Genomic DNA, 53,066 nt, shown 5'->3' on the forward strand with positions numbered 1-53,066 from the left:
AGAGCATTCTGCCGCAATCTGATACCACTCGGCGAAACATCGGCCAGATCCTGCTCGACCAGCCATTGGCGCCGCTGATCCAGACCTGCACGAACTTCCCGGCCGAAACCCGCATCGCGCATGGCCAGTCCAGAGGGTGATGCAAGTTCGCGATCGAGCCAGGTCGCCCCTTCCATCACGGCCATCCGCTCCAACGATCCCGCCCCCAGGACCTCGATAGCGACGGGCCGGGAAGTGACATCGCGCTGCTCGAAGCGTTCTGCTACTTCGAGATGTTCGGACGAAATACGCCAGCTTCCATCGGCCTTGCGAGGCCCAGCCGCCCGCGATGACTGCGCCCCACAGGATCCGCACGTTTATGCCTGAATACCCGCGCCGGGTCAGGGAATTGACTGCAAGCCCCGTCACCGGTCCCCCAAAACTCCCGCCAGCGGTTTCGCCGCTCCAAGGCTGCACCCACGGCACTCGACCCTGTTCGAGCTCGGCAATGATCCGGGCCGTAACCTCGTCATAAAGCGAGGCCCGATTCGTCCCCCGACCTGTGGCTCGTGATCCCACGGCACCAGAGCCCGCGCCCTTCGATAGCGCGCCTCCCGATTGCGACCCCGCGCATGACGGAGCCTTGCGATTGCTGCGCATGTCTCACCTCCATACCTCGCCCCAAAACCACCATGGCCTCCCCCGACGGAGCGGGGGTGGGCGGCACGGGTGACCGCAAGGCCCGCTGCAGGGCAGCGCCTGCCCCCCTTGGGGCCGGAGCGAAGTCGGAGGAGCCGCACGCATGTGCGGCTTGCAGGCGGTGCCGGCGGGCCTAGACGGGCGCCAAGCCCACCCGCGCTCCGAGAGGGAGGCTCACCAAAAGACGCCGCGCGCGAAAGCGCGCGTCTACGTCACCGGTCCATCACGATGGACCGGCATCCTGCGCCAGCGATCCTCACCGAATGGCCGAGACCGAAAGGGCTCGGTGCCCTGCACGCTGGCATTGTCCCGTCCGCGTGCGGCATGGAGCGCGGTCGCGCCTCAGGCGCGAGGCGCCCGATGGCTTCGGGTCATCAGGAAGCGTCTCAGCACCCAGAGATCAGGCCCAAAACGCTCGGACCCAAAGAGCCCGGGTCCCAGAGAGTTCAGGTCTTGGGAGGAGCAGGATCCGGCAAGCGCGGCGCGCGCGCATAAGGCGGGGTCAACTTCAGCAGCTCTACAACGGCGGCCTTGTCGAGACGCACACCCCCGGCAAATTGCCCGCCGACAAGCCCCATCAACCGGTCGTCGGTCTTCATTCTCTGAAGCTCTTTCAAGGTCGCTTCGAACGAGCCCGGCAATTGCGCGGTAGTGCAGGCCTTGACGGTAGCGGAGGGATCCTCTTGCGCAAGCATGTCGGCAAGCTCGGGACAGGATGCGAGCAAACGCCACGTCGTGGGCCACTCGACCATGAGCACGACCCAGGTCGCCAGCCGGAACCAGCCGTCCCCCGTTGTCGAGTAAGTCGGATGCTGGAGGGCAGCGGCATGGTGAATGGCGAAGGAGTTGATGATCCGCTTGATCTGACGCGGATTGGCAGGAAGCCAGGGGGCGAGCGCAACGAGGCGCCTCGCAGTCACCTTATCGACATCCGGCGTGGCCGCAACAGCGATAGCCAGTTCATCGTTGATGATCCGTCCGACCGCCTGGTTTGCGGCATCTTCTGCGCTGACTGCTGATGTCGCTGCAGAAGCGCCCGCTCCAGCACCAGTCACGACACCCGCTTCCGCTCGCTGGCGAACCTGATCCATAACCGTCGAGGCTTCAAGCCATTCGGATTTGATACGATCGCGCAGTGTCTCGGCTTCGAAGACGATAGTGGGATCCTTTTCTGTTTCCTCCCGAACTTTCACACGCAACGCGATCTCGGCATCACGCGCAGCGGCCTTCAGGGCTTGAGCGGCCGGCCCAATTCCTTGCGCGCCATCGAGAAGGCCGCCGACATAAGTCACCTGCACCTGAGGGTCGAGACCGGGCAGGAGGTAGCTCAGTTGGATGGCCTTTTCTACGAAACGCGCGCCTATGCTCTGTTCCGCACTGCCGGACACCTCCAGCATCTCACCGTGCTTCGCCTCGAAAGCGCGCTCCAGCCACTCGCGATCGCCAAGGATCAGGAAGACGACGCGCGGACTGCGAAGGATAGTGCGCATGCCGCGAACGAGATCGACGATGACGTCTGGCTTGCAGCGGTCGAGATCGTCGACGACGACCAGGATTGGTCGCCCCATACGGACCATCGTCTTGTGAAAGTGGCGTCTGAAGCGCTCGAGCGGATCGCTTTGGCCAAGGCTCAGTCTTTCGGCCAGCGGGTCCACGCCGGGCGCCAGCGAGCCCACGAGCAGCGATAGCGCTCCGCCCAGAGCCGTCAGGCCGCCCGAGGCGAGCAGGAGCCATCCTGCAAAATTATCAGGCACTGGGCCAATAATCTTCTCGGACGATTTCGCCCCGACACCGGCAGCACCCCACCATTGCAGCCCCAGGTTCAACGCCAGAACAAGGAGGAAGGTCGTTAGCGGGAGTATCAGCTTGGGCGTCCACAGACGCCAACCAAGCTCCCGGATCCAGAGCCAAAGCCACTCGCAAGTCAACCCGCCCCATCTCTTCAATGCAGCCCAACGCCTCGATTGCCCGCCAGCTTTTTCTGGACTGGCATCGCCCTTGCGCACTGCATCGAAACAAGTGTGGCGAATGACCTGGTAGAAGGCCCACCAGGGCGGGGAAATATGCTCGCTTTGCCATGCGTTGTATTCGACGATTATCCAGGGGCGCTTCTCCGCCGCCGTCAAAGCGATCTTCTCGTAAAACATGCGCCCGATTGCAGCCTCGTCGGCAGAGCGGGCGCGCAGGAAGCCGGCCGGCGTACCGCCGTATCCGTAGGGATTGAGGACGCGCGCGATGAAGTTCGCGAAGGTAGTCTTGCCCCCGCCCCACGGCGCATCGAGATGGAGCACGAACGAGGCCCGGGTCTTCGAGCGCGCACAATCCCGATTGAGCTTGCACCAGATCATGTGCAGGCGCCGTGCAAGGACAATGGCGATACCGCCGCGACCCAATGCATCGTCATCGACTTCCGCATCGTCGTCCAGGAAATCAAGGTCCGGTGGCGGCGTGCCAACCGGTCCTGCCGTGTCCTGCGCGGAAGACTGCGGCGAAGCCGGCGCAGGCACAGGCGGCGAGCCCGCCGAGGACTCGGGCAAGATTGATGGTTCCTGATTTACCTCAGGCCCAGTCACTGGAGACACCGTTGGGGGCACCGACGACGCCCCAACCGACGAAGGCGCCGGTTCGGATGCCGGCGAGGAGACAGGCGAAACGAACGAATCCTCTGTCTGTATTGTGGGGTCTGGTTCGTGCGCAACGGACGCGACTGATCCGCTCGCCGGTTGCATGGGCGCCTCGTTCGGCAAGGTATCAATGACCGGTGCGATGAACGGGAAATTGCCGCGCATGTCGATCTTCGGTAACTGCTTGACCTTCATCTGCGCTGCAAGGATGCCCGTTCGCTCGACGACACCTTGCGCGATTGCCTGACTGTCCAGCCCGTGATCGGCGGTTCTCATCTGATCGAGAAATGCCTGAACGAGAAAAGACGGCCGTGCACCTGCAGGCGCATAAGTGAACTCGCCCGGTTCCGCACCGTAGATGAGGAGCCTCGGTGACAGTGCCCGTTCCCGCCAGACCTGCAAGCGAGGCCCCGCACGCAAACCGGAATAGTCCAGTCTACCTGGCATGTCCCGGCAGCCGTCGACGATAACGAGCTGCCCGCGGCATTTAGCGCCGTCCAAAGCCTCAAGCAAATTGTTAAGCGACAAGGCTGCACTGGTGCTCTCAGACTGAAACGATGGCGCCGAAGTTTCATCAGGATAGTCGCCGTCCCGCCTGCCAAGCGAGACGTCATCCGCGAGCAGCAAGGTGTCACCATTGACGTCGGGCGTATGTCCGCCAAAGTAGAGAAAGGCTATGTTGCCGGGATGGCTGCGAACGCTGTAGACCCATTTCTCGACGCTGCGGCGGATGTTCTTGATCGTTGGCGCCGGCCATTCGCTGTCTAGCAGGCCATCCTGGGAAGCAAGTGTTTCGATCGACCCGAGCGGCGCCGTGACATTGCGAAATTGCTTCTGGAACCAGTCGGACAATGCGCTTGCAGATGCGCCGGCAGATTGCAGTTGCAAACCGGGTAGCGAACGATAGCCGCCTACGCTGATGATCAGCGCATGGGTTGCTGCTTGCCGTTCATCCGTCCTTTCGACTTCCATAGTGAGAATCCAGCAATAAGAGCCTATCCACGCTTCCTACTCTGTCGATCCGCGTGGCCCGGTTCGGGGCCCGCAATGCCCGGCACCGTGCAGCCGGCGTCCGATCATCCGAGCCGAACCAGGCCGTTGTCGGCGATATTCTGCAGATAGCTGTCACTGAAATCGGTAGCGATCTCGATCCACAAGGGATGGTGATCCGACATCTGCCACGTACGCCACTTGGCATAGATCTTCTCGGGCGTCTTGGCTTCGAATTCGCCTTCCTCGGGGTCCTTCGCCGGAAGAAACTGCCTATAGTAATCAAAGTCCTCGTCGCGGAAAACGTCCTCGTACATGTGCAGCATGCCGCCGGTAATCACCTTGAAGCGCGGATCCTTCACGCGCACGGCGATCTGGTCGTAGAAATGGTCCCCCGCCTTGCGCACGACATCGCCATCGATTTGCGGAGGGACAACGAAACCATTGGATTTGAGGGCCTCCATGGTCCTGTGCTTGGGACTGACGACGTTGAAGTCCCCGAGCACGATATAGTTCTCGACCGCGCCGTGCCGGTCCTGTTCCTGCTTGCTCTCGCTATTCTGCCGATCGGCCAGAAACTTCACCATCTTCCCGATCTCGTCGATCCTGCGCTCGAGCGCCGGACCAGAGGCGGCGCCGTAATACAGATGCGCGGTGCACAGGCTGAAGCGAAACCAGCCCGACTGAAAGGCCACGAGGAACGGACTGCGGGCGAACTGAAGCTGCTCGCTCTCCTCCGTTTGCTCGTCGCCCCCGGTTTTCTCGACCTTCTTGGGCGCTACGACCTGCTGCCCCTTGGGCAGCACAATCTCACCCGCGATCTTGCGGAACCAGACCTTCTCGGTGTTGTAGACGAACACCATGCGCTCGTCGTTCCCGCCCGAACCTTCGGTCGTGTCGGTCGCAATGAAATCCCATTCGCGGCCGAGGATCGCCATGACCTTCTGCCACGCGGTCAGATCCCGATTGACTTCCTGCACGGCAACCAGATCGAAGCAGGAGATCATTTCCGCGATGTAGTAGAGGCTTTCCTCCCGCCGCGGGCCGTAACCGAACTTGTTCGAATCGAAATCGCGGATGTTCCAAGTCGCAAGCAGCAGCGAGGAATCGCGCTTGCGTTCGCGTAGCTGCGCTTGTCGCGCCCGAATCGCAAGCAGGCGTTCAGCACAATGCTTCGCCCCGGCCTCGTCGTTGTAGAAGTTACGCCTTATCGATGCGTACATGTTCGTCATGTCACCCCCCGAATCGCCCCACGTTATTATGAATTAATACGAGACAATTATGAATAGCGATTTTGAACGCCACAGACACAAACCACAAACCGGATACAATCGATTGATCTCATCGCGCCATGAGAATTAATATGCGTGCCAAGTCCACTCAAACCGAATGCCGATACTCTTCGATAGCCGTCATGGAACGAGGTGTGAGCAGCCGCAGGTGGTATCGAATGCAGTCGGGCCAGCGGCCCGAAGTGTGGGCCCGCCATGCTATCCATCTGATTTAATGAGCGAACAGTCCCAGGTCTCGCCACCTAGCTGTCTGGTTGCGACACATCATTGGGACATGGTAAATGGGGCCATCGCAGATCACGCGTGGCGCTTTTCCGCTCTTGCTGATGAGGTTTCGTGATGGTGCAAATACATCCCCAAGCCCGGACCACACCTGCTGTACGCGCGGAAATTGCTCGTTCGGTTGAGCCTGCCAGCGTCGTGGCCAAGCGCTATGGCATCAGCGACGAAACCGTGCGCAAGTGGCGCAAACGTGGAGACCAGGCGGTCCAGGATCGCTCGAGCCGGCTCAAACGACTGGCGTGGCGCATGAGCGGGGAAGAACGCGCGATTATCTGCGCGGTACGTCGGGCCACTGGTTTCCCCCTGGATGATCTCACCTTCGTGCTTCGCCACTTTCTGCCGCACCTCAATCGCGACAGCATCTATCGAGTACTCAAGGCTGAGGGGCTCAACCGCCGCCCGCCCAAGCCTGCAGTGCAGCCGCGTAAAGGGCAAGGCAGTTTCAAAGACTATGATCTGGGTTTCGTGCACATCGATGTAAAACATCTGCCCAAGCTGCGCACCGCGGACGGCGAGATCCGCAAGCGCTTCCTGTATGTGGCCATCGATCGCTGCTCACGGTTCGTCTATCTCGGCGTCTACGACGCCGAAAATGCCGCAAATGCCATCACCTTCTTCAAGGCTGCCAGAAAGGCCTTCCCGTTCCGCATCACCCACGTCCTGACGGACCGGGGATCCTGCTTCACAGCTGATGATTTTGAACGCGCCTGCGCGCAGCTCAAAGTCATTCATCGCACGACAAAGCCTTATACGCCGCAAACCAACGGTATGGTCGAACGCTTCAATGGCCGTATTGCCAGCGAGGTATTGGGAATCAATGTTGCCCGCCACGCCGATCTCGAAATCCTGCTGACCGGCTTCAACCGCGCTTACAATCGACGACGACAACGCGTGCTCCAAGGCAGCTCACCGCGCCAGAGGGTAGGAGAACGGATCGGGCTGAGACCCGCGCTCGCCAATCCTCTTTACAAGCCATCGGCACCCGACGATCTTATGGTGCAAGTCGACGATATCTTATTTTATGCCAATGATGTGTCGCAACCAGACACCTAGCAGGCCGCAGCCAGGAGGTGACCAGTAATGCATCCGGATTGACCGTATGCCGCGGGCCAAACAAGGGCCGCACGCATCGATCGCCGGACCGTATCGGTCATGCTCTCCCGTCCCGGTTGCTCGCCAGTTGCCTTGCCCTTTCCGAAGCGTGCCGCCAGCGCCCAGGCGTCATTCCTACTCGCTTCGCGAACGCTTTCGTCAGATGACTTTGGTCGCCAAAGCCGCACTCCAATGCAATTTGCGCGAGTGGCAGCGTGGTCTCCTGCATGAGCGTACACGATTTCTCGATGCGCCGTTCGAGCAGCCACGCATAGGGCGATGTCCCTATCGTCTCGGTGAAAGCCCTTATGAAATAGCATAGCGAAAGGCGGCATACGTCGGCGACGGCGACAATGGATACCGGCTGCGAGAGTCCGGATCTAAGAAGACAGAGCGAAGCATTCACTTGCCAGCAGGCCAGCCTTGGACCGCGGCTTTCCTTTTGCGTGACGTGCTGGCCCTGGCACAGCGCCGCCAGCGGGGCGCTTGCCGCCTCGGCCGATGAATATGCGTCTTTCGGGTATACGGATGAGCCAGCACGAGAAGAGCGAACGCCATCGACCGTGCTCCTTGCGAGCAAACTATCCGAAGCCAAGCCGTGGGATGACGGGCGAACTGCTGGCGGACCATTTGCTCTTACGCCGCGCACCGGTGAGTTTGGTCCGGAACTGGCATGAGCCAAAGCGTCAGGCGCACCGCCTTTTCGGCGCGCTTTCACACGTTCTCAGTCGCCACGGCGACCTCCCGAGGGTTGCAAGCGTCAATCTTCCCACCGTGAGACGATGTCACGCTTCGCGACCACCACCGGCCGGATGCGGCTAGTGCCGCGCCCCACAACGGAGGAAGTCCAGTAATACCCGATTAGAGACAACTGCAGGTCGCGGATTGCGGCCTTCGTGGCGAAAAAATTTCCAGACAGGAATTAGCCTTTCATCGGCTTTGGCGGTTTTCTGCGGGAAAGTGGCGAACCGAACGGAAAACTGCGGCGAATTGCGCCCAGCAGTTAGGCCTGCTGGTTCAAACCGCGTTTCCCGCTCAGCCGTGTTCGCGATCGATGTTTCGGAGGCGGCGGTATGAGCCGTTGGCCAGAAATCGAGTATGACGAATGCTACCCAGTGGACGAGGATTTCGTCGAGTGGGGCGCAGTCACTTCACCAAAGCTGGACATGGCCAAGGCGGGGGAATGGCTGCTCCGGGAACTGCCCCGCGCGGCCGAGCACATGTGCTGCTCCTGCCGCGTCCGGAAGGGCAAGAACAGCTTTGGTGAAGCTGTCCTGCTGATCGAGTTCAGCACGTCGGGATGGTCGGGGGGCGAAAGCATCATCCGGCTTATCGAGCGGCGCGTGGATCTAAGGCAGCACATGCTGAGCTGGCGCCGAGGTGGGCACTATGTTTTCGAGGTCAAGGCGCCGCCTCCCCGGCCGATATCCGAGGTCCGCGCCCAAGCATGGGCTACTCGTCGCGCCAAGTATGGTGAGCGCGGCCACCATGGGAGTTATTCGCGATGACCATGCCTGAGACCACCCAGAGCGATCTTGTCGAGCGGCTGCGGGACTATGCGCCGAGCGATGGCATGTTCATTCGCTGCCATAACCCTGGCAGCATCTGCTGTCAGAAGCCGCCGAGTGAGACAGGTGCCTTCATGACGGATATCCAGAAAAGCACGCCCGAAGATCTTCGCCGAGAAATCACCCGCCTGCTGGACGGCAAGGGGCATTTTGCCGGCGCCGATTACCGCGCGTTCACCCCGGCCCCGCCCGACCCGCGCCTGCGTGAAAGCGGCAGGACGCTGCCACCGGCCGAGCGCGGCGCCTTCGGCCGATGGCTCGTCCGCCAGACCGAGGCTACGGGTTTGCTGGCGAACCTCGTGAAGGCCGCCCGGGCGGATCGCCAGTTCCCCCTCGATGGCGATCCCGAAGCGGTTCGAAAGCGGCTTAGCAACTGCGGCGCCGATGGCGATATATTCGAGGCCGTCGAGGAAACTGAACTCGACTGGCTGAGCTACTGACCAGCGAGCCAAGGCGTTACCGGCCATGCGCTACAACAAGGACGGATACCACGAGCCGTCATCGATCAAGGAAGCCGCCCTGTTCTGCTGTGCGGTGGTTCCCGTGTGCAAATGCGGGTACCGCTGTTCCTTCGATCCGTGGGGCCTCTGGTATCATTTCGAGCGTTACCGATGGGACGGCGCGTTCTCGGCCGCCAAGGCTCGCTTCTGGTGCAGGGTATGTGCATCCAGGGAAAAATCGAGCGCCGCAAAGAAGCGAGTTCGGCCGATCCGCTTCGATCTAGAACGGCCGCAGAAACCCGATGTCTGCCTGCCCACGCCACCCGATCATGAATGGCGGCGGGTAGTCAGTCGCACACGCTGCTAATGGAGCAGTAAGGCCGCCCTGCATGCTGCAGGACGGCCTTTGGTACCAAGGGACCTATCGGGGGAGGACAGGCCCTTGGGGGAATCGCCGCATCTGTGTGCGTTCAAAGTGATAATCTGCTGGCGATAACAGGTCCCGTTCATTTGGAATACATGGGTTAACGCGTTTTAATGGGGCTTCTCCTTATGAGAAACCCGGGGGGGCGTATTATGACGTTAGTGCCGCAGCCGCTTCGCTGCCTGTTCAACAGGCACGCCGTTGCCAAAGATCAAGTTCAATGGGATGGCACCCACTATCACAGCCATTGCTTGCAATGCAGGCGAGCGGTCCGACGTGAAAAGCGGGGCATTTGGAAAAGAGATTGGCTGAGGCCGAAAAGCTAGGCTGCCTGGTCCGCCCTCGCGAGCATCGCTCTCCCTCGAAATAGCCTGAGAGTGACAGGCGCTCCCAATTGAGATGCATTCCGCCACAGTTGGCTATCAGCTGACCTTTTTGAAGTGGTTGGGGGCCGGCGGCTTCTCCCCAGCGCCGTCCGCTTTTTTTAGGTCGATGCCGACGATCGCCGCATGAAGGATGGTCCAGGCAATATGGAGACCTTCGATCAGCGGGCGCGCCGGGAAGGTGTATGCATCGACGAGATTGCGCGCTCCGTTGGGCCCGATTTCAATTTCAGCCCCGTCGATGAAGCCGGAGTTTCCGCCGATGAGCCCGAGCCGAATCGTTTCGCGGATCTCGGTCACCATTGCGGTGCCGACGCCCAAATATACGGGATCGTCGCCGGCCGTGCCGAGCCCGGCGCCCATCGCATCGTACATGGCGAACACCGACTTCCCGCCGCATTTCCGCTCCAGCTCGATCACATGAGGCAGGGCAAGCCAGAACGAGTAACGGCCATCAGCAAAATCGAGTTCGACCCGAGTGTCCGGCATTACGGCGCGACGGTCCAGGTCAACAGGCCTTCGCCTTCAAGGGTAACCTCGGTCGTGCCGCTGTCGCCGTCTTGCGCATAAGCCTGGTTGCGGGTCGTCAGGATCGCGGTGCCGCCATAGGTGCCCATCAGCTCGCCACCGTCGGTGCCGTCGTCCTTGTACAGTTCGACCTCGTAGACCTTGCGCACGCCGAAAGCGTCGGTCCATTCGGTTTCGAGGTCGATGTTGTCATTGCCGGAACCGGTAACCTGCCACGAGGAGCCGGTGACCCGCAGCTTTCGGGTGCCGGGGCGGTTAGGTTTGGCGCAGTCGCGGCGATAGCGCTCGCTGGTCTGGGCGGTGCGGTTGATATTCACACCCTCGATGCCGCACAGCAGCGTCATCACCACCGGCGGGCCGTCAGCAGTCTTGATCTTGATGAGGGCGAAGTCGGCGCTATTCGGCTCGGACACGGGCAATCTCCAGCATGGCTTGCCGGAGGGTAGAACGCTTCAGTCTTCGGCCTTACCGCCGTCAATGGCGTGGATCCGAGCGCGGGCGCGGTCGGCGTTCCAATCAGAAAGTTCCGGCGCCGAGGCTTGGACGATAAGGCAGCGCAGCGCATGCGCCGCTTCCTCATCACCCTCGCGGTCGAGGCGGTCGGCCGCTTCCGAAATGTCTTCGGGGTCCACCGCCTCTGTGCGGATCATCTGCGTGAGGAAGGCGCGCAGCATGCACTCGGCGAGAGGGGCGTCCATCGCCAATCATCATACCAGCAGAAAGGGGTGCCGCAAGGCACCTGCCCATAAAGTCCTTAGTTGCCGCGGTATGTTGAGTACCCAAACGGGCTTACCACCACCGGTACGTGGTAGTGTCCTTGGGCATCGGTAACCCGGAAGACGAGGTCTATCTCAGGGAAGAACGGTTCTGCGCCGACGCCTGGGTATTTGGACATATCAAACTGGAGCTTGTAGACACCCGGGGCGTGATCGGCAGAGGCACCAAAGCTGCGCACTCGACCGTTTTCATCGGTCTGCGCGCGCCCGGCCTCTGACCATTTGCCACCGCCCTCGGACTTGTAGAGTACAACAGGCACCCCGGCGCCCCCGACGCCCCGCGCTAGATCGAGGACATGGGTCGAGATCTCCGAAGCGTGCGCTATGTTTGGCGACAAAGCGGCGAACGTGAAGGCAGCTGCGTACTTTAGTTTCGTCATGAAGGGGCCTTGGTCATTTGGTTAAGGACAGGAACGAGCATCTAGACGATGTAATGGTTCCTCCTCTTGAGCGGGAGCCGTTAACCTAGGTATGCCTTCGCCACGATGAATGCGATCCTGTGCCAAGCGTCTGCTTCCGCCCCGTCGCGCATCAGGCGGGACGAGCGGACAGTGAAGCGATAGCGCCGAGAGCTGACGGTGACGGCGTGGTTGTGGATTGCCTCTACGACTGCGCTATTCAGCCGCGCGGCGTGGTCTTTTGCCGTCTCGATCATTGCGCCGGCCGGGTTGGCATCGACGAATCGGGGCTTGGCGAAGCTGTGAAGCATGAAGCTGACCTCGGCGCGGGCAGTGCAGCCGCGCCCAGCCGGGATCGACTGCGTTCCGTCTAGGCGGACAAACGGCCATTCCGGCGCTTCGGCGACGGGATCGATCGATGTCTTTGCCACTATGTCCAGCAGCGCGGCATTTGCCTTCAGGCTGATGACGGCGGCGCGCTCAGCCGGTCGCAGCAGGTCGCTTGGCACGCGGTTTTTCCTCCTTCTTCAATGCGCCGGCCTTCCTGGCGGCGGTGACAACGGCATCCGTCACCTCGATCTCGACGTTGGGCGGATAGCGCGCCTCGCGGTTGTTCCCCAGCGGGTGCCGGAACTCACGAGCGAAGGTCACCGTCTGCATTAAGAATCTCCTGACTTGCTCTGGCGCACGACCTTATCGACGGCGCGGCGAACGAGCTGTTCGACCTCTTTCCTTTTAGCGTCACGGGCAGGGGCCATGTACGGCCGGGCGGCCATTTTCGATGTGCCGAACTCCAGATCATCCGCGTAGGGCGCGTGGCTGCTGACTTCGACGACAAGCGGGGCCGTCTGGTTTTTCTCGATGCTCCCGGCCAGCGTCCCGGTGTCGTTGTTCGGTGCCTGACCGGGCGCCGAAGGTACGTGCTTCTTGCCGCTGACCGCTCCGGCGGTGATGCTGATTTGCGCCTCGACCTGGATCATTTCACCGGCGGCAAACAGGGCCTTTCCGACCTCGCGGACCATCTTCTCCCCTGATAGCTTCTTGAGGCGGTTTGCGTGGGCCTTGGCGCCTATGAGCCGAGACTTAGGCACGGCGGCCGCGTCCGACCCATCCGGCAGCGGCAGTGTCCCGCTCGATCAGTTCGACCGACCAGATGCCAGCATGAGGGCCTTCAGTGATCTGGATCCGCGCCTCGGTGTTCAAGGTGCCCTCCAGCGTGTCGGTGAGGACGATGAAAGCGGCGTCTGTTTCCACGTAACCCTCGGCCTCGCGCATGCGCTGGGTGGCCGTGTCGATCTGCGCTTGGCAGGCTCGATAGGAGACACCGCCCGGCATAACGATCGAACCGCCGTCACCGTAGACCGGGGCAATCTGCTCGATCACGCGCGCAGGCCAGTATGGCCCACCGATCAGCGACGAGAAGCCAAGGCCGATCTCTGCGAAGGCTGCGGGCAGGTTCATCAGCAGGGCAACCCGGTGAAGCCGACCAAGCGCGGGCCACCGAACAGGCGACGCTGGATCTCGGCGAACTGCTGGCCGTATGGGGTCGCCTGATATCCACCCTTGGCGTGCTGAGCGACGACGCTGTCAGACAGGGTCGCGCTGAAAGTGCCGCTCTTGAAGCTGGTCGCGCCGGTCGCAGCGAGCGTCCCTGTTCCAGGGGCCAGGCCCACGCCGTTGAGCGCGAGCAGGTGGGCGGTCAGTAGCTCGGTCGCATCCTGCTGCTCGTAGCCGTAGTTCTCGCCGACGCGCGCCTCGGCCTTGGTTGCCCAGGCGGCGTAAGGCTCTGCGGTCAGCGTGGAGAACGCCGGGTAGGTTGCTTGGAATTGGGCGAGCGGGAGGCGAGCGTAAGCCATACTGCAAAACGCCGGGAAGGATCGGGGAAATTACCGCAATCAGCATGGAGCAAGCGCCGGTGGTGCCCAGACACTCACCGGCGCCCCCTTGGTGCGACCCGACGGGGTATGCGTCCAATATAGAACCGATGATAACGATTTTATACGAAAACATTGTAACAGGCGTGTATTTGTGCACACTTCTGGCAGATTGCGATATACCAAAAAAATACCCGGCCTAAAAAATAGGCCGGGTAGTTTTTTTTGAGATTTCGCTTTCGCTCATCCCTTCGGGTCGCCATGTATTGCTGCGCTAAACAGCAGTGGATGACAAGCGGTTTCATCGTCCCATCCTCGAACAATCATTCCCGGTCGATTCTCGGGAACTTTCTGGAGGGGCAATCGTTTAGGCGACCCTCAATCCTGCGTTTCAAGGAAAAGGGCCGCCGCGACAATGCGAGGCGGCCCCATCGTTTGACGAAAGCAATAGGATCAGAGCTTAGGCTCGTTCGCCAATTCGATGGCGGCGAGGATGTCGTCCTTCTTGGTCGCCTCGCCCAAGTCGATGCCGTTCGTTTCAGCGAAGACCTTGAGTTCCGCCATCGTCATCTTCGAAATGTCCGGCGCGTCCACATCCTCGTAGCCCTCGTCGTCGAGCAATTTGGCCTTCAGCCCCTCGACTTCGCCGATGGGCTGGGAAACGTGGATCGTGGCTGTATCGCCAGGCTCCAGCAGCTTAACCCCATCGGGAGTTTGGAAGGCATTCGCGCGGAAGTCGTTGTTGGTCACTTTGTACTTCATGCCTCAGGTCCTCGTGCCACGGGCGATGAGATCGGGCCGCTGGTTGAAGGACAGCGGGTAGCTGTAGAGTTCGCCGCGCGACCATGCTGCGCGCTGGAGGTCCGGGATGTTCAGGGCGTAGATGTCCTGACCAGGCGTGTTGACGTAGGGTCCGAACTCGGCGGGGGCCATCGCCTTCTTGAACACGTCGTGCGCGCCGACGGGGAAGAAGATAGCATTGTCCACGCCGACAGCGATGGTCGAATTGTCGTCGGTGCCCTGGTAGTTGTGGCAGGTGATGCCGCCGTACTCGAAGTCGCCGAAGCTGATGTTGCCGCGGAGGTCAGCGGCGGCCGACCAGTTCAGGTAGGTTTCGCGCACCTGCGGGTGGTTGATCAGCGCGTCGTAGAACGCATCGCCGACCAGAGCATGCACCTTGTCGCCGGGGTGAAGGCGCCCTTCGATGCCCGCTTCATCAAGCGGATAAGCTGCGCGCACTTGCCGCGCACGTCGGTCGTGTCGACGTTCAGTGCGAAGCTGATTGCAGCAGGCTGGGCCACACCGAAGGCCGTGTAATAGTTATAGATGACGGTGGTGCCGTCAGCGTCAAGCAGCAGGCCTTGCAGCGCGCCGAGGCGGTGGAACTCGTGGGTCAGTTCCATATCATTGCGGACGCGGGACATCCGGCGCAGGTACTCGCCCTGAACCGACTGAAGTTCCGTCTGCGATCCGAAGGCGCGGATGCCCTGAACCTCTTCCGCGTAGATCGTGAACCCCTTGGCGAGGCGCGTGGTCTTGAGCGGCACGGCATCGCGATTGTCGCGTACCAGTTCGGCGGGCGGCGCGCCGACCGGCGACGAGGGGATGAGTGCGAGAGTCGCGCCCCGGCGATCAACCCAGATGTCGCGGGTGTTGACAGGCATTGCGTCAAACAGGCCAAGCTGCCCGAGAAGCTGCGGGTTGAAGTCCATCTTGTCGAATGATGCCGAGCGCGTCGAGGGCCGCGTTGGCGATTGCGATGGCTGCGGCGTCAGCGCCCGCTGAATAGGTGAGGTGAGCCCCCACCACCTGCGCATCGCGCGAGACGATGGTGCGCTTGGCCGTGCCGACGACGCCCTCGAAAAGGATGCCCGCCACAGTCTGCGAGCCATCCGATGCACCGGGTGCATGGCGGACGAAATTCCCGCCGGCGGTCAGCTTGCCGAGCAGCGTGCCAGCGAAGAGGCCGGGGGCTGCGCCGCCCGCGACCGTAACCTGGTCGCGCGAGCGATACATGCCCTGCGCCTCCGAAATCAGGAATCCAGCGGTGTGGATGCCCTCGGCCCAGCGACTGAACACCGTTGTCCTCGACCTTCGCGTCCTTCGTCAGGACCGCGAACGAGGCGGCGATCTGGTCGGCGGTCCAGCCCTTGGCGGCATCGCCCATCTGCTTCGAGACGGTGGACGACATGATCGCGGCTTCATCCATATCGTCGGAGACGGTGACGCCCAGGGCCTTGGCCTTGCCAGCGGTGATGAGCAGCGCCTTGCCCGCGTCGCGCAGCTGGGCGGGGGTCGGCTTCGCGTCCTTCACCTCCTGCTCAAGCGTGGTGATCTTCGCGTCCTTGGTCTGGCCCTCGGCGGTGAGGGTGGCGACCTGGGTTTCGAGACTCGCGACCTTGCCGTTGGCAGTGTCACGGGCGGTCATGAGGGTGGTGATGGTCGTAGCGGCGATGTCCGCGTTCGACACGTCGACGGAAAGCCCGTCGATGAGAACGATCTTCGGCACAGGGCTCTCCTGAGTGAGTGAATCGAGAAGGTTGGTGGGAAGGGTGTCGCAGATGGCGAACACGTCCTTGATGGCGCATTCGGAACCGGCGCGGCCGCGATCGACGAGCGCAACGTGATTGCCGGTAATGGACTTCTGCCGGGCTTGGCACTTAGTGCCGTCCGCTGCAGTGAAGTCGCCGAATTCGAGGTCGCTGCTGTAGCCGTTGCTCAGCTCGCGCTTGCCGCTCTCGACCTTGGCAATGGCCTCGGCGTCTGTCAGCAGCAGGTCGAAAGCGAGGTAATCGCCGTCGCGGATCGCGCCCATGATCGTGCCGCGCGCGTGATCGCGCCAGTTCTCGGTCGTGACGGGGGCGGCGGGGTGATCGTCGGTGACCGGCTTGCCGATGAAGCTGCGGACGGACTTCTCGTCGAAGACGGTGCCGTCGTTGCGGAGCACGTTGACTAGCGCGGTGTCGCGCAGGCCGTGCTTGTTGTCCGGATCTACCTCGGAGCGGCCGTACTGATACACGCCAGTGCGCGCCGCGCGTGCGCGAACGCGCCATGGCGCCGCCTTCGATCCGGCGGGGTGCGTCAAGGGTGAGGCTGTCCTGAAATTGCATAGCCGGGACGGTAGGATGAGCCTTAGGTCGACTTTACCGCGCTCGAAGTGTGCCAGTATGAAGCGGTGACGATCTGGAACGCGACTCCACAAGTGTTATTATTCAGAATGAAAACGTATCGGAGGATTTATTATGGCACATCTATTTCGGTGGGACGGTACTTATGATGGATACACCAGCGGCGTGAACATATTCGACGAGCGAGGGAATTACCGCGGCTACCTCGAAGGCAATGATGCCTGGGGAAGCGACGGACATTATCTCGGGCAATTGGTCAATGACGCTTACATCCAGCGCCAGACCTCGGCCATGCCACGTCTTCCCCGCCTCCCCCGCCTCCCCCGAATTCCGCCTATTCCGCCACTGCCGCCCCTACAGCCCCTGCCAAAGTTGCCGCAGATGCCGCGGATTGGTTATCAAGACGCTTGGTGAGCTAATCGAACTTCACGACAGCCTGCGACCGGCACGCGCAGCAGGGCAGCCGCCCCGGCAGATTCTGCGGTGCCCTCGCATCGGCGCGTGCCTGGTCGCGACTTACTGCTGCGTCCGACGGACCAGCGACCAGTCGTATCCCAGTGCCTTCACCCGCGACTCTAGGCTCGAAAGCAGTTCAGCACTGGGGCGGGCGTCACGAGTGAGCACCCAGAGGTACCGGCCCGATGGTTCTCCGACGATCGACCATTCGTAATCATCGCCATGATCCAGGACCCAGTAATTGCCGAAGAATGGTCCGAAGAACGACACCTTCAGCTTTGCGTTTGTCGCAGCGTCCACAATCTTGGCCTTACCTATGGATTCCTTCCATTTCCCCTTGCGAAGGCCGCGGTTGACGACCTTCAAAGTGCCGTCGTCATTGAGCGAGTAATTCGCATTGACGCCTTCCATATCCTTCTGGAACGAGGCTTCGTAGCGGTACTGCTCGTACCAGCGGCCTATGTAGCGGCTCACATCAACCGGCTTGGCTGGTGGGGGAACTGCATTGTTCCCTACTGGTCCCGGCCGAGGGATGGCAGCGCAGGCCCCGAGCAAGAGTGTGGTCCCTGCTACCGCGATGGCGATCGTTGTCTTTCGCATGAAAGCTCCTGTGTTCTCACGCCTGATAAGCGACAGGAGCGGAATCGGTTTCAATAATCGCAAGACGGACACCATTGTCTAAGCGAACTTGATGACCGCCTGGGATCTGCAGCCGCAATAAGGAAGCCTTCCCGGCAAATCCTGCGGCGCTGTGTCATCGGTGTATTCCTTCCCATCCCGCGCCTGGTGATCCGCGCGCGGGTGGGCCTTTCGACTATGCCGCCAGATCCACGTATCAATGCCCGCTTCCCGGCGGCGCTCGTCGGCCATCGATGACGTGAGCTTGTTCAGCTAGTCCGAGGCAATGCGAATCGACCGGCCCCGGCCAAGCGCCGTGGCCTCGCTGATCGACTTGGCCACATCGCGCGCGGGCGTCCGGCTCAGCGGGCCATCGAACACGGCGCTGCTGATGCGCTAGCGTGTCTGGTCGGACACATTGCGCACCAGGTCCGTGTTCCACCCGATCGTGGTTTCGAGCGTGGCGCGCATGTCGCCAGCACCGATAATCGTCTCAAGATCGACGCCGGTGGCCGACAGGACCGCGCCGCGCCATTTGCCACGTTGCCAGCGCTCCACCTTCAGTGCCCAGCCGCGCAGTTCCGGCGTCAGCAGCAGGAGCAGCCGGTTCACCTGCTCTGCAGCGCCATCGATCTCGGCCTTCACGTCTGCCGGGGCGTCAGTGGTCATCTCCGCGACGGTGCGCGCGTAAGCATCGCGATGCGATCTGCACTGGCTGTCCACGCATCCGCCACAGGTTTATACACAGACCTATGCAAGTTCGTTGCCAGCACGGCCGGGGGCGCAATATCTCGCAGGACGATGCTCTTGCGGCGGATGCCGGGGTTTGCACGGCGAATGATGGTGGCGAGGTCGTATTTTATTGAACCGGCGCACCTCCTGGGCTATACCGAGGACAGGATCGCTCCACGTTCAGGCGCAGTGGCTGGGGCTTTGCATCAGCCGGGGCGGTCCTAGACATTTTCCCACATCGTAACCAACGCCAGCTTCCCGGATCGTTCGCCTACGCGCTCGATCAGCGTGTAATCGCGGCTACCAATCGAGAAGTCCGAGCGGATGCGCAGGCCGGCGCCGTGGCCTCGCTGGCCCTGTGAACGGATTAAGTGCGCGTTTGCGGCGTGCGTCGCGTAGCTCTTCAGCACCGACTTGCTTGGCGGAGTGCGGCCGCCCTTCGAGAACTTGGAAGCGTGGTTCAGGCCGTCGGGACTGGCCTCTCGCAGCAAATGGCCCACTTCCATCCCAGTCTGCTGCTTGATGAGGGCTGCATTGAGGATCGGGACAGTAGGAAGCGCAGAGGTGAAACCGCCGATGTTTTTGGGGGCGAACTGCCCACCCCGGCGAGATCCCGCCGGATATCGGTTCGAATTTGAGTCTTCAAAAGGGAGCCCGCCGGTCGGCACACCCCCATCTGCGGTAGCACGGCGGGAGGGCGCGGAACCCCCGCCGCCGGCTAGATTGGGATCACCTCCTTCGGCCTGAATGGCAGACGGGTCAGTCCCGTCGTCGTCCGGGGTCAACCCGAACCTCTCGTTTTCGGGGATCTCGGCGAGCGCCTGATCGAGACCGGGGATATACTCTCGCTCGGTCATCAAGTTCTGGAGGCCCTTCGCGAATGCCTCGTCGGGAATCGCGCCGGTGGCCTGTAGCTTGGTCACCGCGTCCATGGTGACGTTGAAGGTGTCCGCCTCTTCCTTCTCGGTCGGGACCGAGAGCGGGGCGAACTTCCATGTCACCTTGGCCGGATCTGCGCCTGCCGAGCGCATCAGGAACGGGTCCAGCTGCTCAAGACAAGGCCGGGTCTCCAGCTTTTGACCAGAGACGACCGCCTTGTTCCAGTTGTCCATGTCGTGCTGGCCGGTGGCGTTCATGCCAGCGGGGGAGCGGCCTATAAGGCGCGTGAAAGGGATGTCGGACACGGCGGAGACGCGCTGGTCGAAGGCATCCATCATCGCCGGGATGCCTGTCCAGGTTACCTGATAGTCGGTGATCGTCTCGCCCGCGTCGTCTTGGCCTCCCGAACAGCGATAGACCGTGGCGTTGAGGCTGCTCTCGCCCAGCGCTATGACCTCGATGCGCTTGTTCAGTTGCTCCGGGTCTCGGCTGTCGAGGTCGGGGATACCGATGCGCAGGAGCTTGGCCTTGCGGGCCAGGGCGGCGAACCACGCCTGCGTCTCGTCGGAACGGGTATCCGACGGCCTTGCCCTCTGCGTAAACGTCCTTCACGTCATCGCCGACGCCCTTCTTTTCTTCCTCAAGGCGCTCGATCCGCTCAATCAGGAGGCGGAGGCGATCATCGGTGGTTTCGGCCATGGTAGATGGTCCTTTCAAAGCATCAGGGGTTCGTCGCGGGCGCGATCAGCAATCCAGGCAGACCGGCCGGCGGCGGCGGAATCGAGAGAGAGAGAGAGAGAGAGAGTTGTGCGGCGGCCAGCTCAGCCTGTTCGGCGGCGATCTTCGCCTTCGCGCGGTGGACGCGTTTTTCAGCTAAGCGCACGAGGGTTTCGTGATCGTCGAGGCTGGCAGGGCCGGACATCAAGCCGCCGGGCGCAGCTTCGCGAGCTGAGCCTCGATCGCGTCGCGGGCGAGTTCAAGGGTGCTGCGGTTGGCGCGCACTTCCTCGTGGTCGACAACGCCGTCTTCCAGGGCAACCGACAGCGCGAGAGCGGCTTTCAGGATGGCGGACTGGCCAGCGTAATCGCAGTGGGCGCCCGGGCGGCTGCCCTCGACGAGATCGCGGATCGGACCGATGGAGCGGCCATTCCACTCCCGCCATGCAGCGAGCAGCGAAAAACCCGACATGTCGGAGAAGTCGCCGTTGCAGTAGGCCTCGGCTCGGTCACCGCTCTTGCCGATAACCCGGCCCATGTCGGCATAGGTCAGGCCGTCCTCTTCCTTGATGGAAGCAAGAGTCTCGGAAATCTTGTCCCGAACAGACGACGCGGAAAAGACAGGGCGGGTGGGGGTGGATGTGCGGTTCACGGTCAGATTACCTCACGCTCATGAGCGAAGTGGTTCAAATCGATGGGAAGACTCGCCCGGCCTTGGAGGGGGGTGTGGGCTTCAGACCGGGCGGGCAGGATAGTCGCCGGGCGGGCGACGGTTGGGACGGGTACGAGCCCAGCAAACACCAAATCGGTACGTCGGGCACGCCGCTTTGACGCATCGGCTGCTCGACACGGACCCGGAGTGGTTCTGAGAGCCGGTTGCGTTCGGGCAGGATGGCCTCCCGGCGCTGGACCGCAACGGTGGCCTCTGGATCAGGCTGACCGTGCTGGGTGTGACCCGCCTGTGCTACGGCGACGCCGACGGCAAGCAGGGCGGCAACGCGATCAAGGAAGCCATCGGCGATGCGCTCCGCAATGCCGCCATGCGCTTCGGCGCCGCCCTGGACCTTTGGCACAAGGGCGACCTTCACGGTGACGACGGCGATCATGCTGAGGAAACCGGCAAGCCGCAGACGGACGCCCGGCAGAGCGCTCCCGATCGGATGCCTGCTGACGCGCTGGAAAAGCTGAACAGCTTGCTCCGCGCCACGAAGACCGCCGTCGACACCCTGACCGATCATTATCGGGTCAAGGATCTGCGCGACCTCAACAGCTGCCAGTACAACGAGGTGATCGACCGCCTCGAACAGCGCCTTGCCGAAGCGGCGAAGGCCGAAGCCAACCGCACAGCCACCGGCAACGACATTGCCGACGACGAAATCCCTTACTGAGAGGCGACCGAACCATGATGTACAAGTCGAGCAAGGGCGACAAAGAGATCGCCTCGATGCCGCTCTCCTACGCGAAGAACGCGCTTAACAAGCTGATCCGCAGCGAGCCGGAGCGGAAAGTTGAGATCGATGCACTCCAGGAGCATGTCGACCGCCTGACGGCCTAGGCCGAGGCGAAGGTTCTGGCCGGTGGCGATGACGCCAATCCGCGCGCGGTGATCGGCGGAAACCATCCGCCCGAAGAAACCCCGGCGCCGAAGGTAGACGGTCGCGTCGCGATCGACACACATGTCGCCGACCTGCTGCACGCCATGCTGTCCGACATCAGCCGGGCAAAGCCGATGGGCCGCAACCTCAAGCCTGAAATATGGAAGTGCCTGTTCCTCGACGCGATGGGCCACCAGGCGAACTGGGTCCCCTCGCTCGACGGCGATGGTGTCGTGAACACCGGCTTCCGTTCCTCCCGCCTCACCGTCGCTGAGATGAGCGACATGATCGAAAGTCTGTACGCCTTCGGCGCCGAGCACGGTGTCGAATGGAGCGAACCCGCTGAAAGGCACGCCGCATGAAACCCCACCACCTAGAACTGCGCGTTGACCCGACAGACGGCGGCGTGGGACGCGCTCATGCCATGGAGGTAACGGCATGAGCCACTTCAATGCATCTGGGGCGCTCGCCCTTTCAGCTAACTGCCCGAAGCGAGGGCGGCGTCACCTTTCTCACAGAATTGGCAGCGACCTTCATTGCTTCCAGTTCGTCAAGGTAGCCGGTCAGCCTGTGTTCGCCCAGTTCCAGAGCATGTGCACGTCCCATGTCCTGCAGTTCGCGCAGACAGTCCTCCGCCTCGTGCCGATCAAGTCGCGAAAGCAGGTTGGCCAAGATGTGGCTGATGGCGAACTGTGCGCCCTCAAATTCAAGCGCAGCTCGTTCCAAATTTTCTATCCGAGGCGTCATTTCCGTAACCATAGTCATTGTCTCTCCGAATGTGGGAACATTTGTGCACATTGGCGACCGCGGCTATTTTTCGTTAGGATAGGCGGGATAGAGTTAAGCGATTATTATCATCGATTAATAGCGTTGACCGATTACAAAATTGTCATAGCTTCACGCGGCTGTGTTTTCGGCAGCCTCGTCGAACATGGCGATCTGTCGCCGGTGACCCAGCCGGGCATGCAGCGCGCATCGGAGGTATCAAGCGCCGCCCCCTCTCAGATCGAGGAGGGGTGAGCATGGGCGACATGATCGACGGCTTCCGCGACATGAAGGCAATCAAGCAAGCCGAGCGAAAGGTATTCGGCCTGCCATGCCCTGTGTGCGTGGAGAAGCTCCCACGCGCTCAGCCCAAGCGCTTGCAGCCGGGCCAGAGCTGCCAAGCCCACAAGCCCCATTATCGTGATCATCGGGAAGAGCCGACCGTCGCCGAATACAACGAGCGCATGGCTGCTGCTGGCATCGACATCCGCAAGCTGGAGGTATCCAATGCCTAACACCCGCACTGAGCATACGCCGGAAGCCGTGGAGCTCGTCGCGCTCCGTCAGGCGCTGAAAAACCTCCTCGACGCTTGCTATCAGGCAGACGGCATGGAAGAGTTGCCCTGCTGCATCGACGGCTCGCTGCTCGACGAGGCTGATGCTGCGCTGGAAATGCAGTATCCGGTTATCTGGACGGAAGAGCAGGTTGCAGCGCTGGTAGCCCGTCAGGAAGACGGGACCTTGCACCCGTATACCTGCGGCGGTGAACGCTCGGATTACGCGCACACCTTCCATGCAGAGGAAGCTGGCGAGGAGCCGGGCCAGCTTTACCCGACGACGCGAGGTTGGCGCTGCCCAGCCTGCGATTACCGGCAGTTCTGGTCTCATGAAACTGGCAGCCCGGCAGATCAGAATATCCCCGGAGACCCGGCATGAAGACCCTCGCCACACAGGTCACCCAGATCGTGCAGCCCTACACCCTGCACCCTGTCAAAGACGATTCCACCTTCGAAAAACTCCACCTCACCGACGTAGAGCGCGACTCCATTGCTCTCGATATCGAGAACACCCTCGGAATCCATGTGTGCGACAAGACCGCACGCGGATGGCAGTCGGTGGGGGGATGTGGTGCGCTGTGTTCAGGGGCGGATGATTGGGGAGGTGGCATGCCCCCCCATAGCATCGCCCGCTGGCCTGCAATGATGGGCCGAAAGACCGCGATGGAATACCTCGATGTGGGCGAGACCGCATTCGAGGGCGAAATCGCTGCCGGTCGCATCCCTGAGGGGATCATGTTCGGCGGGAAGCCCCACTGGCGCCGTGACGCGCTCGATAAGGCTTTGGCCATCATTTCCGGCGAACTGGTCACCGACCACATCGCTCGTTTCGAGGAGCGCAGGCGTGGTAAGGCTGCCTAAACTGAAATACGTGAAATTCACCCGGTCGAAGGGGAAGATCTACGCCTACTTCGACACGGGGAGAAAGAAATCCAACGGTGAGCCAATTCGATTGCCGCTCCCGCCGTATGGCACGGTCGGATTCTACGATAGCTATTCGTCATTCCTCGGCGCGCGAACCAAGCGCATGGCCAATGTCCCCACGATCGCCAGCGTGGCGGAACTCTACCAGAACAGCGACGACTTCAAGGATCGGTCAGAGGGCACCAAGAAGGTGTACCGAATCACCCTGAAGAAGGTCCTGGCAGAATTTGGGGAGTTCCCCCTGGAGGACGTGACCCGCAAGAGAGTCTACGACGTGCTTGATGAAATTCCAGGGCCAGCCTCCAGAAACCTGTTCGTGGCCATGCTGGGTGTTCTTTTCCGCTACGCCCGCTCGCGCGACATGACCGAAGCGAACCCGATCAAGGATATCCGGCAGGCGAAGACAGGCGAGCACGAGCCATGGCCCGACGATCTACTCACCGCTGCATTGGCGGCGGACGAAGCTATGATCCGTCTGTCTGTCCATCTGCTCAATTTCACCGGCCAGCGCCTAGGCGACGTTCTCAAGCTGCGCTGGTCAGACATCCGCGGCGGCAATGTCGTGATGACCCAGCAGAAGACGGCCAAACCTATGATCATCCGCATGCACCGCGATCTGATTGCTGAACTCGATCAGGCGCCGCGCCTTGGAATGACGATCATCAGCCATGCAACCGGCAAGCCGGTGGGCGCTGACTTCCTGCGGAACCTCCTGAAGGGGTTCGCTGCAAAGCTTGGGCATTCTGTTGTGCCGCACGGTCTCCGCAAGAACGCGGTCAACAGCCTCTTGCGCGCCGGATGCACCATCCCTGAGGTACAGGCCATCACGGGGCAGAGCGTCGAAATGGTAATGCACTATGCCAAGCAGGTCGATCAGGGCGTTTTGTCGGAGGCGGCCATCATCAAATTGGAGCGAGGAAACAGATCGTGAATCCGCAAACCACTCGGAAAACACCCAAAAAAACCCGGAATTCCGCCATTTTCATTTAACCCTCCTATTCATGGAGCCGAAGGGTTACGTCATCCTGCCCACCCTGAGGCGAAGATGATCGGTGGCGCGCTTCAGTTCCTTCTCGACAGTCCGACGATGCAAACCCCGCAGTTTTGCGATCTCGCCAAGCGCGAGGCCGTCTCTCCACTTGTCGAAAAAGATCGCGCGCTGCCGGCCAGGCAATTCCGCAAGCGCGTCCAGGACAATCGCAAGATCCTGACGAGCGGCCGCTCTCATTTCGGGATCGGGAGCAGGATCGACGATGCCCTCCAGCCAGGCTTGCTGAACAGACAGGAAACGGGCTCCCGCCTTGCGTCGATTGCGTCCAAAGTTGAGCGCCATTCTGCGAAGGTAGGACCGCGGATCGCGAACTGTATCGATCGCCGGCCGACGTGCCAGTTTTTCCGAGGTATCCTGCAGCGCGTCCAGCGCTGCGTCACTCGAGCCGAGCGCATTTTCGAGATAGGGAAGCAATTCGCGATACATGGTAAGGAATGTGCGCTCGAGAACCTCGTTGGGTTCTTCATCGGGAGACGCATCATGCTTGCGCGCAGCGTTGGAATTATTCGGATCGGGGGGATCCTCGATCATCTCGCGCCAGCCCCATGGACAGAGCATCCGGCGGGCTCATCACGGCATTGGGAATGCCCCATGCCTGAGGGCCGCCGATGCATATTTGAAGATAACGAGTCCGACCATCACCAGACTCCCGAATAACCGGCCCTTAAGCCAAACCGAACAGAGCACTCCTTCATGATTAAAATACTGCCACCCGCCGGCATCGACCTACGGAAATCGGGATTCGGAGTAGATGTTAACCCATTGATTGATATTTTAAAATAAGTCTATTTCAGAATAGGGCGTTCCTCGAAGCAATCCGCATCGCCGGCAATAACAGTAGAGATGCAGATACGGATCAGATCCCGATCCACGGACCTATGCGAGCGGTCAGCGCGCACATTCCCGAAGGATTATCGCCGCATTCGCACAGACCACTTCCACTGCGAGCGGTCAATCGATTGCGCTTCGCCCGCAGCCGTTATCTCACGCATTCGCCGGTTTCCTGAAACGCAAGCAAAACAGGCAACCGAGATTGCAAATTGCTTGATTGTCTAATGGGACCTGTCGCCACATATGGCGGGTGCCTTTCAGGCATCCTCTCCCAAATACTTTCCCAGCCGGCCTTTTTTGGCCCCTGCACCCATGCTGGCACGTCTGTCTCGCGGGCGCGATGCTCGGCCCATCGCCAACTGCGCGGGTGCGAGGTTGTGGTCGCCGCTACCGAAGATAGCGCCCCCGGATAGTCACCGGCCTCTACTCTAAACCAGCAGCAGCCCGGCTCATCGCGAGCGCAGCCTTGCCCTCAACCTTGTTTTTAAGCAGCGCTTCCGGCGTGCAGCCACTCAAGGCCATGAAAACCGAGTGCACGCCGGAATAGACGAATTCGCTAAACCTCGCTTGCCGCGCCGGCAGGGCAAGATGGCAGGAACAGGCATTGCCATCCCCCCTTGAACAAGTCATCCAGATTCCCGTCAAATTGGCATCCTTGTTCACCCCCGTCGGCCGAACAGTAAGCCCACCCGCGGTGACGCCATACCGACCATTCCCGCTGCGGCACGCCAGATCAAGGTCGGGACGCGCCCAGTGATGGGCACTAGCCGGGCTTGTTGCGCTGTGCATTCCATCTCTCCCCTAGGGTCAGGTCGTGCGCCGCTATGGGCGATCCCTGTTACGAGCGGGAAACAAGCGTAACCGATCTGCTGATGAGTCTGCGCTGCAAGACTGGTGCAAGCCAAGTGAGCCAAGACATACTCGACTGACCGCTGCGCGGAGCCCCCTCCCCGCATCCGCTTTCGGAAAGATTATCGGCCATGAAGACCAGGTTTCTACTCTCCGCCGTCACGACGGCCATCCTTAGCGTGCACGCAATGGCAGTGGCAGCAGCTCCATCTGCGCCCCCGTCCCCAACGCTGACACCGGCCTCCGCAATCGCCCCGCTGCACGCCCTGATCGCGCCGCTCGACATTCCGTTCGAAACCTTCACGCTGAACAACGGCCTGCGCGTCGTCGTCCATACCGACCGGCGCACTCCGGTGGTCGCGGTCGGCGTGTGGTACGATGTCGGATCGACCAGCGAACCGGCGGGCAAGACCGGTTTCGCCCACCTCTTCGAACACCTGATGTTCAACGGCACGGAAAACGTGCCGGGAGACTTCTTCGCCCCGCTCAAAGCGATGGGCGCCACCGATTACAACGGCACCACCTATTTCGACCGAACCAACTATTACGAAACGGTACCGACTGACGCGCTGGAGCGCACGCTCTACCTTGAGAGCGACCGCATGGGCTGGCTGCTCGGCGCCGTCACACAGCACGTGCTCGATGTGCAGCGCGGCGTGGTCCAGAACGAGAAGCGCCAGCGCGACAACCAGCCCTATGGGCTTGTCTCGTACAGTCAGGTGGCGGCTCTGTACCCTCAAGGTCATCCTTATGCCCACGATCCCATCGGATCGATGAAGGATCTCGACCGCGCCAGCCTCGCCGACGTCAAGGCGTGGTTCCACGATCATTATGGCCCCAACAATGCCGTGCTCGTGCTGTCCGGCGATATGGATGCCGCTGCCGCCCGCCCACTGGTGGACAAGTACTTCGGCGCGATTGCACGCGGGCCTCAGGCAAAGGCCACGACCGCGCCCGTCACGCCGCTGGCCAAAGCCGTCACCGAGACCATGACCGACCGCGTGGCGACCGTGATGATCGATCGCAGTTGGCCGGTTCCGGGCATGGACAGTGAACCGCGCCGGGATTGCCGGAGGCCAGTTTTCTTAAATTAGGCAGCCAGCGGGACGTCGTCCAGCATAGCGTAGTAACGTTGCTCGGCTTCGACGGGCGGAATGTTTCCGATCGGCTCCAGCAGGCGCCTGTTGTTGAACCAATCGACCCATTCCAAGGTAGCGTATTCGACGGCTTCGAACGAGCGCCAAGGGCCTCGACGATGGATCACCTCGGCCTTGTAAAGACCGTTGATCATCTCGGCTAAAGCGTTGTCGTAGCTGTCGCCGACGCTGCCGACGGATGGCTCGATGCCGGCTTCAGCGAGACGTTCGGTGTACTTGATGGACACGTATTGCGATCCGCGGTCGCTGTGATGGACTAGGCCGCCGCGATGAACGGGCTGTCGGTCGTGGATAGCCTGCTCCAGCGCATCCAGCACGAAGCTGGCGTGCGCTGTCCGGCTGACACGCCAGCCCACGATATAGCGAGCGTAGACGTCGATCACGAAGGCGACGTAGACGAACCCCGCCCAGGTCGCGACATAGGTGAAGTCGGAGACCCATAGCATGTTTGGTGCCGGAGCATGGAACTGGCGGTTGACCTGATCGAGCGGGCATGGCGCCGCCTTGTCCGCGATCGTGGTGCGAACCGGCTTGCCGCGGATCACCCCTTGCAGACCAAGATCTCGCATCAACCGCTGCACAGTGCAGCGCGCGACATCGAAGCCCTCGCGCTTCATCTGCCGCCATACCTTGCGCACACCGTAAACACCGAAGTTCTCGGCAAAGACCCGCAGGACTTCGGGCTTCAGCTCTTCATCCCTCCGGGCACGAGCAGATTGCAAAGCCGGGTCTCGCCGCTTGGTAAGGCGCTCGTGGTAGGTGGATGGGGCGATCGGCAGAACCCGGCAGATCGGCTCGACCCCATAGGCATCGCGATGATCGTCGATAAAGGCGATCATCGTTTGAACGGGCGGTCGAGCTCCGCCTGGGCAAAATATGCCGACGCCTTGCGCAGTATCTCGTTGGCCTGCCGCAGTTCGCGGACTTCACGCTCCAATGCTTTGAGTTTCTCGGCGGTCTCCGTCGGCACGCCTCCGCGCTTGCCGCTGTCCACCTCGGATTTCTTCACCCATTCCAGCAGCGTGTGCCCGGAACACCCAATCTTCTCGGCAACCGATGTGATCGCAGCCCAGCGAGAGGAGTAATCGCCCTCGTGATCCAGTACCATCCGGATCGCCCGCTGCCGAACCTCAGGGGCAAACTTGTTCGTCGTCTTGCTCATCGTAGACCCTTCCTCTCAGGAGTTAGGGCCTCCGGCAATCCCGGCGCGGTTCACAGCCCCGATTCCCCGGCTCTGGACATTGCCGCAGGCGTCCTCGGCAACCTTGCCAGTTCGCGCCTTGCCAAAGCGCTGGTGCGGCAGGAAAAGCTGGCGGCCAGCGTCACCGCCGGCAATGCCCATGCGGGTATGTTCGACATTCGCGTGATGGTCCGCCCCGGTGTGAACCCGGCGGCAGTAACCGCCCGCCTCGATGCGATCATGGCCGAATTCCTCGCCCACGGCCCAAGGCCCGACGAAGTGCGCCGCGCGGCGACAGACCTGATCGTCAGCATCAGGCTGCCATGTGCATGGTCGAGCCGATATCAACGGCGGCTGCGCCCGGATTGACCATGGACAGGGCGTCCATGCTCCCCGATTTTGGTCCAGTCATTCCACATTCTCCTCCAGGTCCGGAGGGTATGGGCGATGCAAACCGTCATTTTCCTAACCGGGGTCACCGCGACGCGGCGCCACCACTCTCAAGTGCGCAAATGCCCACGGGCCACGTTTTTTTAACGGGGTATCATGCTACCAATAAGCTATCGGCCGCGACCCTCCAGTCGGCACCATAACACAACCCGTTTCTACCGCGCGCAGGCGGGCCAGACCCGGGACGGTTTTTTAGGATGTCGCGCTCCTCGGTCACCCTGGCGAGCTCGCGTTTCAGCTGGCGGATCTCAGCATCCTTGCCGGCATCGCCAGACACCACCTCCGCCAGTTGCCGCTTCCAGGCATACAGCGAATGCTGACTGACGCCGAGCCGCTCGGATACCTCCGCTACCGGATACCCACGTTCGGTGATCTGGGCCACCCCATCGCGCTTGAACTCATCGCTGAAGTTCGGCTTCCCCATCGTCGTCTCTTGTCGTCAGAATTAGGATAGAAGGCATCCAAAAATCTAGGGGCTACTCAATGAGCCGCAGACGTAGCGTTGCGAACTCGGCGGTGACGAGCGCGGCGGCCTCGGGTAGCCTCGCCGGCGCCTCGCAGAAATGCCGGCTGCCGAGTGATCGGCGTTCAAGCGCTTCAAGCATCAAAGCCGCGTTGCAGAAAACGTCCCTTCGCGGCCTTTGGCGCTGACAGTGCCGCGCATATGCGAGCCATCAAGCTTGCCGGCAAAGTTGATATCCACCGACATGATCATGACTTTTGTCGGGTAGGTCCAGCTGACGGTCTGGCCCTGCACCATGCCCTTGGTCAGGACGTGAGACTTGCCCGGCTTGGTTTTACCTTCCTCGGACGATACATCGATGCACGCTCCGGCGAGCCGGACGCCCTGTTCACCGAACTGGCAGTCCACAGTGAAAGCCTTGCCGTTGATCTCGCCAGTCACTCGCCATTTACCGGCAGCCTGGGCATTAGCCGACGTTGGGAGAAGGACAGCCGAAGCCAAGAAGGTCGAGGCCGTGATGATCGACAAACGCATGGGTGATATCCTCATTCAAAGCACGTTTTGAAGTATTGTGGTTGTGCATACCCAGACACGATGGAGGTTGTGTGGAGGCAGGATGCCATTCTTCTTCGGAGGGCTACGAGGATCGTCACCTTAAATTTTCAGAGTGAGGCTGGATCCGACGCCGTAGGCCGGTGCTCCTTTGCTCAATCCGCCACTGCCATAGACGGTCAACGTCAGGCGGTGCGACACAGGCGCGCTAAATGCGCCAAAGATTTCATGCGAACCGCTAGCCAACTCGCTGCTTGCCTGACGGTAGTCGTAGGATCCAATCAGCACCGATTTGCCGATCATCAGGCTACTGCCCGCCGAAGCTGACCAAGAGTTTCGCAGATCTGAGCCCTTGGGCTGGCCGGGGAGACGGTAACCCGCGCTAATGAAAGGCGTGGATTTGCCAAGCGTCTTGCTGACTTCGGCGGACAATGCAAAATCCACTTTACCGGTGCCGAGCGCCTTGGCCCGCGAACCGGTCGGCAGCTTCACCCTAGCGCCCATCTCCAACCTTAGACCAAGAGCTTCTTCCGGAATGGAATAGGCGCCCGCAATGCTCATGTCGCCGACACCGCTGCGCGATGAACCCGGCGCATGCGGATCAATGATGACGCCGCCGTCGCCGTCGGACACCACGGCAGACGAGCCGGCGATATGCAGCCACGGAAGAGCGACCGTAACGCGCAAATTCCCGGCGCGGTAACGCAACGCCAACGGCACCACGAGAATATCGGTCCTTGTGTCGCCATACGTCCCGCTGGAGAAGTCACCGCCGACGCTCGCGGCAATGCCGTCGCCGCTATTTGCCTTGGCCTGAGCTGCGCCGATCAGCCCCAGCATCGCGCCGGTAACCGCCAGCGCTTTGTACTTTGTCATGTTCGCTCCCATTAAACTAAGTGGAGCGCGCGGAAGCGCGCTCCACTTCCTGGATTACAGGCTGCCGATGACTGTCAGCCGCGAGCTGCCGCTATGGCGGCGCGGGCGTCTTGCGCCGCCTGCTTGGCAGCGGCGCGGGCCTCATCGGAGGCCTGGCGCGCGGCTGATCGGGCGTCCTGCGAAGCCTGCTTTGCGCTGGCGCGCGCTTCCTCCACTGACTGCCGGGCTGCGACACGAGCTTCCTGCGCCGACTGGGCGAACTCGGCGCCCTTCGTACGCGCCTCTGCAGCCGCCTGCTTGGCGGCGGCGCGGATTTCTGCCGACGATTCGGTTGCCAAAGCTCGCGCGTCGGCTGCTGTCTTCACGGCCGCCGCGCGTGTTACCTGGGTCGCGACGATGGCGGCTTGGCGGGCCTCCTGCGCAGTCTGCGCCGAAGCGTTACCAGCGAAGCCCGAGATGGCGACGAGGGCGGCGACGGGAACAATAGAAAAGACTGACTTCTTCATGATGGTTCTCCGGTGCGTTGCGCATCGCCCGGCTGCCGCGTTGCAGACAGTTCGCGATGCGCCGCCTCGTCAGCACCGCGTCGTGGAGAGCCGGTGGAGGTCTTGTTGCGACGTACCCGCATAGGGGCGAACCGTGGTTTTGCGGCGCTCAGGCGTTGCTTTTGATTTGCAAGGAGCTGGAAACTCGCGATTTCTCATCGAAGCCCGAAAATCTGCCGATATCCATCGACTCTCCATCGAACATACGAACCGGCTACACGGCTCGCGCCCATTTGCTGACAAACGCCGTTCGCAGTTGAACGTCGTGCAAACAGGAAGACAAGCAAATGCGTAATTGGACGATGTTGAGCGTGGCGGGTGCCCTGATGCTGCCGGCAATGGCAACGGCGGCGCATGCCGAGGACGACAAAGGCATTTACGCCGTCGCACGTGTCGGCATGGCGGTGAAGCCTGATCAGAGGTTCGACGACAGCGACCTTCCGGCCTCGGCAACCTTCGACGACAAGACGAAATACAAATCCGGCTTCACTGGCGAACTTGGCGGCGGTTACGACTTCGGCCCTGTCCGTGTCGAGCAGACTGGCGGCTACATGAGCCTGAAGGCCAAGGGCCTTGGCGACGATGACTATTCTGGCAGCGGCCGCAACAAGGCGATGTTCGCTTCGATCGGTGCATTTGTCGACATCCCGACCGGATCGATCGTCGAACCCTACATCGGCGGCGGCGTCGGCGCCGCTCGCGTCGATGCGAGCCTGGGCCGTACGGATGAACTCCTGGGCGACACCAGCAGCTATTCGGGCAAGGATTGGGGCCTGCTATGGCATGTCGACGCCGGCGTCGGCATCAAGGTCGCGCCCAAGGTCACGGTCGAATTGGGCGGCCGTTACACGCAGATCAGCGGGCTCAAGTTCGACGGCGTCAACAACGGCGTTCCGGCCGTCTACGAGCCAACCATGCGCACGTTGTCGGGCACGCTCGGCGTTCGCTACAAGTTCTGATCGCCTCGCCCTTTCGGAGCTTTCGAAATAAGCCATCGGGTCGCTCCGAAGGAATGCCACGTCGCCCTCGGGGCGGCGTGGCATCACCCTGCCCATTCGTGGAAGACGCGTGATGCGCAAACCTATCTCGTACGCTCTTGCCGGGATGACGATCCTGATGGCGGCCAGCGGCAAGCCCGCACATGCAGCTACGATCGCGAACTGCAAGGGTCCTGCCCTCGAGATCGAGGTAGAAGGTCTCAAGGATCGCATCGGCATGCTGGTGGCAGAACTCTATCCCGCCAACGAGACCGACTTCCTGGACGACGCCGAAGACCTGGTCAAAAGCGGCAAGACCTTCCGGCGCGTCACCATCCCGATCAGCCCCACCGACCCGCCAAGGCTGTGCGTCATCGCTCCGGCAGCTGGGACTTACGCTCTCATCATCATCCACAACCGGGACGGAAAGGACAAGTTCAGCATATCCAAGGACGGGGCCGCCCTGCCCGCGGCGCGATCGATCGGCAGGTCACGCCCGAAGGTGCAGCAGGCCACGATATTCGTGGGCAATACGCCCCGCAGCGTTGCCGTCAGGATGCAGTACCTCAACGGCCTAGGCGGCTTCATGATGTTCAACAGGTAGCATCAGCGACAATACGCGCGAGAAGCCCGCCGAGGAGCCTTTCGGCTCGCCGGCGGGCTGCGCCTGCTATCCGAAGAAATCGTGGATCACGTTCACGACGCGACCGTTCTTAAAATCAACCAATACGACGTCGTCATAGTGCCGGACCCAGCGGGCGCCGCGCGGCGGAACAGGCAGATGATAGCGGCGGAAGTCGCCGATGTCATACCTGCGGCTGTAATAGCCCGGCCCGATGCCCGCGCCCGGCACGAACCACTGGTAGCGGAAAGGTGCATGCCAATCGCCGCGCGCGTAAAGGTTTCTGTTTCGCACACGATGTTCTCGCCAGTCTGCGCGATATTCCCGGTGGGCGTCCCGCAGATCTTTTTGCGCCTCTCGCAAATGACGGCGTTCACCGTAGCGCCGAGCGCGGTCGAGGTTGTCCTCGGCCTCACGTATATCCTGCCGATCTCGGCGAAGTTCGTGAGTTTGCGCGGCCGAGGTTGCTGCGGTCGCCGGCAGGGAAATGGCGACCAATGCCGCAAAAACCGGTAACTTCATTTTGACTGCTCCTTGTAAATGCGTAAGCACAGGTGCTGACGAGCCTGTATCCGCCGCGTGGGAGACAGCTATCGGAGGGGGATGGATTTTGGACGCGGCTTTGATGGACGTAGGATGAAGAACGCCGTCTCCACGGTTCCTCCATCATGTCGCGCCATAGGTCGGCGTATGGATCGGGACGCATCGCTTGATAGATCACGCTCGGAGCGACATCGGACGCAAAGGATGATGCGGGAAGACTATGGCTGATCTGCCGCCCGATATTACCCCCGGTCTCGCGGGCGCGTTCATCGCGAACAAGGATCGCTTGCTGCGCTTCTTCACCAGCCGCACGCGCGATCGTGCCGAGGCCGAGGAAATCGTTCAGGAAATCTATCTACGCATCGCCCTCAGCTCCGGGCCGGTCGGAGATCCGTTGGGCTACCTCCACCGCGTCGGCCTCAATCTCGTGGTCGACCGGGCCCGCGAGCGGCAGCGCCGGGCGCGGCGAGAACAGGACTGGGCGGAAGTAAACACCTCCCGTCTGGGTGAGGACTACGTTGATGAGCGCCCATCTGCCTTCACCGAAGTGGCGGCGCGCCAACGGGCCGAGCAGATCGGTGCCGCGATCGCCGCACTGCCCCCAGGCGCGGCGCAGGTCTTCCGCCTGCACCGCATCGATGGGCTCAGTCATTCCCAGATTGCCAGCCAGCTGGGAATTTCGCGCAAGGGCGTGGAAAAACACATGGCGACCGCCCTGCGCCACCTGGGCAGGGAAATCAGCGAATGACGATAGAAGCAAGCTGGGGTGGAACCATGACCGCGTCGTCTCTCTACAGATACAGGTGTCCGGACAACATAAGGCCCCAGCGGTGATGCAGATGCGTGACCCCCGAACCGAGTATGACGCAGCGGACTGGCACGCGCAGGTCCTGGGCGGCGACGTCGACTGGGAAGAATTCGCCGCCTGGCTCGATGCCGATCCCAGTCACCAGGCGACCTACGACCGGCTAGCGATGTTGGACACCGAGGTGGCTGAATGGGCGCGGTACAACGGTGTGCTCGAAGCGGCCAAGGTCGTGCCCCATTCGACAAAATCAATGCGTCCGTGGTGGATCGGTGGCGCCATTGCCGCCTCCCTTGTGGCGCTGGTCGCCAGCGTTCCCCTCCTCACACGTCCTGCGGGCGACAACGCGACCGTCTATGCGACGGCAAATGCGCAAAAGACTATCGATTTGGGCCAGGGCAGCCAGATACATCTCGACGCACGAAGCCAGCTTGCGATGGGATCGGGCGGACATGTGCGGATGGACAAGGGCGCAGCCTATTTCGACATACGCGGCAACGCACCCCGCAAGCTGGAGATCGCGTCGGGCGACTTCATCGTGCGCGACATCGGTACGCGCTTCACCGTGGCCCGCAATCAGGGCAAGCTTTTCGTGGCCGTGGAACAGGGGCTTGTCGATATATCATGGCACGGCGACGCGGCGGCACACCTCAAGGCAGGGCAAGCTTTCGAGGGCGACGAGCAGACCGGCTCCAGTACGGTCGAGCGAATTACCCCGGAAGCCGTAGGAAGTTGGCGGAACGGCAGGCTGGTGTATGACGAAGCCTCGCTTTCGACGGTTGCTTCGGATCTCGCGCGCCATGTAAATGTTCCGGTAGAAGTCGATCCGGGCGTCGCCAATCTCAAGCTTTCAGGCGTATTCTCCATTACGAATGGCTCCGATCTTGTCGACCAGATTACCGCGATACTCCCGGTCGAGGCACAGCGTAGCGGCGGGCGTATTCGCCTTGTCGCTCGCGCTGGTCGCTGACCCGGCAGCCGCCAATACGGTACTCGTCGATGTGCCTGCCGGCTCGCTGCAGTCGGCGATCAACGTCCTCTCTCGGCAGTTGCGTATTTCGGTGGCGGTCCAGGGGCGACTCCCCGATCTGCGTACTCCTGCCGTGCGCGGGCGGATGGAGCCTCAGACCGCGCTTGATCGGCTTCTGTCCGGCTCGGACTGGCGGGCCCGCCGGGTTGCGCCCACACTATGGCAGTTAGTGCGGCAGCGCCCTGTGCCCAAGGTAGTGGCGCCCCGACCGTCCCCACCGCCGCCTCCTCCTCTACTGCCCCCTCCAGTTGACATCGTCGTGACAGCGCTGAAGCGCGACCTCCGGCTCTCGGATGCGCCGGTCTCGATCTCAGTCCTGGGCGGTAAGCGCTTCGCCGGCGCATCGAGTGCGCGCGGCTCGAGCGATATCGCCGAGGAAGCCGGCAGCGTCTTTTCGACCCATCTGGGCCCAGGGCGCGAACGCCTGTTCCTGCGCGGTGTGGCCGACAGTCCGTTCAATGGTCCGACGCAGTCCACCGTCGGCCTGTTTCTCGACGATGCCCGGATCAACTTCGCACTGCCTGACCCCGACCTGCGCCTGGTCGATATCGACCGGGTGGAAGTGATTCGGGGACCACAAGGAACGCTTTACGGAGCGGGGGCGCTCGGCGGGATCGTGCGCATCGTCACCAATCGACCGCAATTGGACCGCACCGCCGGCTCGATAGCTCTCGAAGCGTCGGACGTCGCCCATGGCGGCATGGGTGGCGCAGGCGAAGCCTGGGTGAATATCCCCTTGGTGAAGGACACGCTCGGCCTGCGGGCAGTTGGCTATGCCGAGCAGGAGGGAGGCTGGATCGATCATCCAGCGCTTGGCCGAACCAATACCAACAGTTCGCATATGGAAGGTGGCCGCCTAAATCTCCGCTGGAAGCCTGGCCCTGACTGGACCATCGACTTGTCGATCGTAAAGCAGAACCTGAAGACCCGCGATGCGCAGTATGCGACGCAAGGAATGGCCCGCGTCTCCCGGATACTGGAGCCCAGCGAAAACGACTTCACGCTTGTCCGGATCGAAGCCAGCGGGCCGATCGGCGGGCTGGATTTCCTGTCATCCACGACGATCGAAAACAACCGCGTGGTCAGCCACTACGATGCCGGCAGCACGGGGAGCACGAAGTCCGCAGCTGAAGCGACTTTCTATGACGAGACGCGGCGCGTCTATCTGATCAGCCAGGAATTTCGCCTGAGCCGAGCGCAAGGGCGGTTTCACTGGTTGGCCGGCGTTTCGGTCATAGATGCCATCAACGTCACTCAGGGCCTGTTCGTAGCGCCGTCGACCGCTCCCGTCGCCAGTCGCATCCAGGCCAATCTCAATTTGCAGGCTTCGGCGTATGCAGAGGGTACACTGGCCTTGAACTCGGTGCTGGACCTCACTGCCGGCCTGAGAGCCTACGTTTCCAACATCTGGGATGATCCGCGTGCGACCACGGGACCGTCTATAGACCAGAACGGCTTTTCCCCCAGCCTTTCGTTGTCGTGGCGCCCCCGTGATGGCGCCTTGGTCTGGCTGCGATATGGTACGGCAGTGCGCGCGGGAGGCCGCAGCCTGGATGCGGCCGGAGAGCTGACGACGTTTCAGGCAGACAGGCTGCAGGACGTTGAACTGGGGAGCCGGATGTCACTGCTCGACGGCCATCTCGATCTTGATCTCTCCGCCTTCGCCTTGCGCTGGAGCAATGTCCAGAGCGACCGCGTCGGCCTCGATGGCCTGGTGGTCACGACCAACATCGGCGATGCCCGCAATCTCGGCGTGGAATTCGGATCCAAGGGGCATTGGGGGGGCTTTGGTCTCGACGTGTCGTTGATCAGGCAGCACGGGCGCTTGCGTTCCGGTCTCATCGAGGATGACGATCTACGCCTGCCCGTGCTACCGGACAGGTCCGCCAAGGCAAGGCTGAGTTGGGACGGAAAGATCGGAAGCTGGAATCTGGGAGCATACCTGTCCGCGAGTTATTCGGGGAGCTCGCGTCTGGGGTATGATCCCACCCGTCCGCTTGACATGCCCTCGCTGTGGATGCTCGGCTCAGGGATGATGGCCGGCCGCGATGGCTGGCGTCTCGTAGCAAGCGTTTCCAACCTCCTGGATAGTAGCCGGAACACATTTGCCTTCGGTAATCCCTTTACTTATCGAACCCAGCCGCAGCGCACGCCGCCCAGACCGCGCACGCTGATGATCCGGATCGAGCGCAGCTTCTGAGCGCCTGGCCCTATCGGCACAGCACCTCAGGAGACAGGGAGCATCACGTCGAAGCGGGCTCCAGGACCATCGCTGCGGTTTTCAGCCGTGATGCGCCCACCATGGGCTTCCACTAGCCGAGCCGACAGCGCCAGACCCATTCCGGTGCCGGAACATCCCGGACGCCTGATCGTGGCTTCCGACTGCCAGAACGGAGCGAACAAGCTCTCTTTATCTTCAGGGGCAAAGCCCGGCCCCTCGTCGAGCACACTGATCACTACATCGCCTCGCTGGACGGTGATCCTGACCAGGACTTGGCCACCGGCAACCGAATGTTTTGCCGCGTTGGTGACCAGATTAGTCACGATCTGCGTGAGCCGCACTGGATCGGCATAGAGAACGACGGGGGCATAGTCCTCGACGATCGTCACATCGTGGCGCGCGAGCAGCGGTTTCAGGTCGGCCACCACCCCGCCCACGATCTCGCAGAGATCGACGCTGCGGCGGTTCATCGTGATGCGACCGAGCTCGTATTGGGCCAGGGTATCGAGATCGTTGACGATGGCTAGCACATGCTCGACCTGACGCAGGAGGCGCGACGTTTCACCGACATCAGGATTGATGACGCCGTCCTCGATACCATGCAATCGCCCTTTGAGGATGGTCAGCGGCGTGCGCAGCTCATGGGTCACACCTGCCGTTATCATCATGCGCCGATCGCGTGTATGCGCCGCCTCGGAGGTCTTTTGCGTTGCCACGGCTTTTCTTTTAAGCCGCAGCCACCGGACGACTACACGCACGGCATCCAGGACCAGCCGATTGTGAACGACGGATCCCAAAGCGATCAGCGTTGCCGCCAGCCACCGGTTGCCCTGCTCTTTGCACGCGCCCTCACCGGTTCCAGACCCGCGCTGCGCCGGATGAACGGCATCTGGTACCGACATTGCGCTCCAGGCAGGAAGGAAAACGGGCAGACGGGCGCTTCGCTGCAGACGGGCGCCTGTCTGCGAATACCGCAGCGAGACAGCAATCTGAGCACCACTACTGCCGCTTGTAGGGCCGCCGAATGTCAATAGCGATGAAGGTTTCATGCCTGTTCCGTCACGAAAGAGTGTCTTTCCAAGCGGGAGACGGCCCGGCAGCGTTCTCACCCTACCTTCACTTGATCGATAACTTATTCCGCTCGTCGCGCTTCCGATTTGACCGCGCGGTGCCAGCAGCGCGGTTTCTCCACGATTCCTCCATCGATCGCGTCCATATGGGGCGCGAGGTGGAAGAATGACGTCGAAGATTCTGGTGGTGGAAGACGAGCGGGAGATCGCCGAACTTCTGGTTGCGTACATCGAGCGGGCAGGAATGCAGGCATTGAGGGCCTCCTCGGTCAACGAGGCGGTGATGACCCATCACCAGGGTGGGCCGGATCTGGTGCTCCTGGATATCGGCCTGCCCGGCGGCGACGGACTGGACGTTCTTGCCGCAATCAGGCGCCGCACGGACACGCCGGTCATTATGCTGACGGCCGTCGACGACGACGTCTCCAAGCTATCGTCCTTTCGCATCGGCGCCGACGATTATGTCATCAAGCCTTTCAATCCTTCGGAGGTAATCGAGCGCATCCGCGCCGTTCTGCGCCGCGCGAATGGTGAGCGCGAACCCAAGCGGCTGACGATCGGACCGCTAGAGATCGACCTTGAGGCCAGGGTTGTTAGCTGTGCAGGCGAGGATGCCATCTCCGTACGTCTCAACCTGACGCCGACCGAGTTCGCCATTCTCGCGCATATGGCACGCTATCCGCGCCGCGCGTTCACCCGAGCCGAATTGTTGGAGGCGGCAGCGCCGGGCAGCGAAGCCTACGACCGCGTCATTGACAGTCACCTCTCCAAACTGCGCCAGAAGCTGGTAGTAGCCGGCTGCGCGGACATTATCGAGCCAGTACGGGGTGTAGGGTATCGCCTTTGGCTGGAAGGGTAATGCGACAAGGCCGCCATATCTTCGCAGCCGCCCTCGCCCACGAACTGCGAACCCCGCTGACGATCCTGAAAGGGAGGCTTCATGCGCTGGACGATGCGGTGATGGTGCCATCTACGGGGGAATGCGCCCGTCTGCTGCAACTCGTCGATCAGGTCCTGCGCAGCGTCGAGGAAGTCAGCCTGTTCACCCGGGCCCACTCGGGCGAAATATCATTGGACGTCCGGCCTATTGATCTGGCGCTTGTCGTGGAGCGTGCCATTGCGGATGTGCAGCCGATCGCGCAGGCGGCCGCCGTGGAAATTGTAGGGAACACGAGAACGGCGCGGGGACGGGGAGACTTCGCGTGCCTTGTTCAGGCTGTCTCGATCCTGCTGCGACATCTTGTCGATCGCACGCCGTCAGGCGGGTGCCTGACTGTCGAAGTGGAAGTGTTCCCGCAGCCGGTACTGCGTATCACGGGCGCGGCGGATCAGCTTTTGCCCGGCGAAGACGAGGACCTGCTTATTCCCTTTTCGCCCGCCGACGGCAGGGCGGGCACAAAAATGACCTGCGCCATCGGCCCGGCTGTGGCGGCGGCGATCGTCGATGCTCACGGCGGAACACTTGCGATCACGGCTGCGACTGGAGGCGAGGGCCGTGTGCTGCAGCTGACCCTCGCCCCATAGCAATATCAGCCAGGTCGGCCTCGTCACCGATCCTGGTTGGCAATCTCGGAAGCATGAGACGTGTCATACCCAAGCGCAGCGTCCTCAAAATGGCCCGCTTCCTTCTTGAGCGCAGCGGAGACACGCTGCGCGAGACTTTTGCTCGCAGCGATGCTTTCACCCATCATGCGCACCGAACCCTTCACTTCCCGCTGCACAACCACGGTGCCTTGGGCGTCGATAAATCGCAGGTCGGCCCGGACGAGCGTCTTGCCGGCTACCATGCCGACAACGGGCAACGCCCCACGTACTCCAGCATTGCCCTTCTTGTACTGCGTGACGTCCAGGTCGAGCATGGAAGCATCGTCATCGCTGCGTATGTCACCTTGCCGCCAGACGGTCTCGAACATGCTGCTCTTTCTCAATTGTACGACCAGTTCCTCGTAAGTCGCCGCTACAAAGGCTGGTGGCAGCTTACCGTTGGAACCGGGCAGGTTTATCCGAACGCTATGCTCGCGAGGGCGGTGACCCGGTGCCGCTAAGCGCACGCCATCAGGTCGCAGACTATCACCAAGGCGATCGTCCATAACCGACGCAGGCTGGATGCCCGCCTGGTCGAAGGCCTGAAGCACGCTTTGCCTGCTCGTCTTCGGCAAGAGCAGGACGGCGCCGTGAAATCCCTGGCGCTCATCGACGTAGAACAGTGTCAGTGTCTCCGCACCCGGCCTGATCATGCTGTAAATTTGCCCTGCCTGCGGCGCCATGCTCGCAATATTGCCTTTGACGCCGCGCATCAGCCCCTTGTTGGAGTGCTCCAGAGACATGCCGCGCACCGCATCCATGGGAATCACGCCATACGCCGTCTTGCCGGTGAAGCGGATGAGATCACCATCGATCTCCAGCCGCCCGGCCGTGCCTGCCGCCAAACCAGCGAAACCGATGATATTCACCGCACCTTCAACGACGACCGGTGCCGACATCATAGCTCCATGATGGAATGTACCGGTGTCGTCGCTCAAGACTTCGGCTCGCACTGCTTGTCCGGTAGAGCCTATCGTCAGGGCAGCAAAAACGAGCCAGTACGCCAGACGCGACGACCAGGCGTTATGGCGAAGACAATACATTTTCTTGCCTTACTGTTTCAGGCAGACACCGACGATCGCGCAAGTCCCGACGCTTAATGAAACCCGGGCGCGGCATTCGCGCACGGCCAAGCCTGCCAGTTTATTTGGAATGATTAGAGTACAAGGCGCGTAACTAGCAGTCCGACAAGTGCCGCCGCGCGCATTCACTATAGGCCGCATCGCGTTTGCGCATCTCTCGCCCGCGATTACGATCCGCTTCGTCCTGACTGGTGGTCGTCCAGTCGACCGTCTTGCTCACTGCTTTAACCGGCAATGTCGCCAGCCCGCACCCCGACAGAAAACATATCGAACCGGCAGCCAATCCTGCCGTCAGCGGCCAGAGTAACGGTCGCCTGCAGGAGGGAGCTGGCGATCTTGACGTCTTCCAGAATTCAGATCGTGACGCCGATTCGATTGAAATTCTCGCAAGGTCCGCATGCATCGCTTTTTCCAGTCAGGTTGAAAACCGACCGTCTTCTTAAACACGGCATGTGGAGCAGCGATGGAGCAATCATCGCCAGCTGAACAAGTCTTGACCAAATGCTTCAGGGGCAATTCGATATCGAGGCGTCAACAGATGTTCGAACCGAAGGACTTCGTGCTGCACACAGCGATCAGACAGCGCGGTGTCGTTTGCAACGTTTGTTTTCGTGGGAACCTGCCGCCAGATCGCTCCCGCCATCAATTGCAAAAACGGGGTCGAGGCGGAGCGCAATGCCTATCTGGCCGGCGGCATGCGACGAGCCACTAGGCTCAGGACTCACTGATTACAGCTAGAAGAGCACGGTGGCGGCGAGAGCGAGGGCCGAGAAGAAGACGGTTGGGCAGCGATCGAGCGGGTTGCGACGCGGCGCCAGTCCTTGAGGCGACCGAACATGATCTCAATGCGGTTACGACGCTTGTATCGGCGCTTGTCGTATTTGACCGGCATGGAGCGGGATTTGCGGCCTGGAATGCACGGCTTGATGCCCTTTTGCTCAAGCGCGTCCCTGAACCATTCGGCGTCATAACCCCGATCGGCCAGCATCCACTTCGCCTTTGGCAGGTCGTCGAGCAGGGCCGCCGCGCCCGTGTAGTCACTGATCTGGGCAGCCGTGATGAAGAAGCTCAAGGGACGGCCGTTGGCAACGGTGACGGCGTGAAGCTTGGTGTTCATGCCGCCCTTGGTCCGCCCGATCAGGCGCCCGAGGCCTCCTTTTTTACCCCAAGGCTGGAAGCCATGCGGTGAGCCTTGAGATAGGTCGCGTCGATCATGGTGGTCTGGGGTTCGGCCCTCTGGGCGGACAGGCCTTCCATCATCCGAGCAAACACACCCATCTCGCCCCACCGTTTCCAGCGGTTATACAATGTCTTGTGGGGACCGTATTCCCTGGGAGCATCCAGCCAACGCAGGCCGTTCCGGTTGACAAAGATAATCCCGCTCAGGACCCGCCGGTCATCAACCCGTGGCTTTCCATGGCTCTTGGGAAAATACGGCGACAGACGCGCCATCTGCTCATCCCTCAGCCAATACAGGTCGCTCATACTCAGTCTCCTCGCGGAGCCTGAATCATATCGCCGCCTGCCAATCAATGGGTCCTGAGCCTAGGAAACTGGCAATTTGGGGACAGATTATAGGAAAATGGGGTCCGTCCGCGACCGTCAACTCGATTATCAGGCACGCATACTCGCTGAACGTTCCCAACCAGGGAAAGTGAACTACAGTCGCACCGACGCCTTGACAATGACGCAACGTCATCCCCCACAAACGTGGCATAGCGATTCGGAGCGAAGTCATGCGGACGGTCAAACAGGTAGCGAAAGCGTCGGGCGTCAGCGTTCGCGCCTTGCACCATTACGATCATATCGGACTACTGAAGCCCGACGTCGGTAAGAATGGATACCGCTATTACGGGCAGACGGAGATGATGCGCCTTCAGCACATTCTGTTCTACCGCGAACTTGGCTTGCCGCTTGCAGAGATCGCCCGCATCCTCGATGATCCCAATTTCGACACCCGCGCCGCGCTGCTCGATTTGCGCCGTCGCGTTGAAGAAGAGATCGCCCAGCGACGCGATCTGGCGCAGACGATCGACCGGACGCTAGCATCGCTCGATGCTGGCAAGGCGCTGGATGACTACCGCCTCTTCTATGGAGTGTCGGCTGAGAAACAGGTCCAATGGGAAGCGGAGATCGTGGCCCGTTTCGGCGATGTTGGTGATGCAGCGATACGCGATGCCAAGACGAGGATGGACGGCCTGTCACCGGCCCAACTGCTCGATTTCAAAGCGGAGATCAATGCCATTCACGCAGGCATAATCGCTCTGATCGAGGCAGGGGGCCCCCCTTCCTCGGATGCGGCGCACGGATGGATCGGCCGACACTACCGCTGGGTATGTCGTTCATGGCTGCCCGATGCAGAGGCCTATGCCTCCTTGGGCCGGATGTACGCCGATCATGCGGATTTCCGATCGATGTACGATGCCCTGCATCCCCGCATGGCCGTCTTCATGGAACAGGCGATGGCCCACTACGCCCGGACCACTCTTCACGAGGGCGTTCGATGAACCGCCGCGCCCTCCTCGCTACCATGATTGTCGGAGTCACATGCATGACCGGGAGTAATCTACAGGCCGCCGCTCCGCAGGAGCGCGATGCGACCGTCACTGTGTCGGGTGTCGAGATCGCGGGCCGTTTCACGATGCCGCAGGGCACCGCACACGGCGCGGTCCTCCTCTTGCCTGGATCGCTCTACAGCGACGTGGACGGCAATTATCCGTCTATGAACGTGCGGCCACGCGCCTATGCCGACCTTGCGAGGCAACTCGGCGAGCGTGGTTTTGTCGTCCTGCGAATGGCCAAGATCGGACCTGGCACCGGCTCGCGCACGATCGATGCCGAGGCGGCGCGACGGCATATCGACTTTCTGACTCGGGTCGAGGTCGCACAGGCCGGGCTAGACCTACTGCGCCGTACCGTCCAGACGCGGCCGGTCATCGTCGCTGGGCATAGTGAGGGTTCCGTGGTCGCATCGCTGCTCGCAGCAGGCCGCGCTGGCACCGGGATAGATGGTGTCGTCAGCCTTTCCGGCCCCGCCCTGCCAATCCTGTCGATCCTCCGCGCGCAAGTCGCTGGCATGTCACCTCCCGACGTCGCGCCCGATATGACGATGTTCGATCGCACAGCGGCTGCCATCCGGGCTGGCGAGGCTCCCTCGGACGAGGCAAAGTCCGACCCGCAGACCGGCATGCTTGCATCCATGCCCGAACCTGGGCTCGCCTATTTGCGCAGCGCCGATCGGGTCGATCCGATTGTCGCGCTGGCACAAGTAAAAGCCCCGGTGTTGATCGTTCAAGGCGGCCGAGATGATTCCGTCCCGGCAGCGCACGCCGACATGCTGCGTGCCGGCAGGACTACCCTGCCAACGGAGGTCGCGACATTCCCGAACCTAACGCACTTCTACAAGGTCGCTCCTCCGGGCCTGACGCCGATGCAATCGATGGGCCTAAAAACGCAAAGCGATCCAGCCGTCGCTAACGTCATAGCCGAATGGGCCAGCCATCTGAGGCGGTAAATTTTCTCAATTGCCAGGTCATTGACGGATCTTGGGAAGGGTATCTGCTTTTTCAAAATCCGATCCTTTGCAGGAAAGCGGCATTGAGCGACGACAATCAGGTGAAAGCCGCTATGTCGGGACCTGATGCAACCGGTCGTTCGCGTTTCGGTGTCGAAATGGCTTGAGTTGGTCGCCAACCGACAAAACAATTGCCGAAATCTGCAGCGAGCCTTGAATGCGAGATCATTAGCTACCAGCGTGCATCGGACGAACCGGCCTTTCGTAACGAATGGACCTTACCGCGAGAATGCCCCTGTGGCGCCAATAGGACTGGGGCCGAACTGGCCATGTATGGGGAACGACATCCCGCTTCCGGCATTTGTCATCCGTTAGGCTGCAAGGATCCAAACATTGAAGTCGGTGCTGATCGTCGAAGACGAAATTTTCATAGCGATGGAAATTGAACGCATACTCGAGGAAGCCGGCTATAGCGTGATTGCGATCGCCGCCGATCGCCAGGAGGCATTGCGCGCCGGCGACAAAGCCGATCTAGCGCTTATCGATCTCAATCTCCGCGATGGCCCGACGGGTCCCGTTATTGCGCGCGAACTTGCCGAGCAGTACGGCGTGCGCGTGGTTTACGTGACGGCCAATCCTGCCCAAATCGGCAATCCTGCCTCCACTGCGCTCGCTTGCATCCGCAAGCCATTCACGGACGATGCCATCCTGACAGCAGTTGCGGTCGCGGCGGGAGCGGAGAATGTCTCCCTCACCCACGAGGGCGTCATTGAACTACGGACCGCGATTTGATCGTCTCAGCATTGCGGAAAGCGGAACCTCAAAGCGAACCTCCAACCCCTGTTGCGACCAGGTGCGCTCCATCGTGCCGCCCATTTGCCGCATCATGCTCAGTTCGATAAGCTTGCTGCCGAAGCCGTAGTCGGAAGGTTCGTAGACCACAGCTCCTCCGCGCTCGATCCATACGATGCAGGCGTGATCGTTTTCGATCGTGCAGACAATCGACACGGAACCGTCAGTGGCTGCAAGTGCGCCGTACTTGGCCGCGTTCGTCGCCAACTCATGGAACGTCAAAGCCAGCGGCGTCGCGGAATGGTCATCGATGATCATCTCCTCGCCGCTGATGGTGACGCGTTCGGCATAGGCGGCTAACAGATCGGCCAGCATCCCCGACAGGCTGTTCGGTCGCTTCTCGGGTCGCGATGCTTCGCTGTGCGGCCTGACGAAGTCGTGGGCCCGCCCGAGCGCAAGGATGCGATTGCGCAGGTCACCAGCCACGTCCGCCAGTTCGGGGCGCTGGCGTGTCGAGAAACTGATGAGGCCGCTGATGACTGAGAAGATGTTCTTGATCCGATGGCTCAGTTCCTGCGCGACGATCTCGCGCTGAGCCTGGCTCATCTTGTGATCGTGAATGTCCGTGCACGTTCCGAACCACCGGGTAATAGCTCCGTTCCTGTCGCGGATCGGCAAGGCTCGCCCCAAGGTCCAACGGTACTCACCGCTGGCATCGCGGAGCCGGTATTCAATTTCATAGGGATCCCCGGTCTCCAGGCAATGGTGCCAAGCGCTCCATGCCCGGTCCTGATCGTCAGGATGAAACATGCCGTTCCACCCGGACCCATCGGTGGAGCCGGCCGGCATACCTGTGAATTCGTACCAACGCGCGTTGTAATAGTCGTGGAAACCGTCCGGACGGGTCGACCACACCATCTGCGGCATCGTATCGGCAAGAATGCGGAACTTGGATTCCTGCTCTCCAAGTTCCGCATTCTGGCGGCGACGGGATCGCCGCTCGGCAAGCTGAACCACGATAGTCGTCGCAAGCACCTGTAGGCCTTCACGCTGAACGGGAGTCAGATCGCTGCGCGGGCTCCGGTCGATTACGCACAAGGCACCAAGCTGAACGCCGTCTTCCGAGACCAGAGGCGCTCCGGCGTAGAACCGGATGCCGGGTTCCCCGACGACAAGTGCATTGTCGAGAAACCGAGGATCGCTCGCGGCGTCCGACACAATCATGATACCCTGCCCTTGCATCGTATGCACGCAGAACGATGTTTCTCGGGGCGTTTCCCGGGCATCCAGGCCGGTTTTGGCCGGAAACCATTGCCGGTCGCGCTCGACGAAGCTGACCAAGGCAATCGGCGTGTCACACAAATTGGCGGCAAAATCTGTCACCGACTTCAGCACAGGGTTGTCCTCGAGCCCTTCGAGATCGAATGCCTGAAGATCACCAAGCCGTTTCAGCTCTTCGTGCGTTTGGGCCGTGAGACTTAGTGCATATGACATTGTTTCAAGGGGCTTTCCGGCGCGACAGCGGGCACCGCTGACATCTGGCTTTGATATGGTTCTGCACCGAGCGATTTGCCGAACGATCAGAATTCTGGAATATACAAACGCGATGGCCGCTCCAGTGCGTTAGAGCGGCCATTCGCAGTGTGGATCAGATCTTGTCGCCAAGCGCGCCCTTCACGCTGCCCTTCACGTCCTGAGCCGTTCCCTTCAACTGCTGGGCCTTGCCCTCGGCTTCCAGCCTTTCGTTATCAGTTGCCTTGCCGACCGCTTCCTTCAGGTTGCCAGCGATCTTGTTTCCAGCGGCATTTGCCTTGTCCGTGAACTCACCCATGACGGCGTCCTTCCTTACCCGGGCTCAGAGCGTGGCCCTCACGGAGAACCCGGCCCGTTAGGTTAGGTTCCTAGGCTCTTTCGCTTCGCAATGGCCGAATGCGCAGCGCCATCTCGCAGGCCAACAAAGGCACACGACGTCAGGTCTGAGCAATGCTCGCGTTCGGACCTTAGTCCAGGGGGTCGGTTTGACTTTGCGCGCAATGGATCGCCCGTTTGGGCTAAGCATGGCCCGCCGAATCCGCTTGGGCACGAATGTCCGGCGTAGGACGGCACCCCGCCGCTTGAGGCGCTCCAATCGACGGCTCTCGGCTAAATCAGCCATGCATTGGACGGGGCCGAACGGCCGTACGTGGTCGGCACGAGCCCCAAGGTCATTCTTTCGAATCATCGTCAGCACGCGTTCTGCAGATGGCCAATTTGGCCAAAGGAGAACGACCATGGAGATGTCTGAAACCGAACTCAGCGCCGCCAAGCGCCCAGTTTGGAATGCCGGAAGGGCCGTGGGTGCAAAGCGGGCCCTGAAACCGAAACATATCTGGGAAATCCGCTTCTATCTCAACCAGCGCCGCCGCCTGCGAGATCGTGCACTGTTCGATCTGGCGATCGACAGCAAGCTTCGGGGCTGCGACCTGGTGCAGATGAAGGTCGGCGACCTTGTCAGCGGCGGGCAGATCCGAACACGGGCCATAGTCATGCAGCAGAAAACAGGCCGGCCAGTTCAATTCGAACTGCTGCCAGATGCTCGGGTGGCCCTGTCCGACGGGAAGACTGGAATGCACGGCACAGCCACAGGCACTGTCGAGCAAGGTGGCAGCATAGCCGCCGTGAACCGAGCCGATCGGATTGAACACCTTACGCGATGGTCAGCCTTCGAAGACCACGCGTCCTCGCTCCAATTCGACCAGCCAAAATTCAAGCGTTTCTCCGATCGGTGGATGGCGGTTTGCCACCATCAACGCTGCCAGCTGGCCATGGCCATCAAGGTCGGCGAGATCCTGCGTCACGTTCATGTCGGTCTCCCTTATCCCGTGGCCTTCTCGGAGAGCCAGGCGCGCGTCTCGGCAAGCAGTTCGTCCGAGAGTGCCTGATTGTCCACCGCACGCGCCAACACGACCGCACCCACCATCGCCGACCATCGACCAATCGCGTCGCGGCGGCGTTCGGCATGATCGCCGCAGGGGAGGACCGCCGCAAAACGTTCAATTTGCGCCTCCAGCCCAACTGCCATCGCGCCGCGCGCTGCATGCGCTTGTTGACGCATCAGTCCTGCAAGGCTTGCTGTCGGGCACCCCTGGTTGGGATTATCGCGATGCAGTGGCGAGAGATAGGCATCCGTCCATGTTTCCAGATCCGCCATGCCATTGCCTTCGCCCGTCATCGCCGCGGCGACAGTCGCCGCGATCAGATCATCCTTCGAGGCGAAGTGGCTATAAAAACCGCCATGCGTCTGCCCGGCAGCCTTCATCACGTCGGCTACGGTGACTGCAGCGAAACCATGCTCGCGGAACAAGCGGCTAGCCTCACGCAGGATGCGTGCGCGATTTTCCACCATCTGCTCGCGACTGACTCTCATCGAAAAATCTCCACGGTCCCCATTGACACTTTCATGATGGTCATCACATTTATAGAAACGCGATGATCATCATGAATATAGTGATTTTCTGGAAAAAGGGCAATGCGATGACCAAACCTGCAGTTCTTATCACCGGCGCTTCGACCGGGATCGGTGCCACATATGCCGATCGGTTCGCCCGGCGCGGCCACGATCTGGTATTGGTTGCGCGCGACGTCGCCCGTATGGAGGCGCTGGCGACCGGCCTGCGCGCGCAGAACGGCGTGTCGATCGACATCTTGCCTGCCGACCTGACCCGCGCCGACGAGATCGCAGCGGTGGAGGCGCGGCTGCGCGATGACGACCGGATCGGCATCCTCCTGAACAACGCAGGTGCTGGTCTGAACGGCAGCTTCGTCGATCAGCCCACGGACGCGATCACACAGTTGATCGCGCTCAACACCACATCTGTGACGCGCCTCGCCAGTGCAGTGGCCCCCCGTCTGGCCGCGCGCGGGGATGGCGCGATCATCAACATCGGTTCGGTCGTGGGACTGGCGCCGGAACTGGGTATGTCGGTTTACGGGGCAACCAAGGCGTTCGTGTTGTTCCTGTCGCAGGGACTGGTGTTGGAGCTTGGGCCAAAGGGCGTGTATGTTCAGGCGGTACTTCCTGCCGCGACCCGCACGGAATTGTGGGGGCGTGCCGGTGCCGACGAGGCAAACCTGCCGGCGATGATGGACGTGAACGATCTGGTCGATGCGGCGCTGGTCGGCTTCGACAAGCGCGAGGGCGTTACCATCCCGCCTTTGCATGATGGCACATTGTGGGATGTCTTCGATGGCGCCCGCAAGGCGATGCTCCCCGGCTTCGGCACGACGCAGCCGGCATCGCGCTACGTCGCCTGAACATTCACCACATCGATACAAAGGGACGACCGCTTATGACTGTCACCACGCTTTTCTCGACCTACGGCCTCGGCGGTATTAGGCTTGCCAATCGCATTGTGATGGCCCCGCTGACCCGCAACCGCGCAGGTGCAGGCTTGGTGCCAAGCGAATTTGCGGCTGAGTACTATGCCCAGCGCGCCAGCGCCGGGCTGATTATCACCGAGGCGACGCAGGTGTCAGCGCAGGCCCAAGGCTATCAGGATACCCCCGGCCTCTACACACCCGAACAGATCGCCGCTTGGCGCAAGGTGACCGATGCCGTCCATGCCAAGGGCGGCCGTATCTTCGTGCAACTGTGGCATGTTGGGCGGGTCAGCCATGTCGATCTCCATGGCGGCGAAGCGCCTGTGGCGCCTTCGGCGATCCGGGCGGATGCCAAGACATTCGTGAATAACGGCTTTGCCGATGTGTCCGAGCCGCGCGCGCTGGAACTCGCTGAGATCCCCGGCATCATCGAGAGCTTCCGTCAGGCCGCCGCCAATGCGATCTCGGCCGGCTTCGACGGCGTGGAAATTCACGGCGCCAACGGCTATCTGCTCGACCAGTTCGCCAAGGACGGCGCCAACCAGCGCAGCGACAGCTATGGCGGCTCAGTCGAGAACCGGGCCCGGTTGATGCTCGAGGTCGTGGCGGCGGTGGCCGGAGAGATCGGCGCAAACCGCACCGGTATCCGCCTGTCTCCCGTGTCGCCTGCTAACGGTATCTCGTCCAGCGATCCGCAGGCGCAATTCGACTATATTGTCGCCCAGTTGGATAAGCTGGACATTGCCTATATCCATGTCGTCGAAGGCGCGACCGGTGGCCCGCGCGACGTCGCTCCGTTCGATTTCGCAGCACTGCGCAAAGCGTTCCGCAACACCTACATTGCCAACAACGGCTTCGATCACGCGCTGGCCGAGGCGCATCTGACGAAGGGCGAAGCTGACGTGATCGCTTTCGGGCGGCCTTTCATCGCCAATCCCGACCTGGTCGAACGCCTGAAATCCGGCGCTGCGCTGGCCGATATCGATCCCGCCACCCTCTACGGCGGCGGCGCAAAGGGGTACACCGATTACCCAGTAGCAAACGCCGATACGGCGGCGTGATCGACCACAAGGGGAAGATGCCATGAAGGGCTATATTCTGGATCGCTACGGCAAGGGGCAGACCCTTCGTCTCGGCGATCTGCCCGATCCGGTACCCAGCGCGGACGAGGTGCTGGTCGAAATCCAGGCGACTGGGCTCAACCAACTCGACGGCAAGATTCGCGACGGTGCGTTCAAACCGATACTGCCGTACAAGCCCCCTTTCGTGCTGGGTCACGATTTGGCCGGGGTCGTCCTGTCGGTCGGCTCGAAGGTGCGACGCTTCAAGGCGGGTGATGCCGTCTATGCGCGCCCTCGCGATGGTAAGATCGGCACGTTTGCGGAGCGCATCGCGGTCAACGAAGCCGATCTGGCCCACAAGCCTGCCAACCTTTCGATGGAGGACGCGGCCTCACTGCCACTGGTCGCGCTCACCGTCTGGCAGGTGCTGGTCGAACAGGCGCAGTTAAAGGCCGGGCAGAAAATCCTGATCCACGCCGGGTCGGGCGGCGTCGGCACGATCGCGATCCAGCTTGCCAAACATCTTGGCGCCACCGTCGCGACCACGACCAGCGCGGCCAATGCCGACTTGGTGCGTAGTCTCGGCGCGGACGTGGTGATCGATTACAGGACGCAGGATTTCTCGGCGCTGCTGTCGGGCTACGATGTCGTGCTCAACAGTCTTGATGCCAAAACGCTGGAGGCCTCGCTCAAGGTGCTCAAACCCGGCGGCCAACTGATCTCGATTTCAGGGCCGCCCGACCCGGCCTTCGCACGGGCGCTGGGACTGAACGGCGTGCTTCGTCTCGTCCTTCGCCTGATCAGTGCGGGCATCCGCCGGAAGGCCAGGAGAGTGGGTGTCGATTATTCGTTCCTGTTCATGCGTGCCGACGGCCGTCAGCTTGGCGAGATTGCAAAGCTGATCGAGGATGGCACGATCCGACCCGTTGTCGACCGTATCTTCCGATTTTCCTTGCTGAATGAAGCCATGGCCTATGTCGATGGCGGCCGCACCAAGGGGAAGGTCGTCGTTAGTCTTAAGGGCACGGCCTGATAATGACACAGCACCGGGATGACTGGAACACCGTGCAGACCCGCCATGTCGAGGCGGCAGGGACACGCTTTGCCTATCGCCGCCTTGGACGGGAAGCGGGTGTGCCGGTGGTGATGCTCAACCACTGGGGCGCGAACCTCGACAATTTCGATCCGCCCATTGTCACGGGATTAGCCCACGACAGGCCGGTCTATGCCATGAATTATCGCGGTATTGGCGCATCGGGCGGAGAACCGCCGCTGACCGTTGCCGCAATGGCAGCGGACATGGTCGCAGCGATCCGTGCGCTCGGCCTCGAACAGGTCGATCTGATCGGCTTTTCGCTCGGCGGCTTCGTCGCACAGCAGATCCTGCTCGATGCACCAGATCTGGTGCGGCGGGCGATATTGGCAGGTACCGGGCCGGCCGGCGGCGCCGATATCGAAAAGGTCGGTTCGGTTTCTTGGCCCTTGATCCTGAATGGACTCCTGACCTTCCGCGACCCCAAGACCTATCTGTTCTTCACGGCGAGCAGGCAAAGCCGCAGCGCTGCCAAGGCATTTCTAAACCGCTTGAAGATGCGCAAGGCGGACCGCGACAAGACGGTTGGGCTCAGCGCGTTCGCACGCCAGCTCAAGGCGATCGAGGCGTGGGGGCGTCAGGCGCCGCAACCTTTGGAGACGATCCGCCGACCCGTTCTTGTGGCCAATGGCGATCACGA

General features: G+C 61.5%; 65 protein-coding genes, 7 pseudogenes and 1 other annotated feature (2 of these 73 running past the window's edge). Of the genes and pseudogenes, 29 read left to right on the forward strand and 43 right to left on the reverse strand.

Annotated features, from left to right (window positions below; genetic code table 11):
• From ACXJ16_RS22325 to ACXJ16_RS22340, 4 genes and pseudogenes are all read right to left on the reverse strand, one after another.
• A protein-coding gene (locus ACXJ16_RS22325; protein WP_443478915.1) for a DUF3363 domain-containing protein crosses the window boundary here: on the reverse strand, positions 1-287 show its 5' end (the start). The gene continues 292 nt to the left of window position 1, outside the view; the window shows 287 of its 579 coding nt (coding positions 1-287); the start codon lies at positions 285-287; its stop codon lies beyond the left edge, outside the window.
• Positions 288-318: 31 nt separating this feature from the next.
• A pseudogene (locus tag ACXJ16_RS22330) lies at positions 319-639 on the reverse strand (ArdC-like ssDNA-binding domain-containing protein); the annotation flags it as partial.
• A gap of 485 nt (positions 640-1,124) precedes the next feature.
• Positions 1,125-4,274, reverse strand: coding sequence for a P-loop NTPase fold protein (locus ACXJ16_RS22335; protein ID WP_463922048.1), 3,150 nt, complete (start codon positions 4,272-4,274; stop codon positions 1,125-1,127).
• 104 nt (positions 4,275-4,378) lie between these two features.
• A complete protein-coding gene (locus ACXJ16_RS22340) occupies positions 4,379-5,524 on the reverse strand; it encodes an endonuclease/exonuclease/phosphatase family protein (protein WP_443478378.1) in 1,146 nt (381 codons plus the stop codon).
• 399 nt (positions 5,525-5,923) lie between these two features.
• On the opposite strand from ACXJ16_RS22340, the gene ACXJ16_RS22345 reads away from it, so the two are divergent.
• Positions 5,924-6,919, forward strand: a complete 996-nt coding sequence (locus tag ACXJ16_RS22345; RefSeq protein ID WP_463922050.1) for an IS481 family transposase — start codon at positions 5,924-5,926, stop codon at positions 6,917-6,919.
• Positions 6,920-7,016: 97 nt separating this feature from the next.
• Here ACXJ16_RS22345 and ACXJ16_RS22350 read toward each other — a convergent pair whose 3' ends face one another.
• Positions 7,017-7,676 (reverse strand): helix-turn-helix domain-containing protein, encoded by a 660-nt coding sequence (locus tag ACXJ16_RS22350; protein ID WP_443478379.1) that lies wholly within the window; start codon positions 7,674-7,676, stop codon positions 7,017-7,019.
• Positions 7,677-8,031: 355 nt separating this feature from the next.
• Here ACXJ16_RS22350 and ACXJ16_RS22355 point away from each other — a divergent pair, with 355 nt between their 5' ends.
• From ACXJ16_RS22355 to ACXJ16_RS22365, 3 genes are read left to right on the forward strand one after another with little or no spacing between them, the layout of a single operon-like run.
• On the forward strand, positions 8,032-8,466 hold the full coding sequence (locus ACXJ16_RS22355) for a hypothetical protein (RefSeq protein ID WP_454798512.1): 435 nt from the start codon (positions 8,032-8,034) through the stop codon (positions 8,464-8,466).
• Positions 8,463-8,966: a hypothetical protein gene (locus tag ACXJ16_RS22360; RefSeq protein WP_463922052.1), complete on the forward strand. Its 504-nt coding sequence runs from the start codon at positions 8,463-8,465 to the stop codon at positions 8,964-8,966. Before ACXJ16_RS22355 ends, ACXJ16_RS22360 begins: the two co-directional genes overlap by 4 nt.
• Positions 8,967-8,991: 25 nt before the next feature.
• Positions 8,992-9,333, forward strand: coding sequence for a hypothetical protein (locus ACXJ16_RS22365; protein ID WP_463922053.1), 342 nt, complete (start codon positions 8,992-8,994; stop codon positions 9,331-9,333).
• 479 nt (positions 9,334-9,812) lie between these two features.
• Here ACXJ16_RS22365 and ACXJ16_RS22370 read toward each other — a convergent pair whose 3' ends face one another.
• The 14 genes and pseudogenes from ACXJ16_RS22370 to ACXJ16_RS22435 all read right to left on the reverse strand — a co-directional run.
• Positions 9,813-10,262 (reverse strand): GTA-gp10 family protein, encoded by a 450-nt coding sequence (locus ACXJ16_RS22370; RefSeq protein ID WP_463922055.1) that lies wholly within the window; start codon positions 10,260-10,262, stop codon positions 9,813-9,815.
• On the reverse strand, positions 10,262-10,714 hold the full coding sequence (locus tag ACXJ16_RS22375; RefSeq protein ID WP_324699786.1) for a hypothetical protein: 453 nt from the start codon (positions 10,712-10,714) through the stop codon (positions 10,262-10,264). Before ACXJ16_RS22375 ends, ACXJ16_RS22370 begins: the two co-directional genes overlap by 1 nt.
• Before the next feature lie 39 nt (positions 10,715-10,753).
• Positions 10,754-10,999 carry a hypothetical protein gene (locus ACXJ16_RS22380; RefSeq protein WP_324699787.1) on the reverse strand — a complete coding sequence of 82 codons (246 nt, stop codon included), beginning with the start codon at positions 10,997-10,999 and terminating at the stop codon, positions 10,754-10,756.
• 56 nt (positions 11,000-11,055) lie between these two features.
• The gene (gene uraH / locus ACXJ16_RS22385) at positions 11,056-11,457 is read right to left on the reverse strand and encodes a hydroxyisourate hydrolase (protein WP_324699788.1); all 402 of its coding nucleotides are present in this window, start codon (positions 11,455-11,457) and stop codon (positions 11,056-11,058) included.
• 80 nt (positions 11,458-11,537) lie between these two features.
• A complete protein-coding gene (gene gp17 / locus ACXJ16_RS22390) occupies positions 11,538-11,984 on the reverse strand; it encodes a tail completion protein gp17 (protein WP_185999954.1) in 447 nt (148 codons plus the stop codon).
• Positions 11,956-12,135, reverse strand: coding sequence for a hypothetical protein (locus ACXJ16_RS22395; RefSeq protein ID WP_185999955.1), 180 nt, complete (start codon positions 12,133-12,135; stop codon positions 11,956-11,958). The genes gp17 and ACXJ16_RS22395 overlap by 29 nt, the downstream gene beginning before the upstream one ends.
• Complete coding sequence (locus ACXJ16_RS22400; protein WP_185999956.1) at positions 12,135-12,566, reverse strand: HK97-gp10 family putative phage morphogenesis protein; 432 nt, start codon at positions 12,564-12,566, stop codon at positions 12,135-12,137. Before ACXJ16_RS22400 ends, ACXJ16_RS22395 begins: the two co-directional genes overlap by 1 nt.
• The gene (locus ACXJ16_RS22405; protein ID WP_185999957.1) at positions 12,559-12,936 is read right to left on the reverse strand and encodes a hypothetical protein; all 378 of its coding nucleotides are present in this window, start codon (positions 12,934-12,936) and stop codon (positions 12,559-12,561) included. The genes ACXJ16_RS22400 and ACXJ16_RS22405 overlap by 8 nt, the downstream gene beginning before the upstream one ends.
• Positions 12,936-13,331 carry a DUF4054 domain-containing protein gene (locus tag ACXJ16_RS22410; RefSeq protein WP_463922057.1) on the reverse strand — a complete coding sequence of 132 codons (396 nt, stop codon included), beginning with the start codon at positions 13,329-13,331 and terminating at the stop codon, positions 12,936-12,938. Before ACXJ16_RS22410 ends, ACXJ16_RS22405 begins: the two co-directional genes overlap by 1 nt.
• Positions 13,332-13,802: 471 nt before the next feature.
• Complete coding sequence (locus tag ACXJ16_RS22415; protein ID WP_463922058.1) at positions 13,803-14,111, reverse strand: hypothetical protein; 309 nt, start codon at positions 14,109-14,111, stop codon at positions 13,803-13,805.
• A 3-nt stretch (positions 14,112-14,114) separates the two neighbouring features.
• A complete protein-coding gene (locus ACXJ16_RS22420; protein WP_463922060.1) occupies positions 14,115-14,525 on the reverse strand; it encodes a major capsid protein in 411 nt (136 codons plus the stop codon).
• The gene (locus ACXJ16_RS22425) at positions 14,486-15,061 is read right to left on the reverse strand and encodes a major capsid protein (protein ID WP_463922061.1); all 576 of its coding nucleotides are present in this window, start codon (positions 15,059-15,061) and stop codon (positions 14,486-14,488) included. The genes ACXJ16_RS22420 and ACXJ16_RS22425 overlap by 40 nt, the downstream gene beginning before the upstream one ends.
• Positions 15,018-15,365: a head decoration protein gene (locus tag ACXJ16_RS22430; protein WP_463922062.1), complete on the reverse strand. Its 348-nt coding sequence runs from the start codon at positions 15,363-15,365 to the stop codon at positions 15,018-15,020. The genes ACXJ16_RS22425 and ACXJ16_RS22430 overlap by 44 nt, the downstream gene beginning before the upstream one ends.
• 616 nt (positions 15,366-15,981) lie before the next feature.
• Positions 15,982-16,368: pseudogene (locus tag ACXJ16_RS22435) on the reverse strand (DUF2213 domain-containing protein); the annotation flags it as partial.
• Between the two features lie 223 nt (positions 16,369-16,591).
• Between ACXJ16_RS22435 and ACXJ16_RS22440 the strand changes: the two are divergent.
• Complete coding sequence (locus tag ACXJ16_RS22440) at positions 16,592-16,891, forward strand: 4-fold beta flower protein (RefSeq protein ID WP_463922064.1); 300 nt, start codon at positions 16,592-16,594, stop codon at positions 16,889-16,891.
• Positions 16,892-16,993: 102 nt separating this feature from the next.
• Here the strand turns inward: ACXJ16_RS22440 and ACXJ16_RS22445 are convergent, their stop codons facing one another.
• The 7 genes and pseudogenes from ACXJ16_RS22445 to ACXJ16_RS22475 all read right to left on the reverse strand — a co-directional run bounded on the left by ACXJ16_RS22445 (position 16,994) and on the right by ACXJ16_RS22475 (position 20,530).
• A complete protein-coding gene (locus tag ACXJ16_RS22445) occupies positions 16,994-17,533 on the reverse strand; it encodes a lipocalin family protein (RefSeq protein WP_324699797.1) in 540 nt (179 codons plus the stop codon).
• 78 nt (positions 17,534-17,611) lie between these two features.
• Positions 17,612-17,803: a putative phage head morphogenesis protein gene (locus ACXJ16_RS22450; protein ID WP_463922066.1), complete on the reverse strand. Its 192-nt coding sequence runs from the start codon at positions 17,801-17,803 to the stop codon at positions 17,612-17,614.
• Between the two features lie 144 nt (positions 17,804-17,947).
• Complete coding sequence (locus ACXJ16_RS22455) at positions 17,948-18,220, reverse strand: hypothetical protein (RefSeq protein WP_185999963.1); 273 nt, start codon at positions 18,218-18,220, stop codon at positions 17,948-17,950.
• A 284-nt stretch (positions 18,221-18,504) separates the two neighbouring features.
• Positions 18,505-19,701 (reverse strand): anti-CBASS protein Acb1 family protein, encoded by a 1,197-nt coding sequence (locus ACXJ16_RS22460; RefSeq protein WP_324699950.1) that lies wholly within the window; start codon positions 19,699-19,701, stop codon positions 18,505-18,507.
• 34 nt (positions 19,702-19,735) lie between these two features.
• Positions 19,736-19,861, reverse strand: a pseudogene (locus ACXJ16_RS22465) (GapR family DNA-binding domain-containing protein); the annotation flags it as partial.
• A 22-nt stretch (positions 19,862-19,883) separates the two neighbouring features.
• Positions 19,884-20,084 carry a hypothetical protein gene (locus tag ACXJ16_RS22470; protein ID WP_463922068.1) on the reverse strand — a complete coding sequence of 67 codons (201 nt, stop codon included), beginning with the start codon at positions 20,082-20,084 and terminating at the stop codon, positions 19,884-19,886.
• A complete protein-coding gene (locus tag ACXJ16_RS22475) occupies positions 20,084-20,530 on the reverse strand; it encodes a hypothetical protein (RefSeq protein WP_463922070.1) in 447 nt (148 codons plus the stop codon). Before ACXJ16_RS22475 ends, ACXJ16_RS22470 begins: the two co-directional genes overlap by 1 nt.
• 289 nt (positions 20,531-20,819) lie before the next feature.
• On the opposite strand from ACXJ16_RS22475, the gene ACXJ16_RS22480 reads away from it, so the two are divergent.
• Genes ACXJ16_RS22480 through ACXJ16_RS22490 form a run of 3 tightly spaced genes read left to right on the forward strand, consistent with a single transcriptional unit; the run spans position 20,820 to position 21,835 of the window.
• The gene (locus tag ACXJ16_RS22480; RefSeq protein WP_463922072.1) at positions 20,820-21,266 is read left to right on the forward strand and encodes a hypothetical protein; all 447 of its coding nucleotides are present in this window, start codon (positions 20,820-20,822) and stop codon (positions 21,264-21,266) included.
• Positions 21,267-21,280: 14 nt separating this feature from the next.
• Positions 21,281-21,433, forward strand: a complete 153-nt coding sequence (locus ACXJ16_RS22485) for a hypothetical protein (RefSeq protein WP_185999966.1) — start codon at positions 21,281-21,283, stop codon at positions 21,431-21,433.
• A gap of 48 nt (positions 21,434-21,481) precedes the next feature.
• Complete coding sequence (locus ACXJ16_RS22490; RefSeq protein ID WP_324699799.1) at positions 21,482-21,835, forward strand: recombination protein NinB; 354 nt, start codon at positions 21,482-21,484, stop codon at positions 21,833-21,835.
• Between the two features lie 112 nt (positions 21,836-21,947).
• Here ACXJ16_RS22490 and ACXJ16_RS22495 read toward each other — a convergent pair whose 3' ends face one another.
• Positions 21,948-22,238 (reverse strand): hypothetical protein, encoded by a 291-nt coding sequence (locus ACXJ16_RS22495; RefSeq protein WP_324699800.1) that lies wholly within the window; start codon positions 22,236-22,238, stop codon positions 21,948-21,950.
• A 257-nt stretch (positions 22,239-22,495) separates the two neighbouring features.
• On the opposite strand from ACXJ16_RS22495, the gene ACXJ16_RS22500 reads away from it, so the two are divergent.
• The 4 genes from ACXJ16_RS22500 to ACXJ16_RS22515 are packed head-to-tail and all read left to right on the forward strand — an operon-like array spanning position 22,496 to position 24,650.
• Positions 22,496-22,753 (forward strand): hypothetical protein, encoded by a 258-nt coding sequence (locus tag ACXJ16_RS22500; protein ID WP_185999969.1) that lies wholly within the window; start codon positions 22,496-22,498, stop codon positions 22,751-22,753.
• The gene (locus tag ACXJ16_RS22505; protein ID WP_463922075.1) at positions 22,746-23,174 is read left to right on the forward strand and encodes a hypothetical protein; all 429 of its coding nucleotides are present in this window, start codon (positions 22,746-22,748) and stop codon (positions 23,172-23,174) included. The genes ACXJ16_RS22500 and ACXJ16_RS22505 overlap by 8 nt, the downstream gene beginning before the upstream one ends.
• Complete coding sequence (locus ACXJ16_RS22510) at positions 23,171-23,656, forward strand: hypothetical protein (protein ID WP_463922077.1); 486 nt, start codon at positions 23,171-23,173, stop codon at positions 23,654-23,656. Before ACXJ16_RS22505 ends, ACXJ16_RS22510 begins: the two co-directional genes overlap by 4 nt.
• Positions 23,640-24,650, forward strand: coding sequence for a tyrosine-type recombinase/integrase (locus ACXJ16_RS22515; RefSeq protein WP_463922079.1), 1,011 nt, complete (start codon positions 23,640-23,642; stop codon positions 24,648-24,650). The genes ACXJ16_RS22510 and ACXJ16_RS22515 overlap by 17 nt, the downstream gene beginning before the upstream one ends.
• A gap of 84 nt (positions 24,651-24,734) precedes the next feature.
• On the opposite strand, the gene ACXJ16_RS22520 is transcribed toward ACXJ16_RS22515, so the two are convergent.
• Complete coding sequence (locus tag ACXJ16_RS22520) at positions 24,735-25,301, reverse strand: RNA polymerase sigma factor (RefSeq protein WP_463922081.1); 567 nt, start codon at positions 25,299-25,301, stop codon at positions 24,735-24,737.
• Positions 25,302-26,024: 723 nt separating this feature from the next.
• Positions 26,025-26,264, reverse strand: a complete 240-nt coding sequence (locus ACXJ16_RS22525; RefSeq protein WP_463922083.1) for a hypothetical protein — start codon at positions 26,262-26,264, stop codon at positions 26,025-26,027.
• 317 nt (positions 26,265-26,581) lie between these two features.
• Between ACXJ16_RS22525 and ACXJ16_RS22530 the strand changes: the two are divergent.
• A pseudogene (locus tag ACXJ16_RS22530) lies at positions 26,582-27,499 on the forward strand (M16 family metallopeptidase); the annotation flags it as partial.
• A gap of 41 nt (positions 27,500-27,540) precedes the next feature.
• Here ACXJ16_RS22530 and ACXJ16_RS22535 read toward each other — a convergent pair.
• Positions 27,541-28,769 (reverse strand): IS3 family transposase gene (locus tag ACXJ16_RS22535; RefSeq protein ID WP_463922085.1). Its coding sequence is split into 2 segments (ribosomal slippage): positions 27,541-28,481 and positions 28,481-28,769, totalling 1,230 coding nucleotides; the frame shifts between segments, so codons are not numbered across the junction.
• Positions 28,372-28,488 (reverse strand) — a sequence feature (AL1L pseudoknot). (Overlaps the previous gene by 117 nt.)
• On the opposite strand from ACXJ16_RS22535, the gene ACXJ16_RS22540 reads away from it, so the two are divergent.
• Complete coding sequence (locus ACXJ16_RS22540; RefSeq protein WP_463922087.1) at positions 28,701-29,156, forward strand: insulinase family protein; 456 nt, start codon at positions 28,701-28,703, stop codon at positions 29,154-29,156. The genes ACXJ16_RS22535 and ACXJ16_RS22540 overlap by 69 nt on opposite strands.
• A 271-nt stretch (positions 29,157-29,427) precedes the next feature.
• Here ACXJ16_RS22540 and ACXJ16_RS22545 read toward each other — a convergent pair.
• From ACXJ16_RS22545 to ACXJ16_RS22560, 4 genes and pseudogenes are all read right to left on the reverse strand, one after another.
• A pseudogene (locus tag ACXJ16_RS22545) lies at positions 29,428-29,661 on the reverse strand (transposase); the annotation flags it as partial.
• A 180-nt stretch (positions 29,662-29,841) separates the two neighbouring features.
• Complete coding sequence (locus ACXJ16_RS22550; protein WP_185999976.1) at positions 29,842-30,234, reverse strand: hypothetical protein; 393 nt, start codon at positions 30,232-30,234, stop codon at positions 29,842-29,844.
• A 120-nt stretch (positions 30,235-30,354) separates the two neighbouring features.
• Positions 30,355-31,128 carry a transporter gene (locus ACXJ16_RS22555; RefSeq protein WP_463922089.1) on the reverse strand — a complete coding sequence of 258 codons (774 nt, stop codon included), beginning with the start codon at positions 31,126-31,128 and terminating at the stop codon, positions 30,355-30,357.
• A gap of 74 nt (positions 31,129-31,202) precedes the next feature.
• Positions 31,203-31,634 (reverse strand): hypothetical protein, encoded by a 432-nt coding sequence (locus tag ACXJ16_RS22560; RefSeq protein ID WP_463922092.1) that lies wholly within the window; start codon positions 31,632-31,634, stop codon positions 31,203-31,205.
• 326 nt (positions 31,635-31,960) lie between these two features.
• On the opposite strand from ACXJ16_RS22560, the gene ACXJ16_RS22565 reads away from it, so the two are divergent.
• Together ACXJ16_RS22565 and ACXJ16_RS22570 are read left to right on the forward strand one after the other, a co-directional pair.
• Positions 31,961-32,632 carry an outer membrane protein gene (locus tag ACXJ16_RS22565; RefSeq protein WP_185999979.1) on the forward strand — a complete coding sequence of 224 codons (672 nt, stop codon included), beginning with the start codon at positions 31,961-31,963 and terminating at the stop codon, positions 32,630-32,632.
• 112 nt (positions 32,633-32,744) lie between these two features.
• A complete protein-coding gene (locus ACXJ16_RS22570; RefSeq protein WP_463922094.1) occupies positions 32,745-33,254 on the forward strand; it encodes a DUF2141 domain-containing protein in 510 nt (169 codons plus the stop codon).
• Positions 33,255-33,320: 66 nt separating this feature from the next.
• On the opposite strand, the gene ACXJ16_RS22575 is transcribed toward ACXJ16_RS22570, so the two are convergent.
• Positions 33,321-33,794 carry an RcnB family protein gene (locus ACXJ16_RS22575; protein ID WP_463922096.1) on the reverse strand — a complete coding sequence of 158 codons (474 nt, stop codon included), beginning with the start codon at positions 33,792-33,794 and terminating at the stop codon, positions 33,321-33,323.
• A 241-nt stretch (positions 33,795-34,035) separates the two neighbouring features.
• Here ACXJ16_RS22575 and ACXJ16_RS22580 point away from each other — a divergent pair, with 241 nt between their 5' ends.
• From ACXJ16_RS22580 to ACXJ16_RS22590, 3 genes are all read left to right on the forward strand, one after another.
• Positions 34,036-34,563, forward strand: a complete 528-nt coding sequence (locus ACXJ16_RS22580) for an RNA polymerase sigma factor (RefSeq protein WP_185999982.1) — start codon at positions 34,036-34,038, stop codon at positions 34,561-34,563.
• Between the two features lie 91 nt (positions 34,564-34,654).
• Positions 34,655-35,590, forward strand: a complete 936-nt coding sequence (locus ACXJ16_RS22585; protein WP_463922098.1) for a FecR family protein — start codon at positions 34,655-34,657, stop codon at positions 35,588-35,590.
• Positions 35,568-37,850, forward strand: coding sequence for a TonB-dependent receptor (locus ACXJ16_RS22590; protein ID WP_463922100.1), 2,283 nt, complete (start codon positions 35,568-35,570; stop codon positions 37,848-37,850). Before ACXJ16_RS22585 ends, ACXJ16_RS22590 begins: the two co-directional genes overlap by 23 nt.
• A gap of 26 nt (positions 37,851-37,876) precedes the next feature.
• Here ACXJ16_RS22590 and ACXJ16_RS22595 read toward each other — a convergent pair whose 3' ends face one another.
• Positions 37,877-38,920 (reverse strand): sensor histidine kinase, encoded by a 1,044-nt coding sequence (locus tag ACXJ16_RS22595; RefSeq protein WP_463922102.1) that lies wholly within the window; start codon positions 38,918-38,920, stop codon positions 37,877-37,879.
• Between the two features lie 187 nt (positions 38,921-39,107).
• Between ACXJ16_RS22595 and ACXJ16_RS22600 the strand changes: the two genes are divergently transcribed.
• Positions 39,108-39,800 (forward strand): response regulator, encoded by a 693-nt coding sequence (locus ACXJ16_RS22600; protein ID WP_185999986.1) that lies wholly within the window; start codon positions 39,108-39,110, stop codon positions 39,798-39,800.
• Complete coding sequence (locus ACXJ16_RS22605) at positions 39,800-40,465, forward strand: sensor histidine kinase (RefSeq protein ID WP_463922106.1); 666 nt, start codon at positions 39,800-39,802, stop codon at positions 40,463-40,465. The genes ACXJ16_RS22600 and ACXJ16_RS22605 overlap by 1 nt, the downstream gene beginning before the upstream one ends.
• A gap of 23 nt (positions 40,466-40,488) precedes the next feature.
• Here the strand turns inward: ACXJ16_RS22605 and ACXJ16_RS22610 are convergent, their stop codons facing one another.
• From ACXJ16_RS22610 to ACXJ16_RS22620, 3 genes and pseudogenes are all read right to left on the reverse strand, one after another.
• Positions 40,489-41,463: a DUF4410 domain-containing protein gene (locus ACXJ16_RS22610; protein WP_463922108.1), complete on the reverse strand. Its 975-nt coding sequence runs from the start codon at positions 41,461-41,463 to the stop codon at positions 40,489-40,491.
• A gap of 238 nt (positions 41,464-41,701) precedes the next feature.
• Positions 41,702-41,827: a hypothetical protein gene (locus ACXJ16_RS22615; RefSeq protein WP_324700001.1), complete on the reverse strand. Its 126-nt coding sequence runs from the start codon at positions 41,825-41,827 to the stop codon at positions 41,702-41,704.
• A 514-nt stretch (positions 41,828-42,341) separates the two neighbouring features.
• Positions 42,342-43,092 (reverse strand): annotated as a pseudogene (locus ACXJ16_RS22620) (IS5 family transposase).
• A 251-nt stretch (positions 43,093-43,343) separates the two neighbouring features.
• Between ACXJ16_RS22620 and ACXJ16_RS22625 the strand changes: the two are divergent.
• The 3 genes from ACXJ16_RS22625 (at position 43,344) to ACXJ16_RS22635 (ending at position 45,913) form a co-directional block, all read left to right on the forward strand.
• Positions 43,344-44,114, forward strand: a complete 771-nt coding sequence (locus tag ACXJ16_RS22625; RefSeq protein ID WP_463922110.1) for a MerR family transcriptional regulator — start codon at positions 43,344-43,346, stop codon at positions 44,112-44,114.
• Positions 44,111-45,121 (forward strand): alpha/beta hydrolase, encoded by a 1,011-nt coding sequence (locus ACXJ16_RS22630; protein WP_463922112.1) that lies wholly within the window; start codon positions 44,111-44,113, stop codon positions 45,119-45,121. The genes ACXJ16_RS22625 and ACXJ16_RS22630 overlap by 4 nt, the downstream gene beginning before the upstream one ends.
• Positions 45,122-45,514: 393 nt before the next feature.
• Positions 45,515-45,913, forward strand: coding sequence for a response regulator (locus ACXJ16_RS22635; protein WP_185999990.1), 399 nt, complete (start codon positions 45,515-45,517; stop codon positions 45,911-45,913).
• Here ACXJ16_RS22635 and ACXJ16_RS22640 read toward each other — a convergent pair.
• Complete coding sequence (locus ACXJ16_RS22640) at positions 45,896-47,407, reverse strand: sensor histidine kinase (protein WP_463922114.1); 1,512 nt, start codon at positions 47,405-47,407, stop codon at positions 45,896-45,898. The two genes, ACXJ16_RS22635 and ACXJ16_RS22640, sit on opposite strands and share 18 nt — an antisense overlap.
• A gap of 154 nt (positions 47,408-47,561) precedes the next feature.
• A complete protein-coding gene (locus tag ACXJ16_RS22645) occupies positions 47,562-47,744 on the reverse strand; it encodes a CsbD family protein (protein ID WP_185999992.1) in 183 nt (60 codons plus the stop codon).
• 439 nt (positions 47,745-48,183) lie between these two features.
• Between ACXJ16_RS22645 and ACXJ16_RS22650 the strand changes: the two are divergent.
• A pseudogene (locus ACXJ16_RS22650) lies at positions 48,184-48,501 on the forward strand (site-specific integrase); the annotation flags it as partial.
• Positions 48,502-48,609: 108 nt separating this feature from the next.
• Here the strand turns inward: ACXJ16_RS22650 and ACXJ16_RS22655 are convergent.
• Positions 48,610-48,756, reverse strand: coding sequence for a hypothetical protein (locus ACXJ16_RS22655; protein ID WP_463923321.1), 147 nt, complete (start codon positions 48,754-48,756; stop codon positions 48,610-48,612).
• An 11-nt stretch (positions 48,757-48,767) separates the two neighbouring features.
• Positions 48,768-49,319, reverse strand: coding sequence for a TetR/AcrR family transcriptional regulator (locus ACXJ16_RS22660; RefSeq protein WP_185999993.1), 552 nt, complete (start codon positions 49,317-49,319; stop codon positions 48,768-48,770).
• Between the two features lie 107 nt (positions 49,320-49,426).
• Between ACXJ16_RS22660 and ACXJ16_RS22665 the strand changes: the two genes are divergently transcribed.
• The 4 genes in view from ACXJ16_RS22665 to ACXJ16_RS22680 are tightly spaced (at most 35 nt apart) and all read left to right on the forward strand, a layout consistent with a single transcriptional unit that may run on beyond the window.
• On the forward strand, positions 49,427-50,206 hold the full coding sequence (locus ACXJ16_RS22665; RefSeq protein ID WP_463922117.1) for an SDR family NAD(P)-dependent oxidoreductase: 780 nt from the start codon (positions 49,427-49,429) through the stop codon (positions 50,204-50,206).
• A 35-nt stretch (positions 50,207-50,241) separates the two neighbouring features.
• Positions 50,242-51,333: an alkene reductase gene (locus ACXJ16_RS22670; protein WP_463922119.1), complete on the forward strand. Its 1,092-nt coding sequence runs from the start codon at positions 50,242-50,244 to the stop codon at positions 51,331-51,333.
• 22 nt (positions 51,334-51,355) lie between these two features.
• Positions 51,356-52,366, forward strand: a complete 1,011-nt coding sequence (locus ACXJ16_RS22675; RefSeq protein WP_324699816.1) for an NADP-dependent oxidoreductase — start codon at positions 51,356-51,358, stop codon at positions 52,364-52,366.
• 2 nt (positions 52,367-52,368) lie between these two features.
• Positions 52,369-53,066, forward strand: the 5' portion of a protein-coding gene (locus ACXJ16_RS22680) for an alpha/beta fold hydrolase (protein ID WP_463922121.1). 148 nt of this gene lie beyond the right edge of the window; the window shows 698 of its 846 coding nt (coding positions 1-698); it begins with the start codon at positions 52,369-52,371; its stop codon lies beyond the right edge, outside the window.

The sequence above is a fragment of the Novosphingobium sp. TK71 genome (assembly GCF_055361505.1).

Bases quoted from the DNA above. Each gene is read 5' to 3' on its own strand.
- ACXJ16_RS22555 (WP_463922089.1), bottom strand. From the start codon at position 31,128: ATGACAAAGTACAAAGCGCTGGCGGTTACCGGCGCGATGCTGGGGCTG.
- ACXJ16_RS22355 (WP_454798512.1), top strand. From the start codon at position 8,032: ATGAGCCGTTGGCCAGAAATCGAGTATGACGAATGCTACCCAGTGGAC.
- ACXJ16_RS22510 (WP_463922077.1), top strand. From the start codon at position 23,171: ATGAAGACCCTCGCCACACAGGTCACCCAGATCGTGCAGCCCTACACC.
- ACXJ16_RS22505 (WP_463922075.1), top strand. From the start codon at position 22,746: ATGCCTAACACCCGCACTGAGCATACGCCGGAAGCCGTGGAGCTCGTC.
- ACXJ16_RS22445 (WP_324699797.1), bottom strand. From the start codon at position 17,533: ATGCGAAAGACAACGATCGCCATCGCGGTAGCAGGGACCACACTCTTG.
- uraH (WP_324699788.1), bottom strand. From the start codon at position 11,457: ATGACGAAACTAAAGTACGCAGCTGCCTTCACGTTCGCCGCTTTGTCG.
- ACXJ16_RS22485 (WP_185999966.1), top strand. From the start codon at position 21,281: ATGATGTACAAGTCGAGCAAGGGCGACAAAGAGATCGCCTCGATGCCG.
- ACXJ16_RS22550 (WP_185999976.1), bottom strand. From the start codon at position 30,234: ATGCGTTTGTCGATCATCACGGCCTCGACCTTCTTGGCTTCGGCTGTC.
- ACXJ16_RS22450 (WP_463922066.1), bottom strand. From the start codon at position 17,803: ATGGCCGACGAGCGCCGCCGGGAAGCGGGCATTGATACGTGGATCTGG.
- ACXJ16_RS22360 (WP_463922052.1), top strand. From the start codon at position 8,463: ATGACCATGCCTGAGACCACCCAGAGCGATCTTGTCGAGCGGCTGCGG.
- ACXJ16_RS22455 (WP_185999963.1), bottom strand. From the start codon at position 18,220: ATGACCACTGACGCCCCGGCAGACGTGAAGGCCGAGATCGATGGCGCT.
- ACXJ16_RS22470 (WP_463922068.1), bottom strand. From the start codon at position 20,084: ATGTCCGGCCCTGCCAGCCTCGACGATCACGAAACCCTCGTGCGCTTA.
- ACXJ16_RS22405 (WP_185999957.1), bottom strand. From the start codon at position 12,936: ATGAACCTGCCCGCAGCCTTCGCAGAGATCGGCCTTGGCTTCTCGTCG.
- ACXJ16_RS22580 (WP_185999982.1), top strand. From the start codon at position 34,036: ATGGCTGATCTGCCGCCCGATATTACCCCCGGTCTCGCGGGCGCGTTC.
- ACXJ16_RS22365 (WP_463922053.1), top strand. From the start codon at position 8,992: ATGCGCTACAACAAGGACGGATACCACGAGCCGTCATCGATCAAGGAA.
- ACXJ16_RS22600 (WP_185999986.1), top strand. From the start codon at position 39,108: ATGACGTCGAAGATTCTGGTGGTGGAAGACGAGCGGGAGATCGCCGAA.
- ACXJ16_RS22595 (WP_463922102.1), bottom strand. From the start codon at position 38,920: ATGAAACCTTCATCGCTATTGACATTCGGCGGCCCTACAAGCGGCAGT.
- ACXJ16_RS22570 (WP_463922094.1), top strand. From the start codon at position 32,745: ATGCGCAAACCTATCTCGTACGCTCTTGCCGGGATGACGATCCTGATG.
- ACXJ16_RS22575 (WP_463922096.1), bottom strand. From the start codon at position 33,794: ATGAAGTTACCGGTTTTTGCGGCATTGGTCGCCATTTCCCTGCCGGCG.
- ACXJ16_RS22440 (WP_463922064.1), top strand. From the start codon at position 16,592: ATGGCACATCTATTTCGGTGGGACGGTACTTATGATGGATACACCAGC.
- ACXJ16_RS22340 (WP_443478378.1), bottom strand. From the start codon at position 5,524: ATGACGAACATGTACGCATCGATAAGGCGTAACTTCTACAACGACGAG.
- ACXJ16_RS22640 (WP_463922114.1), bottom strand. From the start codon at position 47,407: ATGTCATATGCACTAAGTCTCACGGCCCAAACGCACGAAGAGCTGAAA.
- ACXJ16_RS22645 (WP_185999992.1), bottom strand. From the start codon at position 47,744: ATGGGTGAGTTCACGGACAAGGCAAATGCCGCTGGAAACAAGATCGCT.
- ACXJ16_RS22520 (WP_463922081.1), bottom strand. From the start codon at position 25,301: ATGATCGAGGATCCCCCCGATCCGAATAATTCCAACGCTGCGCGCAAG.
- ACXJ16_RS22425 (WP_463922061.1), bottom strand. From the start codon at position 15,061: ATGGACTTCAACCCGCAGCTTCTCGGGCAGCTTGGCCTGTTTGACGCA.
- ACXJ16_RS22675 (WP_324699816.1), top strand. From the start codon at position 51,356: ATGAAGGGCTATATTCTGGATCGCTACGGCAAGGGGCAGACCCTTCGT.
- ACXJ16_RS22380 (WP_324699787.1), bottom strand. From the start codon at position 10,999: ATGGACGCCCCTCTCGCCGAGTGCATGCTGCGCGCCTTCCTCACGCAG.
- ACXJ16_RS22665 (WP_463922117.1), top strand. From the start codon at position 49,427: ATGACCAAACCTGCAGTTCTTATCACCGGCGCTTCGACCGGGATCGGT.
- ACXJ16_RS22370 (WP_463922055.1), bottom strand. From the start codon at position 10,262: ATGCCGGACACTCGGGTCGAACTCGATTTTGCTGATGGCCGTTACTCG.
- ACXJ16_RS22585 (WP_463922098.1), top strand. From the start codon at position 34,655: ATGCGTGACCCCCGAACCGAGTATGACGCAGCGGACTGGCACGCGCAG.
- ACXJ16_RS22335 (WP_463922048.1), bottom strand. From the start codon at position 4,274: ATGGAAGTCGAAAGGACGGATGAACGGCAAGCAGCAACCCATGCGCTG.
- ACXJ16_RS22655 (WP_463923321.1), bottom strand. From the start codon at position 48,756: ATGAACGTGACGCAGGATCTCGCCGACCTTGATGGCCATGGCCAGCTG.
- ACXJ16_RS22495 (WP_324699800.1), bottom strand. From the start codon at position 22,238: ATGACTATGGTTACGGAAATGACGCCTCGGATAGAAAATTTGGAACGA.
- ACXJ16_RS22565 (WP_185999979.1), top strand. From the start codon at position 31,961: ATGCGTAATTGGACGATGTTGAGCGTGGCGGGTGCCCTGATGCTGCCG.
- ACXJ16_RS22500 (WP_185999969.1), top strand. From the start codon at position 22,496: ATGGGCGACATGATCGACGGCTTCCGCGACATGAAGGCAATCAAGCAA.
- ACXJ16_RS22410 (WP_463922057.1), bottom strand. From the start codon at position 13,331: ATGGCTTACGCTCGCCTCCCGCTCGCCCAATTCCAAGCAACCTACCCG.
- ACXJ16_RS22630 (WP_463922112.1), top strand. From the start codon at position 44,111: ATGAACCGCCGCGCCCTCCTCGCTACCATGATTGTCGGAGTCACATGC.
- ACXJ16_RS22625 (WP_463922110.1), top strand. From the start codon at position 43,344: ATGCGGACGGTCAAACAGGTAGCGAAAGCGTCGGGCGTCAGCGTTCGC.
- ACXJ16_RS22345 (WP_463922050.1), top strand. From the start codon at position 5,924: ATGGTGCAAATACATCCCCAAGCCCGGACCACACCTGCTGTACGCGCG.
- ACXJ16_RS22415 (WP_463922058.1), bottom strand. From the start codon at position 14,111: ATGAAGTACAAAGTGACCAACAACGACTTCCGCGCGAATGCCTTCCAA.
- ACXJ16_RS22660 (WP_185999993.1), bottom strand. From the start codon at position 49,319: ATGAGAGTCAGTCGCGAGCAGATGGTGGAAAATCGCGCACGCATCCTG.
- ACXJ16_RS22395 (WP_185999955.1), bottom strand. From the start codon at position 12,135: ATGCAGACGGTGACCTTCGCTCGTGAGTTCCGGCACCCGCTGGGGAAC.
- ACXJ16_RS22670 (WP_463922119.1), top strand. From the start codon at position 50,242: ATGACTGTCACCACGCTTTTCTCGACCTACGGCCTCGGCGGTATTAGG.
- ACXJ16_RS22430 (WP_463922062.1), bottom strand. From the start codon at position 15,365: ATGTATCGCTCGCGCGACCAGGTTACGGTCGCGGGCGGCGCAGCCCCC.
- ACXJ16_RS22605 (WP_463922106.1), top strand. From the start codon at position 39,800: ATGCGACAAGGCCGCCATATCTTCGCAGCCGCCCTCGCCCACGAACTG.
- ACXJ16_RS22560 (WP_463922092.1), bottom strand. From the start codon at position 31,634: ATGAAGAAGTCAGTCTTTTCTATTGTTCCCGTCGCCGCCCTCGTCGCC.